The organism is Micromonospora sp. NPDC005087 (genome assembly GCF_042872965.1).
GTDB lineage: Bacteria > Actinomycetota > Actinomycetes > Mycobacteriales > Micromonosporaceae > Micromonospora.
In genome coordinates this window covers 1-57,471 of record NZ_JBIALB010000023.1, presented here as the reverse complement: position 1 = coordinate 57,471, position 57,471 = coordinate 1, and the positions used below count along the sequence as shown (strand labels likewise).

General features: G+C 68.3%; 55 protein-coding genes and 4 pseudogenes (1 of these 59 only partly in view). 33 read left to right on the top strand and 26 right to left on the bottom strand.

The features are described from left to right. From ACFYPS_RS32295 to ACFYPS_RS32280, 4 genes are all read right to left on the bottom strand, one after another. On the bottom strand, positions 1-874 hold the 5' portion of the coding sequence (locus ACFYPS_RS32295; protein ID WP_354968594.1) for a low temperature requirement protein A. The gene continues 308 nt to the left of window position 1, outside the view; only the first 874 of its 1,182 coding nucleotides appear in the window; the start codon lies at positions 872-874; its stop codon lies beyond the left edge, outside the window. After that, positions 874-1,890: a DUF4240 domain-containing protein gene (locus ACFYPS_RS32290; protein ID WP_387329570.1), complete on the bottom strand. Its 1,017-nt coding sequence runs from the start codon at positions 1,888-1,890 to the stop codon at positions 874-876. Before ACFYPS_RS32290 ends, ACFYPS_RS32295 begins: the two co-directional genes overlap by 1 nt. 683 nt (positions 1,891-2,573) lie before the next feature. Then, entirely contained in the window at positions 2,574-3,233 is a 660-nt protein-coding gene (locus ACFYPS_RS32285) for a response regulator transcription factor (RefSeq protein WP_354968596.1), read from the bottom strand. Then, positions 3,221-4,387, bottom strand: coding sequence for a histidine kinase (locus ACFYPS_RS32280; protein ID WP_387329567.1), 1,167 nt, complete (start codon positions 4,385-4,387; stop codon positions 3,221-3,223). Before ACFYPS_RS32280 ends, ACFYPS_RS32285 begins: the two co-directional genes overlap by 13 nt. A gap of 273 nt (positions 4,388-4,660) precedes the next feature. On the opposite strand from ACFYPS_RS32280, the gene ACFYPS_RS32275 reads away from it, so the two are divergent. Continuing rightward, on the top strand, positions 4,661-5,419 hold the full coding sequence (locus tag ACFYPS_RS32275; protein WP_387329537.1) for an ABC transporter ATP-binding protein: 759 nt from the start codon (positions 4,661-4,663) through the stop codon (positions 5,417-5,419). Continuing rightward, on the top strand, positions 5,419-7,983 hold the full coding sequence (locus tag ACFYPS_RS32270; protein WP_387329534.1) for an FtsX-like permease family protein: 2,565 nt from the start codon (positions 5,419-5,421) through the stop codon (positions 7,981-7,983). Before ACFYPS_RS32275 ends, ACFYPS_RS32270 begins: the two co-directional genes overlap by 1 nt. A gap of 609 nt (positions 7,984-8,592) precedes the next feature. Here the strand turns inward: ACFYPS_RS32270 and ACFYPS_RS32265 are convergent. Next, positions 8,593-9,039: an anthrone oxygenase family protein gene (locus ACFYPS_RS32265; RefSeq protein WP_387329531.1), complete on the bottom strand. Its 447-nt coding sequence runs from the start codon at positions 9,037-9,039 to the stop codon at positions 8,593-8,595. A gap of 91 nt (positions 9,040-9,130) precedes the next feature. On the opposite strand from ACFYPS_RS32265, the gene ACFYPS_RS32260 reads away from it, so the two are divergent. Continuing rightward, positions 9,131-9,709 carry a TetR/AcrR family transcriptional regulator gene (locus ACFYPS_RS32260; RefSeq protein ID WP_387329528.1) on the top strand — a complete coding sequence of 193 codons (579 nt, stop codon included), beginning with the start codon at positions 9,131-9,133 and terminating at the stop codon, positions 9,707-9,709. A gap of 40 nt (positions 9,710-9,749) precedes the next feature. Next, complete coding sequence (locus tag ACFYPS_RS32255) at positions 9,750-10,349, top strand: serine hydrolase (RefSeq protein WP_387329564.1); 600 nt, start codon at positions 9,750-9,752, stop codon at positions 10,347-10,349. Positions 10,350-10,387: 38 nt separating this feature from the next. Here the strand turns inward: ACFYPS_RS32255 and ACFYPS_RS32250 are convergent, their stop codons facing one another. Next, positions 10,388-11,164: a hypothetical protein gene (locus ACFYPS_RS32250; protein ID WP_387329525.1), complete on the bottom strand. Its 777-nt coding sequence runs from the start codon at positions 11,162-11,164 to the stop codon at positions 10,388-10,390. Between the two features lie 268 nt (positions 11,165-11,432). Here ACFYPS_RS32250 and ACFYPS_RS32245 point away from each other — a divergent pair, with 268 nt between their 5' ends. Together ACFYPS_RS32245 and ACFYPS_RS32240 are read left to right on the top strand one after the other, a co-directional pair. Beyond that, positions 11,433-12,005, top strand: a complete 573-nt coding sequence (locus tag ACFYPS_RS32245) for a hypothetical protein (RefSeq protein WP_387329522.1) — start codon at positions 11,433-11,435, stop codon at positions 12,003-12,005. Further along, positions 11,998-12,840 carry a TRM11 family SAM-dependent methyltransferase gene (locus tag ACFYPS_RS32240; RefSeq protein ID WP_387329519.1) on the top strand — a complete coding sequence of 281 codons (843 nt, stop codon included), beginning with the start codon at positions 11,998-12,000 and terminating at the stop codon, positions 12,838-12,840. The genes ACFYPS_RS32245 and ACFYPS_RS32240 overlap by 8 nt, the downstream gene beginning before the upstream one ends. Positions 12,841-12,958: 118 nt before the next feature. On the opposite strand, the gene ACFYPS_RS32235 is transcribed toward ACFYPS_RS32240, so the two are convergent. Together ACFYPS_RS32235 and ACFYPS_RS32230 are read right to left on the bottom strand one after the other, a co-directional pair. After that, a complete protein-coding gene (locus ACFYPS_RS32235; protein WP_387329516.1) occupies positions 12,959-13,414 on the bottom strand; it encodes a transposase in 456 nt (151 codons plus the stop codon). Further along, entirely contained in the window at positions 13,411-13,806 is a 396-nt protein-coding gene (locus ACFYPS_RS32230) for an AMP-binding protein (protein ID WP_387329513.1), read from the bottom strand. The genes ACFYPS_RS32235 and ACFYPS_RS32230 overlap by 4 nt, the downstream gene beginning before the upstream one ends. A gap of 363 nt (positions 13,807-14,169) precedes the next feature. On the opposite strand from ACFYPS_RS32230, the gene ACFYPS_RS32225 reads away from it, so the two are divergent. The 4 genes and pseudogenes from ACFYPS_RS32225 (at position 14,170) to ACFYPS_RS32210 (ending at position 21,158) form a co-directional block, all read left to right on the top strand. Continuing rightward, on the top strand, positions 14,170-17,130 hold the full coding sequence (locus tag ACFYPS_RS32225) for a family 16 glycoside hydrolase (RefSeq protein WP_387329510.1): 2,961 nt from the start codon (positions 14,170-14,172) through the stop codon (positions 17,128-17,130). Between the two features lie 232 nt (positions 17,131-17,362). After that, positions 17,363-18,050, top strand: a pseudogene (locus ACFYPS_RS32220) (IS5 family transposase); the annotation flags it as partial. Between the two features lie 48 nt (positions 18,051-18,098). Beyond that, on the top strand, positions 18,099-18,416 hold the full coding sequence (locus ACFYPS_RS32215; protein WP_387329507.1) for a hypothetical protein: 318 nt from the start codon (positions 18,099-18,101) through the stop codon (positions 18,414-18,416). An 825-nt stretch (positions 18,417-19,241) separates the two neighbouring features. Beyond that, the gene (locus tag ACFYPS_RS32210; RefSeq protein WP_387329504.1) at positions 19,242-21,158 is read left to right on the top strand and encodes a CocE/NonD family hydrolase; all 1,917 of its coding nucleotides are present in this window, start codon (positions 19,242-19,244) and stop codon (positions 21,156-21,158) included. A 214-nt stretch (positions 21,159-21,372) separates the two neighbouring features. Here ACFYPS_RS32210 and ACFYPS_RS32205 read toward each other — a convergent pair whose 3' ends face one another. Continuing rightward, positions 21,373-21,516, bottom strand: a complete 144-nt coding sequence (locus ACFYPS_RS32205) for a hypothetical protein (protein WP_387329501.1) — start codon at positions 21,514-21,516, stop codon at positions 21,373-21,375. A 164-nt stretch (positions 21,517-21,680) separates the two neighbouring features. Here ACFYPS_RS32205 and ACFYPS_RS32200 point away from each other — a divergent pair, with 164 nt between their 5' ends. The 3 genes from ACFYPS_RS32200 (at position 21,681) to ACFYPS_RS32190 (ending at position 25,347) form a co-directional block, all read left to right on the top strand. Then, positions 21,681-22,886, top strand: a complete 1,206-nt coding sequence (locus tag ACFYPS_RS32200) for an IS701 family transposase (RefSeq protein ID WP_387329498.1) — start codon at positions 21,681-21,683, stop codon at positions 22,884-22,886. 393 nt (positions 22,887-23,279) lie between these two features. After that, entirely contained in the window at positions 23,280-24,323 is a 1,044-nt protein-coding gene (locus ACFYPS_RS32195; protein ID WP_387329495.1) for a hypothetical protein, read from the top strand. 385 nt (positions 24,324-24,708) lie between these two features. Continuing rightward, positions 24,709-25,347 carry a hypothetical protein gene (locus ACFYPS_RS32190; protein WP_387329492.1) on the top strand — a complete coding sequence of 213 codons (639 nt, stop codon included), beginning with the start codon at positions 24,709-24,711 and terminating at the stop codon, positions 25,345-25,347. A 336-nt stretch (positions 25,348-25,683) separates the two neighbouring features. On the opposite strand, the gene ACFYPS_RS32185 is transcribed toward ACFYPS_RS32190, so the two are convergent. From ACFYPS_RS32185 to ACFYPS_RS32170, 4 genes are all read right to left on the bottom strand, one after another. Then, entirely contained in the window at positions 25,684-25,905 is a 222-nt protein-coding gene (locus tag ACFYPS_RS32185; RefSeq protein WP_387329489.1) for a MarR family winged helix-turn-helix transcriptional regulator, read from the bottom strand. Positions 25,906-26,007: 102 nt separating this feature from the next. Next, the gene (locus ACFYPS_RS32180; RefSeq protein WP_387329486.1) at positions 26,008-26,937 is read right to left on the bottom strand and encodes a helix-turn-helix domain-containing protein; all 930 of its coding nucleotides are present in this window, start codon (positions 26,935-26,937) and stop codon (positions 26,008-26,010) included. 82 nt (positions 26,938-27,019) lie between these two features. After that, the gene (locus tag ACFYPS_RS32175; protein ID WP_244298838.1) at positions 27,020-27,160 is read right to left on the bottom strand and encodes a hypothetical protein; all 141 of its coding nucleotides are present in this window, start codon (positions 27,158-27,160) and stop codon (positions 27,020-27,022) included. Positions 27,161-27,235: 75 nt separating this feature from the next. Then, the gene (locus ACFYPS_RS32170) at positions 27,236-29,752 is read right to left on the bottom strand and encodes a S8 family serine peptidase (RefSeq protein ID WP_387329483.1); all 2,517 of its coding nucleotides are present in this window, start codon (positions 29,750-29,752) and stop codon (positions 27,236-27,238) included. A 66-nt stretch (positions 29,753-29,818) separates the two neighbouring features. Between ACFYPS_RS32170 and ACFYPS_RS32165 the strand changes: the two genes are divergently transcribed. Further along, positions 29,819-30,025, top strand: a complete 207-nt coding sequence (locus tag ACFYPS_RS32165; protein ID WP_387329480.1) for a hypothetical protein — start codon at positions 29,819-29,821, stop codon at positions 30,023-30,025. Positions 30,026-30,384: 359 nt separating this feature from the next. Here the strand turns inward: ACFYPS_RS32165 and ACFYPS_RS32160 are convergent, their stop codons facing one another. The 7 genes from ACFYPS_RS32160 to ACFYPS_RS32130 all read right to left on the bottom strand — a co-directional run bounded on the left by ACFYPS_RS32160 (position 30,385) and on the right by ACFYPS_RS32130 (position 34,233). Then, a complete protein-coding gene (locus ACFYPS_RS32160) occupies positions 30,385-30,795 on the bottom strand; it encodes a MauE/DoxX family redox-associated membrane protein (protein ID WP_387329561.1) in 411 nt (136 codons plus the stop codon). A 350-nt stretch (positions 30,796-31,145) separates the two neighbouring features. Beyond that, positions 31,146-31,325 carry a hypothetical protein gene (locus tag ACFYPS_RS32155; protein ID WP_387329477.1) on the bottom strand — a complete coding sequence of 60 codons (180 nt, stop codon included), beginning with the start codon at positions 31,323-31,325 and terminating at the stop codon, positions 31,146-31,148. A gap of 26 nt (positions 31,326-31,351) precedes the next feature. Continuing rightward, a complete protein-coding gene (locus tag ACFYPS_RS32150) occupies positions 31,352-31,693 on the bottom strand; it encodes an ATP-binding cassette domain-containing protein (RefSeq protein WP_387329474.1) in 342 nt (113 codons plus the stop codon). 422 nt (positions 31,694-32,115) lie between these two features. Further along, positions 32,116-32,697, bottom strand: coding sequence for a dihydrofolate reductase family protein (locus ACFYPS_RS32145; protein ID WP_387329471.1), 582 nt, complete (start codon positions 32,695-32,697; stop codon positions 32,116-32,118). 66 nt (positions 32,698-32,763) lie between these two features. Next, complete coding sequence (locus ACFYPS_RS32140; RefSeq protein WP_387329468.1) at positions 32,764-33,714, bottom strand: helix-turn-helix domain-containing protein; 951 nt, start codon at positions 33,712-33,714, stop codon at positions 32,764-32,766. Between the two features lie 108 nt (positions 33,715-33,822). After that, positions 33,823-33,981, bottom strand: coding sequence for a hypothetical protein (locus ACFYPS_RS32135; protein ID WP_387329465.1), 159 nt, complete (start codon positions 33,979-33,981; stop codon positions 33,823-33,825). After that, positions 33,982-34,233, bottom strand: a complete 252-nt coding sequence (locus tag ACFYPS_RS32130) for a hypothetical protein (RefSeq protein ID WP_387329462.1) — start codon at positions 34,231-34,233, stop codon at positions 33,982-33,984. A gap of 1,049 nt (positions 34,234-35,282) precedes the next feature. Here ACFYPS_RS32130 and ACFYPS_RS32125 point away from each other — a divergent pair. From ACFYPS_RS32125 to ACFYPS_RS32100, 6 genes are all read left to right on the top strand, one after another. Then, a complete protein-coding gene (locus tag ACFYPS_RS32125; protein WP_387329459.1) occupies positions 35,283-36,419 on the top strand; it encodes a hypothetical protein in 1,137 nt (378 codons plus the stop codon). 176 nt (positions 36,420-36,595) lie between these two features. After that, positions 36,596-37,636, top strand: a complete 1,041-nt coding sequence (locus tag ACFYPS_RS32120; protein WP_387329456.1) for a DUF4192 domain-containing protein — start codon at positions 36,596-36,598, stop codon at positions 37,634-37,636. A 5-nt stretch (positions 37,637-37,641) separates the two neighbouring features. Further along, positions 37,642-38,094 (top strand): hypothetical protein, encoded by a 453-nt coding sequence (locus ACFYPS_RS32115; RefSeq protein ID WP_387329453.1) that lies wholly within the window; start codon positions 37,642-37,644, stop codon positions 38,092-38,094. A 251-nt stretch (positions 38,095-38,345) separates the two neighbouring features. After that, positions 38,346-38,624, top strand: a complete 279-nt coding sequence (locus tag ACFYPS_RS32110) for a hypothetical protein (protein ID WP_387329450.1) — start codon at positions 38,346-38,348, stop codon at positions 38,622-38,624. 278 nt (positions 38,625-38,902) lie between these two features. Then, entirely contained in the window at positions 38,903-39,580 is a 678-nt protein-coding gene (locus tag ACFYPS_RS32105) for a GGDEF domain-containing protein (protein ID WP_387329446.1), read from the top strand. Then, on the top strand, positions 39,577-40,872 hold the full coding sequence (locus ACFYPS_RS32100; RefSeq protein ID WP_387329443.1) for a hypothetical protein: 1,296 nt from the start codon (positions 39,577-39,579) through the stop codon (positions 40,870-40,872). The genes ACFYPS_RS32105 and ACFYPS_RS32100 overlap by 4 nt, the downstream gene beginning before the upstream one ends. Before the next feature lie 185 nt (positions 40,873-41,057). Here ACFYPS_RS32100 and ACFYPS_RS32095 read toward each other — a convergent pair whose 3' ends face one another. Both ACFYPS_RS32095 and ACFYPS_RS32090 read right to left on the bottom strand, forming a co-directional pair. Beyond that, a complete protein-coding gene (locus ACFYPS_RS32095; protein ID WP_387329441.1) occupies positions 41,058-41,798 on the bottom strand; it encodes a 5-formyltetrahydrofolate cyclo-ligase in 741 nt (246 codons plus the stop codon). 10 nt (positions 41,799-41,808) lie between these two features. Continuing rightward, a complete protein-coding gene (locus ACFYPS_RS32090; RefSeq protein ID WP_387329438.1) occupies positions 41,809-42,975 on the bottom strand; it encodes a helix-turn-helix transcriptional regulator in 1,167 nt (388 codons plus the stop codon). A gap of 499 nt (positions 42,976-43,474) precedes the next feature. Between ACFYPS_RS32090 and amcA the strand changes: the two genes are divergently transcribed. From amcA to ACFYPS_RS32065, 5 genes are all read left to right on the top strand, one after another. Continuing rightward, on the top strand, positions 43,475-43,642 hold the full coding sequence (gene amcA / locus ACFYPS_RS32085; RefSeq protein ID WP_387329435.1) for a multiple cyclophane-containing RiPP AmcA: 168 nt from the start codon (positions 43,475-43,477) through the stop codon (positions 43,640-43,642). Next, the gene (locus ACFYPS_RS32080) at positions 43,639-43,989 is read left to right on the top strand and encodes a hypothetical protein (protein ID WP_387329432.1); all 351 of its coding nucleotides are present in this window, start codon (positions 43,639-43,641) and stop codon (positions 43,987-43,989) included. The genes amcA and ACFYPS_RS32080 overlap by 4 nt, the downstream gene beginning before the upstream one ends. Before the next feature lie 114 nt (positions 43,990-44,103). Then, entirely contained in the window at positions 44,104-44,793 is a 690-nt protein-coding gene (locus ACFYPS_RS32075) for a MarR family transcriptional regulator (RefSeq protein WP_387329429.1), read from the top strand. After that, positions 44,790-45,356 (top strand): NADPH-dependent FMN reductase, encoded by a 567-nt coding sequence (locus ACFYPS_RS32070; protein ID WP_387329426.1) that lies wholly within the window; start codon positions 44,790-44,792, stop codon positions 45,354-45,356. The genes ACFYPS_RS32075 and ACFYPS_RS32070 overlap by 4 nt, the downstream gene beginning before the upstream one ends. Positions 45,357-45,380: 24 nt before the next feature. Then, the gene (locus ACFYPS_RS32065) at positions 45,381-46,292 is read left to right on the top strand and encodes an NADP-dependent oxidoreductase (RefSeq protein ID WP_387329423.1); all 912 of its coding nucleotides are present in this window, start codon (positions 45,381-45,383) and stop codon (positions 46,290-46,292) included. Positions 46,293-46,559: 267 nt separating this feature from the next. On the opposite strand, the gene ACFYPS_RS32060 is transcribed toward ACFYPS_RS32065, so the two are convergent. Continuing rightward, positions 46,560-47,789, bottom strand: a complete 1,230-nt coding sequence (locus tag ACFYPS_RS32060; protein ID WP_354968667.1) for a low temperature requirement protein A — start codon at positions 47,787-47,789, stop codon at positions 46,560-46,562. A 167-nt stretch (positions 47,790-47,956) separates the two neighbouring features. On the opposite strand from ACFYPS_RS32060, the gene ACFYPS_RS32055 reads away from it, so the two are divergent. Then, a complete protein-coding gene (locus ACFYPS_RS32055) occupies positions 47,957-48,112 on the top strand; it encodes a hypothetical protein (RefSeq protein ID WP_354968669.1) in 156 nt (51 codons plus the stop codon). Positions 48,113-48,186: 74 nt separating this feature from the next. Here ACFYPS_RS32055 and ACFYPS_RS32050 read toward each other — a convergent pair. Beyond that, positions 48,187-48,384, bottom strand: a pseudogene (locus tag ACFYPS_RS32050) (transposase); the annotation flags it as partial. Between ACFYPS_RS32050 and ACFYPS_RS32045 the strand changes: the two are divergent. Further along, a pseudogene (locus ACFYPS_RS32045) lies at positions 48,365-48,940 on the top strand (proton-conducting transporter membrane subunit); the annotation flags it as partial. The pseudogenes ACFYPS_RS32050 and ACFYPS_RS32045 overlap by 20 nt on opposite strands. Positions 48,941-49,479: 539 nt before the next feature. Further along, positions 49,480-50,196 carry a peptidase M23 gene (locus ACFYPS_RS32040; RefSeq protein ID WP_387329418.1) on the top strand — a complete coding sequence of 239 codons (717 nt, stop codon included), beginning with the start codon at positions 49,480-49,482 and terminating at the stop codon, positions 50,194-50,196. An 86-nt stretch (positions 50,197-50,282) separates the two neighbouring features. Here ACFYPS_RS32040 and ACFYPS_RS32035 read toward each other — a convergent pair. Both ACFYPS_RS32035 and ACFYPS_RS32030 read right to left on the bottom strand, forming a co-directional pair. Continuing rightward, a pseudogene (locus ACFYPS_RS32035) lies at positions 50,283-50,633 on the bottom strand (multicopper oxidase domain-containing protein); the annotation flags it as partial. A 227-nt stretch (positions 50,634-50,860) separates the two neighbouring features. Continuing rightward, positions 50,861-52,720: a potassium transporter Kup gene (locus ACFYPS_RS32030; RefSeq protein ID WP_387329558.1), complete on the bottom strand. Its 1,860-nt coding sequence runs from the start codon at positions 52,718-52,720 to the stop codon at positions 50,861-50,863. A 715-nt stretch (positions 52,721-53,435) separates the two neighbouring features. On the opposite strand from ACFYPS_RS32030, the gene ACFYPS_RS32025 reads away from it, so the two are divergent. From ACFYPS_RS32025 to ACFYPS_RS32005, 5 genes are read left to right on the top strand one after another with little or no spacing between them, the layout of a single operon-like run. After that, the gene (locus ACFYPS_RS32025) at positions 53,436-54,659 is read left to right on the top strand and encodes an ATP-binding protein (protein ID WP_354968664.1); all 1,224 of its coding nucleotides are present in this window, start codon (positions 53,436-53,438) and stop codon (positions 54,657-54,659) included. Beyond that, complete coding sequence (locus ACFYPS_RS32020; RefSeq protein WP_387329415.1) at positions 54,656-55,120, top strand: roadblock/LC7 domain-containing protein; 465 nt, start codon at positions 54,656-54,658, stop codon at positions 55,118-55,120. The genes ACFYPS_RS32025 and ACFYPS_RS32020 overlap by 4 nt, the downstream gene beginning before the upstream one ends. Before the next feature lie 24 nt (positions 55,121-55,144). Beyond that, a complete protein-coding gene (locus tag ACFYPS_RS32015) occupies positions 55,145-55,489 on the top strand; it encodes a DUF742 domain-containing protein (protein ID WP_354968662.1) in 345 nt (114 codons plus the stop codon). Then, the gene (locus ACFYPS_RS32010) at positions 55,467-56,072 is read left to right on the top strand and encodes an ATP/GTP-binding protein (protein ID WP_354968661.1); all 606 of its coding nucleotides are present in this window, start codon (positions 55,467-55,469) and stop codon (positions 56,070-56,072) included. The genes ACFYPS_RS32015 and ACFYPS_RS32010 overlap by 23 nt, the downstream gene beginning before the upstream one ends. A gap of 21 nt (positions 56,073-56,093) precedes the next feature. Further along, the gene (locus tag ACFYPS_RS32005; protein ID WP_387329411.1) at positions 56,094-57,335 is read left to right on the top strand and encodes a styrene monooxygenase/indole monooxygenase family protein; all 1,242 of its coding nucleotides are present in this window, start codon (positions 56,094-56,096) and stop codon (positions 57,333-57,335) included. Positions 57,336-57,471: the final 136 nt, after the last annotated feature.

The window sequence follows — 57,471 nt, the reverse complement described above, 5'->3', positions numbered from 1 at the left end:
CCGCGGTGACGACCACGCCGGCCACCATTGTCAGGTGGGCGAGTGCCATGGGGCGGGCCAGCCGTATCGGATCGGCGGCGGCGTCGATGGCTTCGGCAAGTAGTTCTCCGGCGCGGAAGACGTAGATCCTCCAGAGGAGCACGGTGGTGAGGATCGAGGCCGCGAAGGCGCCGGTCCGGTCGGCGGTGAAGTCCGTCCGGGTGAAGGTGAGCCCCGTGACGAGGATCAGTTCGCCGAGGGCGATGATGAAGAGTTGGCGGTGCCGCTCCGCCATATGCTCGGCGGCGACGGGCCACTCGGGTGCGGTTATCCGCCCGAGCCGTGGGGTGGGAAACCGGAGGGTGAACGCGGCGTAGTTGATCGCCGCGCCGAGGGTCCAGAGCACGGCGCGTGCGGCATCGCCGGTGACACTGCCCGCGATCCAGAGCACGCCGGTGCCGGTGGACCAGACGAGTAGCCGCCAGCCGGTGCGCCTTTCCGGTTGGGGCAGGGCGACGGCGAAGAAGAGCGCCATCGCGATCTGGAGTACGGCGTAAACGCTCGCGAATACAACGCTGCGCTCGTCGAAGGCGTCGGCCAGAACGGCTGCCATCGCGATACTGGCGATCATGGTGCCCAGGACAACCACCTGGACCGTGGTGCGGCGAGGGTCCAACCGGTTCGTCAGCCACGCCGTAAGGCTCCAGATCCACCACACCGAGAGGAGCAGCACGAGGGTCTGGTACGCCCCCGTCCAGGTCAGCTCCGAGATCAGCTTTCGGGAGAGTTGAGTGAAGGCGAAGACGAACGCCAGGTCGAAGAAAAGCTCCAGGAGCGCCACCGGCTGCCGTTCCCGGGGCGCCCTGAGTAGCCCGCCTGGCTGTTCGTCCCCCATTACCTGCGTCCTACCGATCCGGACTCCGCACCAAGGTCGAAACTCGGCAAACCACCCAAACGGGTGGAGCCGCACGTGCACCGGTCGACGAGTCGTCGCCGCACCCGCACCGTGGCCAGCCGGTTGAGATCGTTGGCGGGTGGTGGAGTCACTCGACCTGTATCTGGAGTTCGATCCGGGTGCGGGTTTTCCGGGCCGAATGCTGGAGAACGCGTTACGGGAGAGCATTCGGACCGGCCGGTTGCCGGCCGGGTCGCGCTTGCCCGGGAGCCGGAGCCACCGACCTGGGCCGGTCCCGGGGCACGGTGGTGCAGGCGTACGCGCAACTGGTGGCGGAAGGGTGGCTGGTGTCGGCGCCCGGCTCGGGCACCCGGGTCGCGGACGTACCTCACGAACCGCCCGACTCGCGCGAGAAGCCGCGGCCCGCGACGGCGACCGGGCCGGTGATCGAGCTGCGGCCGGGGATTCCCGATCTCGGTTCGTTCCCGCGTACGGTCTGGGCCGGCAGTGTTCGCCGCGTGCTGGCGACGGCGTCGCACGGCACGTTCGACCATCCCGACCCGACGGGACTGCCCGCGTTGCGGGCGGCGGTGGCCGTCTATCTCGCGCGTGCCCGTGGGGTGCGCTGCGACCCGGACGCGGTGGTGATCACCGCGGGCTTCACCCAAGGAAGGCCCATCGATAGCGAGGGGAGCCCCGGTTGCGGCGATGTGCGCCTCGAGTGGGAGGCCGCAGAACCAGTCAATCCGAGCGTTGCGCCGGTCACGCGCCAGCTCGACCGTCCTGGACACGCTGCATGGTTGGCCGCCCGTGCGACACGATCCAGTCCTGCACGCGGGAAAGTCATCCTCGCTCAAGGGACCAAGCAGCAGCGTCGCGGCGTCCCGGATTGACCAGTTGTAGAGCTTGTCCTGTGCCTGGAACCAAAGCTCCTCAAACTGTTCAATCTCGCTTGGGGCCAACGCGCGAAGGCGACGGAGGAGCGCCTGGGCGACGCGTTCGGTGTCACTACCCACCTCAGCCCGGGCACCTTCGACGATGCGCCAGAAGACCGCCCACTCCACTGCCAGACCGTACCAAGTCGGTCCTGTGCCGTCGGTCGGCGCGACGATCCTCGCCACCCCTTGTCGGTAGGTCTGAGCCGGCGTGATTCAAGATCGGGCACCCGGATCTGCCGCCGATCGTGCGCGTCGGCGTCGGAGCGCCCCGTCACCCTAGGTAGCCGCCAGAGGTGGTACGTCCGGGTGCGAGGACGTCCGGTCGTGCCGATGGGCGGGCGTCGGGTGATTGACCGACTACACCTCTGGTACCGGACGTCTCAGTAGTTGGTGTCTGGCGGGCCGATTTTTGGAGCTCCAAGGCCGCTGTGACGTGCCTAAACTTCCAAGATTTCGGGATGGGCCCCGGGCTTGCCCTTGGGTGCCGCTGACCAAACAAACGTACGTGATCATGGAAGTGGGCGGTCGGTGGGCCGTGATCACGTGAGTTCTGTGCGGCTGGGGCGCACTCTTTTATGGGATTTCATGGAGTGTGCCTGGGCAGGCGGCGTGATCACATGGAGTTGTTGCTCGCGGAGTCTGTCGCGTACGTCATCGGCCTCGTCGCCGAGTTGGAGATCTTTGTGCCGCCGTGGAGAAAGCTCGGATGCGCGCTGCCCCGGCGGCGCTGGTCGCCGCGGTTGAGCGAGTCACCGGCGTACTCAGTCGCCGCCGATCTGGCCCGCGCCGTTGAGGTAGGTGAGAACGGCGAGGACGCGGCGGTGGCCGCTGTCGGTGACGGCGAGGCCGAGCTTGTTGAAGATGTTGCCGATGTGCTTGTGCACGGCGTTGTCGGTGATGAAAAGCCGGTCAGCGATGGTGTTGTTGTCGTGTCCCTGTGCCATCAGCGCGAGTACCTCGCGTTCGCGAGGGGTGAGGACGGCGATCGGGTCGCCGCGGTTGGTGAGGAGTTGGGCGATGACTTCGGTGTCCATGGCGGTGCCACCGGCGGCCACTCGGCGCAGCGCGTCGACGAACTCATCCACCCGGCTGACGCGATCCTTGAGGAGGTAGCCGACGCCGCCGCCGGTGGTGGAGAGGAGTTCGGCGGCGTACTGCTGCTCGACGTACTGCGACAGCACCAGGACCGGCAGGCCAGGGTGCTCTCGACGGGCCTGCAGGGCGGCTCGGATGCCCTCGTCGCGAAATGACGGCGGCAGCCGGACGTCGACGATGGTGACGTCGGGCCGATGGTCCCGCACGGCGGTGAGGAAGCCCGTCGCGTCGCCCGCGATGGCGGCGATGTCGAACCCCACGCTGTTGAGCAGCAGTTCCAGTCCGGTGGCCAGCAGCACGTTGTCTTCGGCGATTACAACCCGCACGGCAGCTCCATGGTGATCGTCGTCGGCCCGCCGGCCGGACTATCGACGTCGACGGTGCCGTCGAGAGCGAGCACCCGGCGACGGATCCCGGCCAGGCCGGTGCCCAGCCGATCGTCGGCGCCGCCAGCGCCGTTGTCGGTGATCACCACCGATAACCGGTCTGCCGTGCGGCTCACCCGTACGCCGGCCGTAGTCGCTTGGCTGTGCTTGGCGACGTTGGTGAGTGCCTCGGCGACGGCGAAGTAGACGATAGACTCCACGGCCGCCGGTACCGTTTCGAGGTTGTCGATGTCCAGCCGGGTTGGCACGCCGCAGCGAGCCGTCACTGCGGTCAGTGCACCGGTGAGGCCGCGGTCGGCGAGGATCGGCGGGTAGACGGTTCGGATCACGTCGCGGAGTTCGGTCATCGCCTCCTCGGTTCCTTCGTGTGCGTCCCGAAGGAGTCCTTCCAGGAACTGCTCGTTTCGTGGATTGTTGGACAGTGCCCGCCGGGCCACGGCCAGCCGCATCGCGATGGCCACCAGCCGCGCCTGGGTGCCGTCGTGCAGGTCGCGCTCGATCCGGCGCAGCTCTGCGCCGTGTGCGTCGAGCACGTCTGCCCGGGTGCGGGTCAACACGGCGACCCGGTCGGCGAGCTGTTCGGCTGCCGAGTGCGACAGCACTACCAGGCAGATCCGGGCGTGTGCGCGAGCGATCGGCGCGAAGGCCAGGTACGCCAGCGCGGTGAGCAGGAGGATCTGCAGTGGACCGAGTGTGAGGGCTGTCGCCCAGCCGGTCACCGGAATATCGATGAACAGCCGTGGTCGATCCTGCGGTGCGAACGCCCACCACAGTGGTGTGGCGACCGCGGCGGTCAGGATGTTGCCGACGCACAGCAGCGCGAGCAGGCCGAGCGGCACTGCGGTGATGGCGTTCACCGGCAGCCAGAGCAGGTCGCGCGGCGTCGCCGGATCGGCCCATGCCCGGCGTGCCGTCGCGCGCAGGGCAGGACGCGATGCCAACGGCGTCTCGAGCAGTCGGCCGGCGCGGTCACGGTGCCAATTCGCCCATCGCCGGGCGAGCCTCGGATGGCACAGCAGCGGCAGCGCGAGCAGCGTGGCGATCCCAGTGGCCAGTGATTTCAGGAGGTAGGCCCCGCCACGCCACGCCTGCACCCACCGTCGACCCGACGTCACAGGATGCCCTTTCTGCGTACCCTCCTTGGGGCAGCGTCCCTTCGCGTTCCCGACACGGCGCCAAGTCTGCCCCGTGGCCGCCGCCCGCAGCACTACAGCCAGCTGTACCTCACATCGGGTGGTACGGGATATCGGTATCCGACGGCGCGGAATCTAGCGTCGGAACGCATGAGGTTCAACAGCAGAAACCTATCGAGACGACGCGGGGCGCTGGTCGAGGCCACCGCGATCCACTCGCTATACCCGGATGCAATGCCGACATTTGCGACACATCCGTACGCAGTGCAATTGGATTCGGTGTCAAAGGTATACGGGTCGGGGAGGAATGAGGTACGCGCTCTCGACGGGGTGACAGTCGGATTCCCGCGCGGTACGTTCACCGCCGTCATGGGCCCGTCCGGGTCCGGCAAGAGCACGTTTTTGAACTGTGCGGCCGGCCTGGACCGCCCGACATCGGGCCGGGTCGTGCTGGGTGACACGGAGCTGTCCGGCCGGTCGGAGACCGAGTTGACGGAGCTGCGCCGGGACCGGATCGGGTTCGTCTTTCAGGCGTACAACCTGCTCGGTGCGCTGAGCGTGGCGGACAACGTCACGTTGCCCGTCCGGTTGGCCGAGAAACCGGTCGATCCCGAGCAACTAGCGAGTGTCCTCGCCGCGGTCGGGCTCGCCGAGCATAACGACCGGCGCCCGAGCCAGCTCTCCGGTGGCCAGCAACAGCGGGTGGCGATCGCCAGAGCGCTCGTCAACCGGCCCGACCTGGTGTGCGCCGACGAGCCGACGGGCGCGCTGGACAGCGGCACCGGCCGCCAGGTCCTGGCACTGCTCAGGAAGATCGTCGACGACCTGGGGCAGACCGTGCTGATGGTCACGCACGATCCGGTGGCGGCCGCGCAGGCTGACACCGTGGTGTTCCTCGCAGACGGCCGGTTGGCCGGCGAGATGCCCCGGCCGTCCGCCGAGCAGATCGCCGAGCGGATGACTCACCTAGGCGAGCCGTGGGCCGCCGCGTGATGTCCAAGCGCATGCTGGCGTTGGCCTGGAGCACGGTCAAGGGACGAAAGGGCGGGTTCGTCGCGGCATTCGTGGCGGTGCTGTTCGGCTCGGCGGTGATCACGGCCTGCGGGATCCTGCTGGAGAGCAGCGAACGCTCGGGCGTGCCGACCGAGCGCTATCAGGCTGCCGACCTGGTGGTGGGCGCCCCGCAGGCACTGCTGGTGGCCGACGACGTGGATCCCAGGTTCGGCGAGCGGGCCACCCTGCCGGCCGACCGGGTCGGCGATATCGCGCGAGTGTCTGGCGTCCGGGCGGCGATCGCCGAGGTCAACGTCCCGGTCAGCCTCGTGATGGCCGACGCCGAGGTGCTCGCCGGGCCGGACGGCACCCCCGCGTTCGGGCATGGCTGGCAGTCGGCCACGCTCGGCCGGTTCACCACGAGCGCCGGCCGGGCCCCGACCGGGCCGGACGACGTGGTGGTGGACTCCGCGCTGGCCGAGCGGGCCGGCGTCACTGTCGGCGCGTCGGTTCGGCTCGTGGTCGGCTCGAACACGTCGACTTTCCGGGTGACGGGCATCGCGGGTCTGCCTGGAGGCAGTCTCGTCCGGCAGTCCGCACTGTTCTTCACCGATGACCGGGCCCGGGAACTGACCGGCCAACCAGACCGGGTGGACGCGATCGGCGTGCTGGCCGCGCCCGGTGTCGATGCCGACGAGTTGGCAAGCGCCATCAAGGCGGCGGCCTCCGATGTGGTCGTCTACACCGGCAGTGACCGCAGCGAGGTCGAGTTCCTCGACATCGGCAGCACGCGTTCGTTCATCAGCGAGCTGTCGCTGGCGTTCGGCGGCAGCATGGTCTTGGTGATCATGATCGTCGTGGCGAGCACACTCGCCCTGTCCGTTCGGCAGCGGCTGCGGGAACTGGCGCTGCTGAGGGCGATCGGCGCGACCCCGAAGCAGGTGCTCGGCATGATTGCCGCCGAGACCATGGTGGTGGGCACGCTCGGGGCAGTGCTCGGCGTGATTCCGGGCATCGGGCTGAGTTTCCTCTTACACGAAGCCTTCACCCTGGTCGGCGCGGTACCGGACGACTTCGAACTGTCGATCAGCCCGCTTCCGGTACTCGTGGCGATGGTGCTGTGCCTGGTCGGCGCCCGTCTGGGCGGCTGGATAGCCGCCCGGCGAGCGGCCAAGCTCAGGCCGGTGGACGCGCTCGGCGAGGCCTCGGTGGAGCCGCCCAAACTCGGATGGCTTCGGTTGACCATCGGCTTGCTGCTGGTCCCCGTCGGTCTCGCCACCGCGGCCGTGCTGCCGCTGGTGCTACCCGGTGAAGGGGCCGTTGAAAGCGCGGCCTTCTCGGCGTTCCTGCTCGTCTTCGCTGTCGCGCTGCTGGGGCCGCGGTTGCTCGGCGGTGCCGTCACCGTGCTGGGCCCCTGGCTGAACCGCAGGTCGGGCGTCAGCGGGTTCCTCGCGACCGCGAACGCGCACGCCAACTCCCGGCGGCTCGCCGCGGCGACCACTCCTGTGATCATGGGCATCACCCTGGCCGCCGCGCAGCTCTTCAGCGCGACGACCTCGAGCTCGGCCGCGCAGGATCAGGCCGCGGACGGACTGCGCGCGGACTACGTCGTCACGTCCACGTCCGCTGGCGTCTCGCCCGAGGTCGCGGACGTGCTCCGGGACGTGCCCGGCGTCTCGGCGGTGACCCCGGTCGTCCGCACGCGGACGCTGGCGTTCACCTCGGGAGATGACCCTCAGATCAGGACCTACCCGGCGCAGGGGATCATCGGCGACCGGCTCGCCGAGACCATGGATCTCGCCGTTCTCCAGGGCGATGTCGCGGATGTGCGGGACAACGCGGTGGCGTTGAGCCGGATCGCGGCGGGCACCCTCGGCGCTGCTCTCGGCGACACCGTGGACCTACGTCTCGGTGACGGCACGCCGATCAGACCCACGGTGGTGGCGCTCTACGAGAGAGGACTCGGCTTCGGTGACGTCACGCTGCCGCACGACCTCGTCCTGGAGCACACCACCGACCGCCTGGACTTCGCGGTGCTGATCGCGGCGGCCACGGGAACCGACGTCGGGGCACTCGGCGATGCGTTGCGATCGGCCGTCCGACACCTCCCGAGCGTCCAGGTCAACAACCGCGAGTCGTTCGTCGCCGCGCAGCGCGATGCCGCCGCCGGCGAGTCTGCGGTCGGCCTCATCCTCAACGCGGTCATGCTCGGCTACCTCGCGATCGCCGTGGTGAACACCCTGGTGATGGCGACCGCCGCACGCTTTCGCGAATTCGCCCTGCTCCAACTGGTCGGCGCCACCCGTCGCCAGGTGTTCGCGATGATGCGCAGCGAGACGAGGATCGTCGTCGTCGCAGCCGTTCTTATCGGTACCCTGGCCGCGATCCCGTCGTTGATCGGCACGAGCATCGGGCTGACCAGGACGCTGATCCCGTCCATCCCACCGCTCATCTACCTGGGAATCGTCGCGGTCGCCGCGCTGCTCGGCTGGGCCGCCATCATGACCTCGACCCGGATCGCCATGCGGTCGCAGCCGGTCGACGCGATTGGCGTTCGCGAGTGACGCCGGCGACGCTACAGCGAGCTGTACCGCATCGGGTGGGACGAGGTATCGGTCCGCGTCAACGCCGCTCCTAACGTCAGTGCCATGAGACTGAACAGCAGAAACCGAGGCAGCGGGTCGCGCTGGGTGCGGCGGCGCAGCTTGTCGCCCTCACGTTCACGGCCACCGGGGCTCGACCCGGGCCGAAGGATCGGTGACCGGTTCCGGCCACGCCGCCGGCCGGTTGCAACGGGACACCGACGCGATCCACGCCCTCGGGGTGACCGGCGTTCAAGCCCGAGTGACCACCTCCGACGGCCGGCACCTCGTCGCCACCAGCGGGGTCGCCGATCGTGACACCAGGCGCCCGGTGTCACCCAACGGACGCTTGCGGATCGCTAGTACCCGCGAGGCGTTCGAAGCCACCGTCGTCCTGCAACGTGCCTCGGTGATCTGGATCAATGACCTCACCCGAACCAGAGCCCAGAGCCGCGCAGGTCATCGGGGGGCGTAGCTTGTCGGGATCCCAGTTGTGGGCTCTCAGCGGCAGCTGCATTCCCGGATGTCGGGCCCGCTGCCGCCCGGGGGAGTGGGGATTGTGCGCCGCGTGCGCGGTGTCGGCCCGCGGGCTCAGGTGAGGGCGGTGACCAGCAGGGCGAAGGCGGCGATGATGACGGCGACGCGGACGTAGTGCAAGCGGTCCCAGCGGTTCATCTGCTGCTTCCAGTCGGCGGGCCGGTTGTCAGGGGTCCACGTCTTGCCCCGGTTGTTGATCGGGACGAGCAGCAGGATCGACATGATCACGCTGAGGATCAGCAGCGCGCCGGCCGTGACGACGAGGCCGGTGCCGTGGTGGTGCCATCCGGCGATGGCCCAGACCGCGACGAGGACGAGCGAGCCGATGTACCAGACCGGCATCACGGCGCCGAGCATCCGGCCCCCGTGGGCGCGGCCGAGTTGGCCACTGTCCTCCGGGAGGGCGTTGAGGATCGGGTTGATGACGAAGGCGACGGAGAACTCCACCCCCACCATCACGCCGACGACCACGGTGGTGAACACCTCGAGTGCGTTGAGCATGAAGACCCCTCCTGGGATCTAGCGTTGATAGCTGGCGTGGCAACGCTAGCACTGCTGCCGCTCGATCGTCTAGCGGTGCTAGGATCGAATCATGTCGGTACAGGAACGCAAGGACCGCGAACGGGCGGACCGCGAACGCCTCATCGTGGCCACGGCCCGCGACCTCGCCGAGCAGCAGGGCTGGGACGCGGTCACCACCCGCCGGCTCGCCGAGCGCATCGAATACAGCCAGCCCGTCCTCTACAGCCACTTCCGCGGCAAACGGGAGATCATCGGCGCCGTCGCCCTCGAAGGCGCCGCCGAGATGGCCGCGGCGGTGCGGGCCGCGACCGCCGCCGCCGACGGCCCTCGCAGCCGGGTCACCGCCCTCGCCCGCGCCTACCTCGACTTCGCCGCACGCAACCCGGCGGTCTACGACGCCATCTTCCAGCTCGACGGCGGCCTGGCGTTCGCGCACGAGGACACCCCGGCACCTCTCAAGGACGCCTTCGCCGCGCTACTGGAGAGCCTCGGCGAGGTCGCCGGGGACGGCGTCGACCCGGGGCTGTTCACCGAGACATTCTGGGCGGCCCTGCACGGGCTGGCCACCCTGACCCGGGCCGGACGGCTGCCGCCGGAGCACACCGAGCAGAGGGTGGAACTGCTGGTGGACCGGCTCGCCATGCTCTGACGCACCGTCCCGGCGGGCACACAGCCGGGGTCCCCGCTGCCTGCCTGGCGGCATCGCTTCCGGTCACGCGCGCCCACACGGCGCAGCCGCAGATCGCCGGGCCCCGGACCCCCGACGGGGCACCCGCCCCGGAACCTGCGGTGCTCGCGCCCTAGTGGACCCGGACTCCATGGTCTCCAGCACCCGGAACCTCGACCGGTTCTTCCACGCGCTGCTGGGCGGCCCGCTGCTGCGCCCCGCACAACTGGCCGACATGAAACGAACGGTCGAGATCAACGAGGACATCAATGCGATCTGGCCGCGCGGCCTCCACGGGCTCGGCCTGGTCAGCCGCCCGCTGCCCTGCGGCGGCGTCTACCAGGGCCACGACGGCGGCTACATCACGGTCACCGGCGTCACCGACGACGGCCGGCGCAGCGCCGTGGTGTCCATGTCCACCTCGCTCGGCGATTCGCTGAACAGCCTCCTTGAGCAGCAACGCGACGCCGACACGCTGATCAAAACGCTCTATGCAACCGCGATGCGCGCGCTTGCACCGGTGGCGCAGGGATCGGGTGTAGCCGGTCGCAAGGGTCAGCTCGGTAACGAGAACAGCCCCGGAGCAGCCGCATTGATCGCGTCGGAAAGTAAGTCCTTGTAGGTCACGGCGTACCTACCTATGCCCACAGGGCGGTGTTGTCAGGCCGCCATGGCGGCTTCGTGGCAGCCGGACGAGCGGCTCGGGCCGGACAGGTCGCCCCGCGTGACTGCGGCGGCCACGACGCGTTCGGCGCGGCGGCGGCGCATCCGCAGGACCGACGCGGTGACGCCCTTCTCGGCGGCCAACTGCTCAATCAGCGCGTCACCGAAGCGGGTGGCGCTGATCAGCTCAGCGGCCTCGGCGGTGATCAGGCCCGCGGCGGCCGCCCGGCCGAGCAGCAGATCCGGATGCCCGTAGGGCATCGTCGGCGAACGCGAGCCGGTGGGCAGGTCCAGCGGCAGTTCCTCGCCGTCGTCGGCCTTGACGACCGCGGCCCCGGCGCGCCAGGCCGCCCAGCACAGCCGCAGCCATAACCGGGGCGGGGTGAGGTCCGCCGCACGCAGTGCCTGAAGGAACCCGGCGAGGACTGCGGAGTCGACGTCGTCGGCGTGCCGGGCGTAGCCGCGGCTGATCTTCGCCGCGAGGTGTGTCAGGGCGGGCAGGGCCACGCCGATCGCGCCGACGACCCAGGCCGGTCCCCATTCGCGGGCGTGGTGGGCCAACTGCCGCCACAGCTCATCGGTGGTGTCGCTGTCGTAGCGTCCGTCCATCAGCAGCTCGCGTAGCTCGTCCAGCGGCATCGTCGTGTCCGGCAGACCTGGTACCGGGCGAGCGTCGAACACCAGCGGAGCCGGTTCGCAGGTCAGTAGCTCGAAGGCTGTCTCGGCAGTGGTCAGCGCCGTGTCGCCTGTCCTCGTGCGGGGGGTTGTGGCCATGCTGATGCCTCCTCCACGGGAGCGCTTCGCCCTGCGCGAACGCTTCGAGACCCCCGATTGGGACAGCCCGACCTGACACCACGAGCGAGTGTCAGACCAGGACAGGTCGTGTCCGCTCGTGTCAGGTTCGCCGGTGCGCCGCCCGCCCGCGGGGCTGTCTGGCGGCCGAGCTGACCGTTTCTGTCAGGGGAGGGGCGGGTTCGATCGGCCTGTCAGCGGCGCACTGGGGATCGTCAGTACGCCCGCCGGTCCGGGGGCCACCGTGCCCATGACCGACAGAAACGTCCACCGCGCACCGGTCCCCGTGGGGGACGTGGTGCCCGGCGACCCGCCCGTGCCGATCACCGTCTGGCCGGTCCCCGCCCCGCAGGAGGGCGAGACCATGTCCAACGCGATGGGCGTGCGGCTGGTCCACAACCTCACCCACCCGTGCGACCTCATCATCGACCTGGCCGAGGGGCCGCAGTTGGCCCGCGCGGTCATCGCGGCACACCGCCGCAGCCACCTGCAGGCGGCCCGCCCGGTTGCCTGGGGGCGTGAGGCGGCGACGCTGATCGTCACCGGCTGGCCCGTCGCCGACGCCTGCCCGGTCGAGTTCTTTCTCCGCTGCCGCGCCCGCCTCGCGCCGGGCGGCTGCGTGGCGGTGCTGCTGCCGCACGGCAACGTCACCCTGCCGGTCGACGTCGTCGTCGCCGCGAAGCGGGCCGGGCTGGCATACCTGCAGCACATCGTGGCGGCCGACCGGCCGCCCCGGCGTGGCCAGCAGGCGCAGCTGGCGATCCACACCGACGTGCTGATCCTGACCCGCAGCGCGATGGCGACCGGGCACGCCGATGGCTGAGACGCTGCCGGTCACCTCGGTGTGGCTGACCTGCCAGATACCCGCCCGTGACCAGCGGCGAGGCCGCTACGTCCGAGAAACCTCCCGCCATCCGGCGAAGATGCTGCCCCACCTGGCCGCCCATGCGATCAGCTCGTACAGTGCGCCGGGCGATGTGGTGTTCGACCCGATGTGCGGGTGCGGCACCACGTTGGTGGAGGCCATGCACCTCGGGCGGCAGGGCATCGGGATCGACATCGAGCCCCGCTACACCGCACTGGCCGAGGCCAACGTCGCCCTCGCCGCGTCGCAGGGCGCCGCCGGAACGGCGACGGTATTGACCGGGGACGCCACCGGTCTGCTCGACCTGCTGCCCGCGTCCGCGGTCGGCCGGGTGAGCCTTGTACTCACCTCGCCGCCGTACGGGCGCGGAACGCATGGCCTCGTGCAGACCACGAGTACCGGGGTACGCAAGCGAAACCACCTGTATGGGGACCGCGAGCGTGGCAATCTCGCCTATGCGGGGTGGTCCCGCCTGCTTGGCGGGTTCGCCGCGATCCTGGCCGCCAGCTACCAGCTGCTGCGTCCCGGCGGCACCGTGGTGATCACCTCCCGACCGGTACGCCGCCAACGCGATGACCTGATCGACCTGCCCGGCGAGCTGCTCGCCGTCGCGCAGTCAGCCGGGCTGAACCCGGTGGAGCGGACGGCGGCGATGCTCGCCGCCGTCCGCGACGGGCAGATCGTGCACCGAGCCAACATGTTCGGGCTCCTAGCCGCCCGCCGCGCCCGCGACGAAGGCATCCCCGTGCACCTGGTGGCGCACGAGGACGTGCTGGTCCTGCGCCGCCGCTGAAAGCCTTGCCATGCTCAGGAGCTGTCGGGCCTGGCAAGAGAGACGCCGGAGCTCTTCACCAAGCCGCGGTAGTCGCCCACGGCGTCCCGGGTCTTAAGTGAGCGTTCGGGAACTTCGGTTACCAGTTGCCGGTGCGGGCGAGTCGGCGTGACATGGTCATGATCGGCGAGATGTAGACCATGGCTTCGTGGTGGTCGGGTCGGGTTTCGTAGTCGCGGACGCAGCGGCGATGCTTGCTGATCCAGGCCAGGGTCCGCTCGACGACCCATCTGCGGGGCAGGACTTTGAAGCCGTTGACGTCGTCGGTGCGTTTCACGATCTCGACGGTCATCGCCAGGACCTCGCGTGCCCAGATGACCAGGCGCCCGGCGTAGCCGCCATCGGCCCAGCAGTGCGTGATGGTGGAGAACTTCTCCCGGACCAGTGCGAGGAGGCGGTGTCCGGCATCGCGGTCCTGGACTGCGGCGATGGTGACGATCACGGCGAGGAGCAGGCCGCCGGTATCCACGGCGATGTGACGCATACGACCGTTGATCTTCTTCCCGGCGTCGTAGCCGCGGCTGGCACGTGTCACGGTGTCGCCCGCGCGTACCGACTAGGAGTCGATGACCGCGGCGGTGGGCAGCGGGTCTCGGCCCTCGTAGACGCGCACCAGATCGCGTAGCGCGTCGTGGATCGCAGCCCAGGCTCCGGCGCGTGCCCATCGGTGGAACAGGTCGTAGCGGGGGACTCGGGGTCGATCGGCACGAAGGCGGCCCCGGCCTTTCCCACGCCGAGCAACGCCACGTACGTGTCGACCGAACGCTGCAGCAGGATGGCCACCCGCGCGCCGCCCACGACGCCGAAGGAACGCAGGTGGTGGGCCAGCCGGTTCGCGTGCTCGTCCAGCTCCCGGTAGGTCAGCTGCTCGTCGCCGCACTCGAGTGCTATGGCAGATGGATCTTTGTCGCAGGCGGACTCGAACACGTGGTGCAGACGCCGAATTCTCGTGACGCAGCCCTCGTCGCCTGGCCCGCCGGTCGAATCGACGACCGGCGCACCGATGACGACGCCCGCTTCCGCATCCGACCCCTCTGGACCACGCTGCGCGCTGCCCAGATGCAGCCACGGACATGGACCAGCAGGGGGAACTTCCATCCACACATCTAAAAGTGTTGTTCAATCAATGCAAAGTGTTAACGTCAGCGATCGATCTTTTGTCTTCCGAGACCGTACTGGCTGGTCCAGGGGAGAAAGTTCCACGGCTCCTACCTCGGCCAGGACCCGCACCCACCGGGAGGAAGCATGACCGCACCGAACCGATGGCGCCGACGCCGTCGCGTCAGGCTCGTGGCCGCAGGTGCCGCTCTATCGACCCTGCTCGCCGCGGTCACCATCACCCCAGCCGGGGCCGCACCCGTCACCGTCGATGTCCCGCCGCAGGAACCCGGCGTCACCCTGCGTTCGTACGACATGGGAACTCCGCTGTCGACGTTGTGCACCCTCAAGCCGGCACAGACACCGAACGTCGACAAGCTCATGCCGAAGATCAACTGGATCACCACAGACGAGTTCGGACTCTCGGACCGGTTCATCAGCCACGTCATCGCCAATCTCGCCGCGCCCGTCGATGGCGACTACACATTCCGGCTGACTAGCGACGACGGGTCACGGCTGACGATCGGCGATCAGCGTGTCGTCGACCACGACGGTCTGCACGGCGAAACCTCCAAGGAAGGGTCGACCACCCTCAGCGCCGGCCTGCACCCAATTCGCCTCGAGTTCTTCGACAATGGCGGCGGCCAGGTGTTGCGGCTCGAATGGCGCCGCCCGGGTGCAGCCGACTTCGAGCTCATACCGAACTCCGCGTTGAGCACCGACGCCGGTGTCGTACGCGTCACCGCCCCGGGATGGAAGTACTGCGAGGGGGCGACCGACTCGGCCGGCGACGGCCTGCCGCTCGACCGGGTGCACCCGGGCTACACCCTCACCGACCTGCGCCCCGAAGGGCTCCAGCCGCAGGTCACCGGCATGGCGTTCCTGCCCGAGGGCGACCTGATGATCTCCACCTGGGGCGGCACCGACACCGCGACCGGCGAGGTCTACGTGGTCGAGGGCGTCACCGGCCAGACCAGCCCCGGGCAGGTGACATACCGCAAGTTCGCAGACGGGCTGCGCGAACCCCAGGGCGTTGCGGTGGTCGACGGCACCGTCTACGTCAGCCAGAAGCACGAGCTGACGGCCCTGCGCGACACCGACGGCGACGGCCTCGCCGACGACCGCCGCACCGTTGCCACCTGGCCATGGGGCGGCAACTTCCATGAGTTCGCGTTCGGCCTGCTCCACCGGGACGGGTACTTCTACCTCAACCTGTCAGTCGCCATCGACCAGGGCGGCGCTACCACCGTGCCCCAGCCCGCTCCGAATCGCGGAACCTCGATCAAGGTGAACGCCATGACCGGCGAAATCACGTATGTCGCCGGAGGGCTGCGCACCCCCAACGGGATCGGGTGGGGCCCCCGCGGCGAGGTCTTCGTCACCGACAACCAGGGCGGCTGGCTGCCAGCATCCAAGCTGGTCCAGATCCAGCAGGGGGCGTTCTACAACCACTACACGACGCCCGCGGGTCCGTTCGACGACAAGCCGGTGACGCGTCCCATCGTCTGGATCCCGCAGAACGAAATCGGCAACTCACCGTCCACTCCCGTGCTGTTGAAGCAGGGGCCGTACGCGGGACAATTGGTCGTCGGCGACGTGACCTACGGCGGCCTGCAGCGCGTCTTCCTTGAAAAGATCGAGGGGCAGTACCAGGGTGCGGTGTTCCGGCACACGCAGGGCCTGGAGGCCGGCGTCAACGAGGTCACCCTCGGCCCCGACGGCGCGCTCTACACCGGTGGCCTGGGCGCTGGCGGCAACTGGGGCCAGGAGGGCAAGCTCACCTACGGCCTGCAGAAGCTCACACCCAACGGCACCTCGGTCTTCGAGGTCAAGCAGATGCGCGCGTCGCACGTCGGGTTCGAGCTGGATTACACCAAGCCGCTGTCGGCCGAGACCGCGCAGGAACTCCCCGACGCGTACCAGGTGACGCAGTGGCGCTACGGCGCGACGAGCCAGTACGGCGGTCCCAAGCTCGAGCTGGAGACGCTCAAGGTGGCCAAGGCCGAGCTGTCGGCCGACGGCCGCACCGTCAAGCTCCAGATCCCGGGCCTGAAGGAGAACCGCGTGGTGCACGTGCGCTCCCCGCGTCCGTTCTCATCCGCCGCCGGCGAGGAACTGTGGAACACTGAGGCCTGGTACACGCTCAACGAGATCCCGGGCCGGGTGGTGCAGCCGCAAACCTTCTTCGAGGCCGAGGAGGGCCGTACGGCCGGCGTCGGCATGGCGACCGACCACGCCGCCTACTCCGGCGCCGGCTTCGCCGCCGGGTTCGCTGGCGACGGCGCGTCGACCCGCATGTCCGTCGATGTCCGCGAGGCCGGGACGTACGACCTGGCGATGCGCTACAGCAACGGCCCGAATCCCTACTCCGGCGAGAAGCAGCTGAGCCTGTTCGTCAACGGCGAACGGGTCGAGCAGACGGTCTTCCCCTCCACCGTGACCTGGGAGGAGTGGGGCACCGTCAGCACCAAGGTGCGCCTGAACAAGGGTCGCAACCTGGTCGAGTACCGCAAGGAGGCTGCGGACTCCGGGCACGTGAACCTGGACGTGCTCGCCGTTCGGCCGCACGGCAAGCGCATCACGCTGTTCGACGGTGGCGAGCTCACCGAGTGGCAGCACAGCGACGGGCGCGAACCGGAGTGGGCGATCGCCGACGGCGCCATGACTGTGCGCAACGGGGACCTGCGCACGGTGCAGGCCTTCGGCGACTTCCGGCTGCACGTGGAGTTCAACCTGCCGCCGTACCCGCCGGACGTGACCGGCCAGGCGCGCGCCAACAGTGGGGTGTACCTGCAGGACCGCTACGAGATCCAGGTGCTGGACTCCTTCGGCATCGACCCGCCGCAGACCAACGACGCCGCGGCCATCTACACCCAGAAGGCCCCCGACGTGAATGCGGCGCTGCCGCCGCAGGCCTGGCAGACGTACGACATCGTGTACCGGCAGGCCCGCTACGACGCATCCGGAAACAAGGTCGACAACCCCCGCGTCACCGTGGTGTGGAACGGCGTCAGGGTGCACGACGACGTCGAGATCCTCGGCCCGACTGGCGGCAGCCGGCCCGAGGGCCCTGCGACGGGTGCCATCCGACTGCAGGACCACGGCAATCCGGTCCAGTACCGCAACATCTGGATCGAGCCGCTGGACCGGTAGCTTCGCCAGCTGCCAGAACGTGGACGGCCGGGTACCGGCGCGCCGGCCCGGCCGTCCGCAGCAGAGCCTCGGCCCAGGCATGCTGGGCCGAGGCTTGGACATGGTCGAGGAGGCTCTGCTCGCCATCGCCGGGCTCGACGTCCATTCCTTCGGATCGCAAGGCAGGCCCGTCGGCCACCGATCCTCGTCGCTATGACACGTCCGCTTGCGGCGGCCAGGGCTGACGGTCCAGAGCGGGATCCTGTTCGTGCTGCACACCGGCATCCAGTGGGAGTTCCTGCCGCAGGAACTGGGGTTCGGGTCGGGAATGACCTGCTGGCGGCGCTTGGAGGAATGCAACCCCGCCGGAGTGTGGCAGCGACTGCACGAGCTGCTGCCGGCCGAACCCCAGGCCGCCGGGAAGTGGGACTGGTCGCGGGCGGTCATCGACTCCTCGCACGTCCGAGCGGCCAGACGTGGCCCAGAAGCGGGCCGAGCCCGGTCGACCGCGCCCGCCCAGGCTCGAAGCACCACCTCCTGACCGAGCGCGCCGGCATCCCCTCGCCGTGGCGTTGACCGGCGGCAACCGCCACGACGTCACCCAACGCCTCCCGCTGATCGACAAGGTCCCACCGGTCCGCGGACGCCGCGGTCGGCCACGCCAACGCCCCGACGAGTTGTACGCCGACCGCGCCTACGTCCACGACAAGTACCGCAAAGCCGTACGAGCAAAGGGCGTCCGCCCACGTATCGCCCGCCGCGGCCAACCTCACGGCTCCGGCCTGGGCGTGCACCGGTGGGTGATCGAGCGCACCATCGCCTGGTACCACGGCAAAAAACGGCTACGCATCCGATGGGGACGCCGCGACGACATCCACGAACCCTTCCTCGCCCTCGCCACCTGCATCATCACGTACCGACACGTCGTGCGACTTGGTTAGGACCTCTCAGAGTTCCTAACAGAATGATCTCTGGGCCTGTCGTCCCTTATGGACCGCCGATTTCACGGCGAACTGCTCGTACTCGGCATCAAGGTAGCCGCCCCCACCGTATGGGAAATCCTGCAGGAGGCCGGGATAGACCCGGCGCCCGAACGCGCCCGCGTCACGTGGGCCGACTTCCTACGCTCCCAGGCTGACGCCCTGCTCACAGCGGCGAAGAATCTGATCATGGACCTCGAGGACGCTGGCTGCAGGGCCCGGCTCCTGATCCGGGACCGTGACGGGAAGACCCCTGCCCTGTTCGACGCCGTCCTGAAGGACGCGGGCATCGACGTCGTCCTCAGCGCGTCCGGATGCCCCGCATGAACTCGATCATGGAACGCTGGCTACAGACCTGCCGGCGTGAACTCCTGGACCGCACCCTGATCTGGAACCAGCGGCATCCCCTCCACGCCCTGAAAGAGTTCAACGACTTCTACAACTCCCACCGGCCCTCACCAAGGCATCGCCAACACGCCCGTTACACCCGTTGCCCGCGCAGGTCGCCGACCCGAACAAACTCGCCCGCCTCGCCATACGAAGGCACGACCCTCTCGGCGGTGTTCTCCACGAATACAAGCATGCTGCGTGACCTGCACGGACGAGATTCCGGCAAGTGCAGGGAGGTGGTCGGAGGGCATCGAAGGAGGTCTTGCACACATCTTCGTATACAACATACGCTCCCAGAGTCGCCGACTCGAGGAGCTGCCATCGAACCCCTTCCCGAGCGAAACGAGCCCACGCAGACTCCGTCCACTCCGGACAGCGGTGGTGACGGTCGCCCTTGCCTGCACCGTCGCAGCCTGCTCACCGGTGTCGAACAGCGGGGACGGCACCACATCTGGCGAGAACCAGGCGGCCCTACAGCATGGCCGCCGACGACTCGACCGACGCACTGCTCGACGAGGCCCGCGCGGTCGTGGACTTCGACGCGCGAAAGGCGCTACCAGCAGGCCATCGAGGAAATTCTCGAACGCCGCAGCACGATCCACCACTACCACCCGAACGTCTTCGTGGCGGGCACCTCGGCCATGACCGGCTTCGAGTTCCTCGGCAACTGGCTGCCCCGCCTGAAAACCGCCCGCCTCACCGACTCGTCGGTGGTCCCAACACGTCCTGCCCATGCCCTGCGCACCGAAGGAGCCCGTGATCATGCATTTCCACGTCCATCGACAGCGACGATCACGACCACGAAACTGGCTGCCCGGCGCCGTAGCGCTGGCGCTCGTCGCCTCGATTGGGTTCGCCGCCCCGGCGGCCGGCGCCCAGGAGCAGCCGACCGGGCAGCGTCCTGTGTTCGAGAACGGCCGAGCCCAGCCGGTGTACGCCGGTGAAGAGATCATCACCCAGAATGTCTGGGTCGAGGTCGAGGGCATGGACACCGACCGGGACGGTGCCAACGACCGCATCCGGGTGCAGATCCGGCGGCCGGCGTCGACCGACAAGGGCATCCAGCTTCCGATCATCATGCAGGCGAGCCCTTACTGGGGTGACGGAGGGGAGTTCCTGAACAACGAGGTCCACGTTCCGCTCTACGCTCCCCAGCGGCCGGGCTACGCGCCGCCGCCGGATCCCGGCCCGTTCCCGTACTTCCCGCTGCCGGACAAGCCGTACGACGGCACCGAGCCGCCGCACCAGACAATCAACGGCGGGACGTACCAGAACGAGTTCCTCTCACGTGGCTTTATCTTCGCCCACGCACAGATGCTCGGTACGGGCAGCTCGACCGGGTGCACGACTGGCGGCGGTCCCGAGGAGCACGATTCGCTCAAGGCGGTCATCGATTGGTTCAACGGCCGGGCCGACGCCTATGACATCGACGGCAACCCGGTCAAGGCCAACTGGACCACCGGTCTGGTCGGGATGATCGGCACCTCCTATGACGGCACGCTACCGATCGGGGTGGCCACGACCGGTGTGAAGGAACTGCGGGCAATCGTGCCCATCGCGGCGATCTCCAGCTACTACGACTACCGCCGGATGAACGGCACGCCGATCTCGACCAACACCAACCTTGGGGGCGACCAGAACTCCAACCACAACTCCAACATCTCGCGGAAGTACCCGGAGGTGTGTGACTACACCAAGGAAGAGGTCCGGCGGGGTCAGGACCGGCTCACCGGTGAGTACAACCAATGGTGGCACGAGCGCAACTACCTGCCAAACATCGGCAACATCGCCGGCGGCGTCCTGGTGCAGCACGGCCTGAACGACCAAAACGTGAAGTTCCGCAACGCCGCCCAGCTCGTTGACGCCCTCGAAGAGAACGGCATCCCTCACCAGGTGTGGCTGCACCAGGGCGGGCACGGCGACCGGGCGCTCTCGAACAACCGGGCAGCCTGGCTGGACCTGCTCAACCGCTGGTGGACCTACTGGCTGCACGGGGTGAACAACGATGTGCTGGACGAGCCCTCAGCAGTCATCGAGCGCGAAGACGGCACCTGGACGCCGTACGACAGCTGGCCGGCGCCCGGCTCCGCCTCCACACCTCTCTTCCTAGGAGCCAGTGGCGACAACACCACCGGCAGGCTCACGCTGACACGCAACGCCGCAGACAGGCCGGTCACCGAGACCTTCACCGACGACATGACGATCGACGCGACGTCCTTCGCCCGCGCCGAGCAGTCGCCGAACCGCCTCGCCTACCGCACCGCGCCGCTCACCGAGCCCGTCCATCTCAGCGGGACGGTGCATGTCTCGACTCGGATGTCGATCAACGCCCGGGCCGGGATCGTCAGCGCGATGCTGGTCGAGTACCCGGAGTCGGGCAACCCGAAGATCATCGCGCGGGGCTGGTCGGACCCGCTGAAGAGGTTCGGCTTGGATCGCAGCTACGGCATCATGCCGGGAGCCCCGTTCACTCACAACTTCGACCTGCAGCCGCACGACTACGTGTTCAACGACGGTAGCCAGATCGGGCTCGTCGTGTACTCCAGCGACCGGGTCTTCACCCTCCGGCCGCCGCCAGGCACGCAGCTGAGCCTGTACACGCACCACAGCCAAACCAGAGTCGACCTCCCGCTCGTCGGGGGCGCGTCCGCACTCGCGTCCGCCCTCGGCGGCGAGTAAGACCAATTGCTTCGGCCCGGTCCGGGTGGCGGGTTTCCGCCCACTCGGACCGGGCCGGGCATTTTTGAAGGAGCCCGGATGCTCACGGCGCCCTCCGCCGGACGGCGCATCTCTGTTGGCGCTGGTGCTGGCGAGGATGCTGGTGTTCGTCAGCATCCGGGCCTTGCCCGGCGACCCGGCCCTGACGCTGGCCGGTGAGGAGCGCGACCCGGAGTCACTGGCGCAGATCCGGCTCACTTACGGGTTGGACGACACGTCCCGGGTACCCCTGGTAGCGACCCCGTTTGGGCAGCAACCGCTCGATGTGCTGCCACAGCCCGTCCGGCACGATCCACGGCGGCTGCTCACCACGCCTCACGGCCGAACATCGTAGATCACCCTCTACAAGGGACGGCAAGCTCAGAGATCATTCTGTTGGGAACTCTAATACTCCAGCCGCACTTTCAGGTTCGGAGTCTGTGCTGGTAGTGGCTGGTTCGAGCGCGGTACTAGTGCCGGCGCCGTCACGACGTCGATCGTACTATGTGGACTTTCGGTCTCGTGACAGTGGATCTTGTGGCGGGCTGGGTGGCGGGCCTGGACGACGTGATGGCGCGTATCGCGCGCCGGTTCGGACGGGTGGAACCGCGCCGCCGGGCCAGGGGTTACCTGCTCGGGCTGCTGTCGCCGCTGGCGGGTAAGAACAGCTGGACCATCGCCGAGGCTGCCGGCGACAGCACCCCGGACGGAATGCAACGGCTGCTCAACAATTTCCGGTGGGACGCCGACGCGGTCCGCGATGACCTGCGCGACTATGTGGGTGAGCACCTCGGCGAGCCCGACGGGGTCCTGATCGTCGACGAGACCGGCTTTCTGAAGAAAGGCGTCAAGTCCGCCGGCGTGCAACGGCAGTACTCCGGCACCGCTGGACGGATCGAGAACTGCCAGCTCGGCGTGTTCCTCGCCTACGCCAGCAGCAAAGGACGTGCCCTGATCGACCGCGAGCTCTACCTGCCACAACGCTGGTGCGACAACCCGGCGCGGCGCGTCGAGGCCGGCATCGGCGAGCAGGTGACGTTCGCGACCAAACCCGCCCAGGGCCTGGCCATGCTGACCCGCGCCCTGGACGCCGGGCTGCCGGCGAAATGGGTCACCGCCGACGAGGCATACGGCAAGGACGGCAAGTTCCGCGCCACGCTGCAACGCCGGCACGTCGGCTATGTCCTTGCCGTCGCCTGCAACCAGAAGATCCCCACCGAGACCGGCAGTTCCCGCGCCGACGCCCTCGCCGCCCGCGCACCGGACCCGGCATGGAAACGCCGCAGCTGCGGCGACGGAGTCAAAGGCCCTCGACTTTACGACTGGGCCGTGGCATCTCTGCCCGACACCGGCACCGCCGAACACGGTTACCGCCGCTGGCTGCTGATCCGCCGCAACATCACCGACCCCACCGAACTGGCCTACTACCTGTGCTACGGCCCGGACGACACCACCGACGAGGAACTCATCCGCGTCGCGGGCACCCGCTGGGCGGTCGAAGAATGCTTCCAGACCGCGAAGAACGAGGTCGGCCTCGACGACTACCAGGTCCGCCGCTACGACGCCTGGTACCGGCACATCACCCTGGCCATGTGGGCCCACGCGTTCCTCGCCGTCACCGCCGCGGCCTCAAAGGGGGCAGCGATCCCGAACGAGACAGACTCATTCCCCTCACCCTCGGCGAGGTCCGACGTCTCCTGGCACACCTGATCACCATCATCCGCCACCAAGATCATATCTGGCGATGGTCCCGGTGGCGACGCCGCCACCAGTACCGCGCTCGAACCAGCCACTACCAGCGCAGACTCCGAACCTGAAAGTGCGGCTGGAGTACTAATCGCGACGCTGCTGGTGCTGCTCGCGGCGGTCCGCACCACGGTTCCCACCCCTTTCCGGGCGGCGGGACGATTGCCGGCAGGAGCCCCCGGAGTCCGTTCCGGTGCCCGGAGATCGGTGTCCGGTTACGGGAGGCGCGCAAGGTGCGTCCAGTCGTTGTGCGGATGGCGCAAATCCCGCATGTCGGAGGGTGACCGATTGACCGCGTTGGGCAACAATTGGTGATCGTTGCTTGGGTGGCGTGGACGAGTCGGGAGGGTGCCCGTGGTGCGGCGTCGCGGCCGACGACTCGCTCAGGCGACGTTGCGCGGGATGCTCCTGTGCGGTGGTGTCATCGCCACCTGGGGCGCTTACGACGCGGTCATGGACGATCCGGCCTACGCCGTTGACGAGCCGCGCCGGGGCATGGTCGGCGATCTGCTCGACGGCGCCGGGGCGGTGGTTGACACTGTCGTGTCGCGCCCGCCCGCCTCGCCTGGGGGGTCGGCGACGGTCGACCGCGGCCCGGCCGGGACCGCCGTGGTGCGCGAGCCGGCGCCCGCGACCGCGGGGACAGCCGGCATCCGGGCGTCTGCCCGCGCCGAGCGCGACCCAGGGTTGCGGGTCCCGCCTGGTGATCTGTCGGCGGCGGTGGCGCCGGTGCGTCGCGTGGTGGACCGAGCGGCCGGTACGGGGCTGGCGGAAGCCGTCGCGCCGGTGACGCGTCCGGTCGTGGGTGCTGCGGCAACGGTGGTGCAGGAGACCGTTGGGACGGGACTGCTCGAACCCGTCGACGCCGTTGTCCGGCCGGTGGCCGAACCGGTCGTCGAGACACTCGCCCCCGTCATCGCCCCGGTGCTCGGAGCGACCCCGCCGATCCTCGGCCAACCGGCGGACCTGGTGGTCCTGCCCGGCGATCCGGTCGAACCGCAGCCCGCGCCTTCCGGTGCGGTGCCGGTCACCAGTACTCCAGACACTACCGAGCATTCTGTTCGGGCAGCAGCTGTGACCCCGGCGCACCCGGAAGCGGCGCCGTCCGCGCCGTGCTGGAACGTGACGGCGGAGCGTTGGTGCGGCGGTGAGCCGGCCGCAGGTGCTGCCGCCGACGTGAGTCGTGGCTTCGGGCGCGTCGGTGGGACCGGCAGCGGCGGCCCGACGCCGATCTCGTCCGGCAGCGCGGCCAGCTCCGCTTCGTCAGGCGCCGGTACGGCGACGGTGGCCGACATCTCACCGCATCCGCGGACGCTGGAGCTGGTATCCCAGCGCTGCGCTTCGTCCCGGTGCGACACGTTCGCCCAACGATCGCCCCAGCCCGGCACCAGACCTGGTTGAGGGACGCCCCGGCGTTACCACGTGCGGCTACGGCTGACCCACGGGCACGGCCGGACCGGCAACGACGGCGGGGTCGCGGGTCGCGGCCGCACCTCGTCAGCCGCCGTGCCGGGCGACGCGGTGGTGATCCGCCGTCGGTGAACGGCGGGCGCCGTCACCGCCCCAGGTGGCTCCGTGGTGGTGCCACCGTGCTGTGAACCAGGTGCTCCGCGCACGCCCGGCCAGCCGGGTGTTGTCCTTCGCCAGCGCTGATCCGTGACGCGACGGCGGCACATACCGCCACGTCCGCGTCATTGGCGGAAGGCCTGATCTGACTGCACACCCTCGCCTCGTGGGACGGCATGCCGCCACCGGGCAACCACGCCTCGTCCACTGGAGATTCCCCATGACCGGCATTCTGCCCACGGTCCGCGCCCACTGGCGCGACATCGGCGACGTCGCCAGCCTCGTCGCCGATCCCCTGCACTCCTCAGCGATCGGCGCGTGGCTCGTGCCTGATGAAGACCAGCGACGCTCCGTGCTCACCGCCGTCGCCCGCATCTGGGTCGAACACGCCCTCCTCGTCGGCGAGGTCTTTCTCCTGCGTGACCACTCCGCCGCCGCCGTCTGGCTCCGCCGCTACCGTCCCACTCCGCCGCCGGCCAGCTACCGCCAACGGCTCGCCGCCGCCTGCGGTGACTACCTGGACTGCTTCCAGTGCCTGGACCGCCTCCTAAAGGCCCACCGTCCCACCGATCCCCACAACCACCTAACGTTTCTTGCGGTCCCGCCAGCCGCCTGGAGCGTCGCCCGCGCCTCCGCCCTGCTCGCCGGCAGCCTGGTCCAGATGGATCGTTCTGTGCTGCCCGCCTATGCAGAGGCCACGACTCTCGCCGAGGCGGCCCTCTACACCCGGCACGGCTACACCGCCCGCAACCCCTTCGCGCTCCCCGACGGCACCACGGTCCACCCGCTGTGGCGTCGGCCCGCAGGGCATCGGGCCGCCCCGGCAGTGAGATTGTCCAAAGGTCGACCAGGGTGGTAAGGGGAGACACGAGTACCCGGCGACGTGAAGCCGAGACTCCTCACCCGCGCCCGCCGCGTCCATCAACGGTGTGACGAACAGTCAAGAGTTGAAAAGTTGTTGATCAGGTCCGGTGAAGGTTCGGCTGGCTTGCTGTTGGCCGGTGGCCGAGTACCGGCCGACCGGCATGGATGTCCCGCGGGCTTGAACGCCACCACGACCCAAGACAGAAGCGCGCTCATGCTCATCGTCGCAGAACATGCCACGCCGAGCGTGATGGCGAACAATCAGAGACTGCCGCAGCCCGCACCCATGAAGCCGCTGGATCCACCGTAATGGGGTGGCCGCGGGTGCGTGTCAGCCCAGTGCTTTGCGCAGCAGCGCCGTCAACTGGTCCTGTTTGTCGGGTGAGAGTCGTCCGACCGCCGTGCGGGCGAAGGTGAAGGCTGTTGCGAACCGGTGGTTGATCTCGTCTCCTCGGGGGGTTCGCGCGACGAGTCGTGCGCGGCGGTCCCGGGGATTCGGTTCGCGGGTCACGAGGCCGAGTGCTTCGAGACGCACGACGATCTGGGTGTCCACAAACCCCTGCCCGGGCCTGTGGATAACGCCTTGCTCTGTGGAAAACGCCCTGATCATGGCTGTTCCGCCTACGGGCGCTCGACGACCGGCCCCGCTGGAGGTCTACCCCCGTGTCCGGCGCGCCCGCACGATCGAGGGCGGCGGCGGATCGGTGAGCAGCGAGGTGTACGAACGGTTCCATGTCCGGGTGCCGCCGCCGCCCTCGTGGCATCCGAAGTCGAGGCGCACGTTCACCGGTTTCGAAGCGTTCCACAGATGGTGTGCGCGGCACCCGGGGCGAGATTCGTGAGGGTGATCGACGGGCGAACCGTGTTCCAGTCGAAGGTGGGTGAACCGCCGACCGGAGTCTTCGAGGTCGGCGGTGAACTGGCGGGCGAGCTGGGTGGCCCATGCCGCGGTCGGGTGGAGGGTGATGCCGAGGAGGTGTACCCGGCGGCTCTTGGCCTCGATCACGAAGGCGACGTAGAGGCGTTGGAGGGTGACCGCACAATCCACGTGGAAGAAGTCCGTGGCCAAGATGGTGCCGGCGTGGGCGCGAAGAAACGTGCGCCAGGCGTCGTCGTGCTGTCGTGGCGGCGGTATGCGGTGGGAACGTAGGATCCGGCGGATCGTGGACGCGCCGACCCGGTGGCCCAGGCGGCGCAGTTCGCCCTGGACGCGGACCACGCCCCACGTCCGGTTCTCTCTTGCCAGGCGGATGATGAGCGCGGCCAGCTCATCGCTGATCGGTGGGCGGCCCGGTGGTCTGGGCTGGCGCCATTTCGCGGTGAGCAGGCGACGGTGCCAGCGCAGGAGCGTCGCAGGCGCGACGATCCGGTGAGCTCGCAGTACCTTCGGCAGGATCCGCGCGAGCGCGGCAAGGACGGCACGGTCGGTCCAGTCGAGACGCGGTTTCGGGTTGCCGCGGCGAAGCATCGCGACCTCGTGACGCAGCACGAGTATCTCCGCGTCCTTTGACGCCGACGACTGCGCCAGCAAGGCCAGCCACGAGATGACTTGGATGAGGAGCTGGTAGATCAGTCGCACGGCCACGAACCCGATCATGAGGGCTAGGACTCCGAACACCGGGCGACGTCAGCGCCGCGAGACACAGCCCGACCCTCGAAACCGCAGCTCACGAGCCGCGACCGAGTATTGGAGTAGGACAGGCGTAGAGGTAGTCGTCGCCGTCGCGGGAGGACTCGAGGAACATCCGTGCCTGTTCGCTCGTCCACGAGCTGCCCTTGCGCTTGCGCAGTGGTGGCAGCTTCGTCAACGCGGCCACGTTGGGCGAAGGCCTGGCCAGCCAGGCTCAGGCGAACCTGAGCCTGGCTGGCCAGGCCACGTGCGGCTAGACGCCGCCGGACCCTGCCCCGGGCAGCGTTCGCACGACGGTCAGCGTCAGATCGCCGTCCTGGTAGGACACCCTGAACATGTGGTGGCCCGCGTTCAGGATCCGCCGTTCCGGCAGGGAACGGAAGTTGCCCTTGATCGAGTCGCCACTCATGATCGTCAGTACCGTGCCCGGAGTGAGGGGCGCGCGAATGTCCAGGGCGAGTTCGCCGTCCAGCACCAGGTCACCCGCGGCCCGCACGCTCGTGTAGTCGTGGTCGCCGGAGATGGTGATGGCGAGGCGACCCGCTCGGCTGACGGTCACGTCGCCGCCGACGTTCACTACGTTGCCGGGCGCGACGTCGGTGAGGGTGATGGACGCCGCGGACGCCGCTTCCCCGGACGACAGACCGGGCTGCAGCACGCCGCTGTCGACGTCGATGCTGCCTGCCACGAAACCGCTGCCGCCGAGCGTGCCGCCCTTGACGTCGATCGAGCTTGCGTGCGAGCCGGTGATCGAAAGCTTACCGCCTTCAACCGTCGTGCCGCCCTCGTAGGTGTCGTCGCCCGTCATGATCAGCGTCCCGGGGCCTTGCTTGGTCAGAGAAGCCGTGTAGAGGTTGTTGTCGATGTTGTTCTGAATGTAGGCCGCGCGCTCGTCCATCCATTCCTTGCGCCACTTGACGGCGTCCTCATAGGTGATCTTGTCGTACAACGCGGGATGGCCGTTAGTGATAGCTTGGATGTAAGGATCAGCCAAAATGCCCTGAAGCATGAAGGCCTGTTCGTTAAGCGCGCCGTCCGGGTTCAGCACGTTGGGGCTGAATTCACCGGCGTAGGCAATGCCTTGCTCCTTGTAGCCCGCCAGCCACTCCAGATCTTCCCTTTCCCTTTCCTTGATCGCGATCTGGCTGATGTCGTTCGACCAGACGTCCAGGGGCGCTTTATCCATGTTGTAGGTCATGGGGCTCAGGATCTGGCCGGGGCCGTACATGCCCTTGGCCAGATCGGGAATCCCCCAGCCCCAGCGTTCGTCCGGAAGACCGTCGGGAGCGGTCCAGGCGATGGATGCCCCGGAGGGGGAGGTTTGCCCGGTGCCGAGGAATCTCACGCCGTCGGACATCTTGTTGTTCGCCGTGGTGAACATCAGCTCACGCACCTGCTTGGCGTCCATGTTCGGATAGCGGGAGAGCAGAACCCCCATCACCGCTGTCGCAACGGGCGTTGCCGGTGACGTGCCGCTTGAGTTTGAATAGTTAGTGTCACCACCGCTGTTCGTGGTCCGAACGCTGTTTGAAGGGGTAGACACGGTCCACCATTTGGCGAGCCCCGCCTCGTTATACCCGAACTGCTTTGTGTATTCGGGATTGGCCGCAGTGGGCGGTTGCACCCCGCTGACGGCTATCCACTGCTTTTCCGCCAAGGGATTGAAGAAGGGATACGCCGGGCGAAAATACGGGTTGCTCCAGTCGTTGTTGCCGGACGACCTTACGTTGACGGTACCGCTGTCCTTGATGGCGTCCCAGATGGCGTCCATAAAGGAACGTCCGGGGTGGTTCGGATTGTATTGAATGCCGCCTTCCGAATAGCTTTTCTTGAAGAAGAAATACTGGTACTCCAGATCCTTCAGGTACTCGTTGGGGATAATGGTCGCCATTGCCGTGGCGCTGGCGCTGTCTTTGCCAGGCAGTTGGTAAGCGTTGGCGAGGTTGCCGTTGACTCCAAGGTCGTTTCCTAAGCCGTCAAAGCGGGTTCTGTCAATAGTCTGGACATAAGAGCCCCAACTGCTGTTGATGACCTGGGCGCCTGCGTCGACCAGGGCCTTATTGGCTGTATGCCAGTACACGTAATCGTGGAAGGGACCGTGGGACTGGGTATCGGAACCGCCGGTCTTGGCAACATACATCTTCGATCCAAAGGCGATGCCGTGCTGGTCTTTACCATCGCGCATGCCGGAGGTAACCCCAAGCATACCGGTCCCGTGCGAGTAGTCACTTGTTCTCGCCTGATCACCGGCCACAGTGAACGGCTCGCCCGCAGTAAAAGGGTTCGACGGGGTCGCGCCACGATAGCCGTAGCCGGACGTGCCGTAGACACCCTCCGCTCTCACCGAAGCGATCAGCCCGGTCTGAAATGCTTCGTGTGTAGCCCTGTAGCCCGAATCCATCATGCCCAGCGTGACGCCCTGCCCGCAGTACCCTAGGGCGTAGGCGGTGGACGCGTTTACCGCGACGAGCTGCCATGGGGAATTGACCGCTGTGCCAGGAGTAGAAGGATTATGGCCGGTATAATAACCATATTCCGGCGTTTCCCAACTGGCTTTAGCGGCATCTAGCTCCCCTGGACTCGTGGCGACAAAGCCGGGGTCTCCCGGGTACGCCGGCCCGCCGCCCGTATGGCCAGGGGTCGATGTCGGACCGGTCTTGGACGATGCCGAGGCGAACCCGGCCGGAAAAAACGCGATGCCTACTCCGGCAGCAAGGGTGCCTCCCAGCCGCCGCAGCAACTGCCGCCGACTCACGGACCTCATGCTCATCTCCGACTCCTTCTCGATGGGTCGATATCTCTAACGGACCGGGGCGGCCTGTTGCGTCCCAGCCCCATGATCTACACGCGCTGGTCGAGACAAAATGATGTGCCGTTCTGCCGCTTCTACCAGGCGGCGGATGTCGACGGCTTTGTTCGGGATCCCGACTGCGGCGACTCGGCCATCGCCGTCGATCACGACGCCATACGGCGTTCCTTGGACCTGGAATCGGCTCTTGAGCGCGGTGGCGCTGGTCGCGCCAACCACCAGCCAACCGGGTAGAGGCGGAATCGGCGACTGATCCTTGGCATCCCATACCAGCACCCGACCCCACTCGCCCCGGATCAAAGGGGTGGATGATCAGGTCAGCGACAAGAGACGCGCACGGGGAGCAACCCTCAGACGTGAAGACCATCACCGAACGACTCAGCTGCACGGGTTCGCCCCCGTCGGACGCGGCGAACTCCAACAGGGCGCGGCCTGGCCGACCTCCAGTCCACCGAGGGCGCGTACGTTGCTTGGCGGCCGGGACGTGATCTCATCCAGCGCACGGTCCACCCTGGCGAGCACGCCCAACACAAGAATCGTGAGCGCTACGACCATGACTACGAGCGCACCGAAGGCAGCAATCCATGGACCCGTCATCGCCGCAGCGCCTCCAAACGGTTGTGCACGCGAAGGCCGACCGTCAACGCCCGCCAGGTCATGCCAAGTAGCAGCAGCGCGATGAGCGTGGCGAGTGCTGCATCACGCGACAAGCCCGACGTCGCGCACCACAGCACCTGCAAACCCAAAGGGGGAGGAATAGCGCTGGACAGGCCCGCAAAGATAGCCAAGCCACCGGTCCGCGCGACGAGCAGCCAGCTGACGGGCCTGTCCTCGCCAACACCGCAGCCGCAGGACGGTCGGCGCCCTCGAAGGAGTGCCGATGCCATCGCCAGCCCGAAGGAAGCGAACAGTGCAGCCGCGAGCCGAAGCATGATCGTCGGGTGCCAACCGCTGATGAGGCCGGCGCCGAGGATGACTTCGACGCCGGGAACGCTCCATGCCAGGGCTCGACCAAGGCAGACGGCGCAAGCCGGTAACCGGCAACGGCCATTGCGAACCGACGCGGTGCGCGCACTTTGCGGCGGCAGCCGCGATCAGAAGGAAACCCTGCCACGTCAGAACGGCGAACTCTCCCACGAGTGGGCCTCCCTATATGGTCACCAAATTAGACTGCGACAGAAGTCCCTCGTCAAGAGGGCAACATCTGTCCACCAGAAGCGGTTTGAGCGACCGTCTACATCGATGCACATAACTGTTATGGACCGGGCCATGGGCTTCTCGCGGGGCCGGATGAGTGACGGTCCTGGTCGAAACTCGGTCGGTGTTGAGCTGGGGCTTCATGTGGTGGCTTCTATCAGTCCACTGCAGCCCAGCGTGCGCGAAGCGCGCGTGGTCCCGGGTTGCCTCGGCGCAGCGCCGCCACCTCGTGACGCAGCAGGAGGATCTCCGCGTCCTTCGACTCGGAGGAGCGGGCGAACAGCGCCAGCCACGAGAGCACCTGAACCAGAATCTGGTACAGCAGTCGGACGATCACGGACATCGATCGTCGAGTGCAGACGATCACGAGGTCAAGGGAGCTAGCCGAGTCCTCGACCAGGACAGCCGCCACGTGCCGTAGTACAGGTTGGCGCGCAACGAGTCGGTGAAGGAGTACGGAAACTGCGAAGCGTACGCGATCCGCCGGCGCCACCGGTCGATGTCGACGTCGCGAAGTACCGCATCACCGTTGATGACGATCTCGCCTCGCTCCGGCGTGATCAGACCCGCGATGAGATCGGCGAGCGTACTCTTGCCGGCACCGCTCGCACCGACGATGGCGACCGCCTGACCGCGCCGCAGTGCCAGGTGCAGGTCCGTGAGGACGGTGCGCCGACGCGACGGACGAACCCGCGCACGTCGCAACAGGCCAAGCAGCACACACCGCCGTCGACACCACCACCGCGACGAGTCTGCGGCAAGAGAACGCCCGCCTCCGCCGCGACAACGAGAACCTTGCCGCGAACCTCGAAGTGGCAATCGCGAACATCCAGCGACTCACCCTGCAAGTGCACAACCTCACGGAGGCTTTTGAACACGCCCGCGGGGTTACCCGCTTGCCCCGAGTGGCTCGCTGACGGCACACACCGGACGGGCGTAGGAAATCGCGGCATAGCCGGCGAGACGACTATGCTCCTGTGCATGACGGGACATGACCGCGGGTCGGCGGCGGGATCCGACGGCGACACCGCCCAGGATCCGAGTTAGCCGTGGCAGGAGCTCGCTGCGGACTACGAGCAGGCGCGCGCCCGGGAAGACTCACTGGATCGGCTACCCGCTCAGATCGGTCAACGGCGCACCCGATAGCGCAGGTGAAGCACCCGGTTGCTCTGAATCACCACGTCAGGATCCTCCAACAGGTGCTGCGCGTCGACCGACCCGAAGTAGCGCTTGCCGGACCCGAACACCACGGGCACGACGTCCATGCGCACCTCGTCGACCAGACCCGCGGCAAGCACCTGGCCACCGACGTCGCCAGCGGCGACCTCGACTATGCGGTCACCCGCAAGCTCCTGCGCCTTGGCCACGGCTGCCTCGACGCCGTCGACGAAGTGAAACGGCGCCTCGGGGTCCCAGCCCTCGGGCTGCGGCCGGTGCGTCACGACGACCACGTGGTCGATCCCGCTCGGAGGCTTCCCGTCCCAGCCGTCGGTCATGTCGAAGACGTGGCGGCCGGCGATTGTCGCCCCGATCTGGTCCCAGTACGGCCGGGTGTAGTCGTAGGACGTCTGCGACACCTTCACCTCGCCGCTCTCGTCCAACGGGACGTCACCGCTGGACAACCAGTCGAACAGCGGTCCGGGCTGGTCATTCTCGTCCGCGATGAAGCCGTCCACCGACACCGAGCTGTACATGACCACCTTGCCCACGGGGCTCTCCTCTGCTTTGGGGTGCCCCCAAATTAGCGTGTCGTGAGCTGTCGCTCTTGTAAGAAATCAATCGGCCGGCAGCGGCCAGCCGTCCAGCACGTGGCCGGGATGTTCGCGCAGGAACCGCCGCCGGACTTCGACGTACCGGGTCGGCGTGAGCCCGGTGAACGCCCGGAACTCGTGGCCGAAGTGGGCCTGGTCGAAGTAGCCTGCGCTACTGGCGAGGTCGCCCCAGTCGATCGGTCCGGCGGGGTTGATCGTTAACACGGTGGCGGCGAAGCGGTAGGTGCGGGCCAGCCGCTTCGGCGTGACGCCGATGAGCTCCTTGAACCGCTGTGCCAGGTGAGTGCTGCTGACACCGGCTGAAACCCTCAGGTCGTCGATAGCCACCGCCCCGCTGGTCGCCGCGATGACGCGGCTCGTATGGCGGACCAGCCCCAGGCCGGCGGCCTCGCACAGCCGTCGCATTAGCTCCTCCTCGAGCAGCGTCAGCATCTCGTGCGGTCCGTCCGCCGTGGCCAGCCGGTCTCGCAGCTCGGCGATGGCGGGCCGGCCCCAAACCTGCTCTAGCGTCACCGGCCGGTCACACAGCTCGGCCGCGGGCATCGGCAGGAACGGCGCCGGCCCCCACGGCTTGAAGTGCACGCCGACGGACCGGGTCCGGGGTGGGTAGCCGAACTCCCACGCGCGGGTGGGCATGGTGACCACGCAGCCGTCGGCGTACTCGGCCGTCTCGATGTCGGTGCCGGCGCGGATGCGGAACGGCGCCCCGAGGTTGACGATGAGCAACGCCGCCGGACTTGCCGGCAGCGTCAGCCGGGCGTACGGCGGCGCACCCTCCAGGTAGTAAAGGTCGTCGATCAGCCCGTCCAGCGGCGGTCGCGGCACTCTGGACACGTACTCCATGCCCACAGCATCGCCGACGCCCCGCCGGCATCGCGCGCCGGGATGGTCCAGCCGCGCTGCCGCCAGCATCGAGCCGGCGCCGATCCCGGACGAGCGCCCGGCCTCGGACATTTGCGTGGGATACGCGTGCTGCGTGAGAGATGGAGGATTCTCGGCCCTCCAGTGTCGCCCTGCATGGGGGAGGCGCTAAACCACCCTCTGCTGCGTTACCGTGCCCTGCTACGCGGCCGCGGGCTGTTCGCCGCCAAAGTCGACCTCGTCCAGCGCGGGGTCGAACACGTCCGGCGGGATGTGGAGTTCGTCGGTCGCGTAGGCGCCGATCCGGAGGATGTGGGAGGTCAGGTAGGGCGAGAGCTGGGCCAGATCCTCCGCGGTCACCTACCACCCCTCGGCAACCAGCTGCCGGATGACCTCCATCATGTCGATCGCGATGTGGAACACGATCAGGTTGCACCGCAGCGAGTTCCATTTGACCGACTTTTCCTGCTCGGCCGGGTCGTTCTCGGCGATCACGCCCTGATTGCCGAACCGGGGTCCAGGCGGAGAACCCGTTGTAGGCCTCGGCCTTGTTGGTGGCCGCGTCACCCGTGCCCGCAGTCCCGAGTCGGCGAGGAACCGCAGCAGCGCCACGGTGCATCACGCGCCCGACCTCCCGGAACGCCTTGTAGATCTGGTTTTTGCGCGAGTTCGACGACAATCAGCGCATCAGCGTCACCGAAGACACTTTGCATTGTGAAGAGCCGTCAAACCTGATGGCTCTGCACTGACTGCACCCGCTGCGGTCAATCGGTCAATCGCAAACCCTGCCTGCAAGACTCCCTCGATGCCGGTCGCGACCGACCAGTGGATCAACCAATCCGACACCTGCCGCATGTCCGCCGTCTGCGGAGTCAGCGTGAGCTGCGCCGGCGCCGGTTCCGCTGCACAGGTCACCAGCTGCCTACCAGGTGATCGGTAGGCCCGCCCCGGTCCGGTTCACAGCGGGACCGGCCCGCGGCGAAGAGTCCCGCAGCGGTCTCCCGTCACCGGCCGAGCAGCGAAGGCTCGCTGGCTGACGAGATCAGCCAGGCGGGCCGCAGGTCCGGCGGATTCCCCTCCGGCCAGCAGCCCTGACACGGGGGAGGGGATTGCCGGGCTGTCAGGTCCTGCCAGGAGGCCGCACCTGACAGCCCAGCCGAAGGCGCTCCCGCAACGGCTACCTTGAGAGCTCCCCTTACTTTCCACGTGCCTCTGATCTGACGCCTCGCGCGACGGCATCGCGCCCACCAGCCACGGTCGGCCGCCGCTGCCAGCCTCGGATCTGGCACGCACAAACCCCACGCCCCTCGCCCACCCGACTGGGGCGCGGCACCACCATCCCTTCAGGCGGCCACCAACCGGTGGCCGCCTTCTTGCTGTTCTACGGAGGGCAACATGCTTCATCCCACCCGGCACCTGAGAGACGGTGATCTCCCAGCCGACCTCCACCCCGCCGCCTCGCCCGACCTCCTGCGCAGCACCATCGCGGCCGCCGGCGAACACACCGAAATGCGCCCAGCCCGCGACATGGCCACCGTGCCGGTGGCTACGTGCGCCGGGTTGGTCACGGGCAAGCCCTCGGCTACTGCCGGCAGTCGGGCGGCGCAGCGATGACCGGCGGGACCCCGGCGGACCAGGTCCCTACCCTGCATGCCGAAACGATGGCTGCCATCGAGCAACGGGCGGCTCTGGCCGTCGAGGCCCGCTCCGCCCTCATCGCCGCGCTGCGCAACAGGCTGATCTGCCGCCCGGGATGCGAAGACGCCCTCGCAACATGGGGCCTGGAACCGCTGCCGCAACAGTGGACCATCTCCGCCCAAGCGCACCTGTCGTACACGCGGTCGCACACCGACGAGGACGAGGCCCGAGAGCAAGCGCGCTGGGGGGTACCGGACGAGCTGTGCCTGCTGCAGCCGGCGATGGCGGTCTACCCGCAACACGTCATCGACGTGGCACCCACCTCCAACGGAGATGACGAGCCTGGGCCGCACCGATACCGCATCACCGTGCAGTTCACGCTCCACACCTGGGCCACGGCGACCCGGCAGGCGGAGGCGCGTGACGCCGCTCGCACGACGATGGACCACCAGCTACAGGCGCTGGCTGAGGCCGGCATCACCCTGACCAGGCTGACCTGGCAGACCGCCGACAGCCCTGACGAGGCCCCGCCGGATGACATCGACACCGATGCGCGGCACCTGGTCGGCGCGGTAAACCTGACCGACGTCGACCGCCTCACCGCTGCGACGGCGGCGCGTGACGCTGCCGTACAGGCCCTCACCGGCCTGCGGCGCAGCATCCGCGCCCGCGCGATCCGCGCCCTGGTCGACGACGAGTTCGGCGGCATCTATCAGCACGCCGCGCAGCGGGTCGACCAGTTCCTCGTCGACCTCGGGCTCGACCCCCTACCTCAAGCACACCACATCACGGTCGTCGCCGACCTCACGCTGCCGGTCGGCGACGGCACCGCCCGCGATGCCTGCGACGCGGCACGACACACCATGCGCACGGTCACCACCAGCAGCCCGGACCAGGCACGGCCGTGGACCGCGTACGGCTGGACCATCCCCGAGTACGCCACCGTCGACCAGGACGGCTGGCGGATCCCGTGGCAGCACGAGTACGAGATGTGGCTACGCGGACACGCCACTCCCGCCGACGCCTCCACCGCAGCCGAAGCCCTCGTCCGCGCGGACCTGACCCGGGCACTGGCCGGAATCGACCACCACCTGGTCACGGTGACCGCCACCGTCGAGAGCCTCGGCATCGACCTGCACCTGGACCCCGACAGCGACTGAACCGTCCGCCGGATATCTCCGCGGCCGAGCAGGTACAACCGAACCCTCCCGCCTACGGGCAGACCTCAGTTGGCGCCTGCTCGCGGATCGACGCTGCGCGCGGCGCCAGCCACGACTACGCCATCCGGCCGACATCCCACTCCTCTACCGAAACCACTTTCTGTTGGGAGATCATCGTGTCGTTCTCCGAGAACAAACTGACGGTCCGATCCTCAGCCGACCTGGCGACCGCGGTGCCGTACCTCATCGGCTTCCATCCCGGCGAGGGCAGCATCGTCGTGATCGCCTGCCGAGACCGGCGGATCGTGTTCGCCGCCCGAGGCGACCTGCCGGCCCCCGGATCCCCCGCCCACCAGCTGCGCGAGCTCACCGCTCACCTCGTCCCGGTGGTGCAGCGGCAGCAGCCGATCACCGACCTCGTGATCGTCGGCTACGGCGCCCCAGGACACGTCGACCCGGCACTGCGTGCCGTCGGCGACGCGTTCACCGCCGCCGGCCTGGCCGTGCGGGAACTGCTACGGGTCACCAAAACCCGCATCTTCAGCCTCACCTGCGACGATCCCGCCTGCTGCCCACCACGCGGAACCCCCTTCGACCCCACCACCTCCCTCATCGCCGCGCAGGCGACCGTCGCCGGGCTGGTCGCAAGGCCTGATCGGGCGGCAGTGGCCAGCCGCTTCGCCACCGTCGACAGCCCCGGCGACGGCATCCCACACGCCACGAACGACGCGACCGCCCGCATGGCCGCCTTGAAAACCGCCGGCAGCACTGCGGTGTACGAGGCCGGCGTCCACGCGGTCCGCGGCGCGCTGCGACAACACGACGGCGGCACACATCTCACCGACGACGAGGTGGCCTGGCTGACCGTGCTGCTGACGCACAAGTCCGTGCGGGACCTCGCCGCCAACCTCACCCAACCGCACGACCAGCACGTCACCTTCTGGGCCGAGATCACCCGCCGCGCCGACGAGCCGCTCGTGCCAGCGCCCGCGACCGTACTCGCGCTCACCGCCTGGCGCTGCGGTGACGGCGTCCTGGCCGCCATGGCCGCCGAACGTGCCCTGCAGGTCAACCCCGACTACCAGCTCGCCGACCTGCTCCTACAGGCCCTGCACGCCGGTCTGCCGCCCTCCGCCATCGAGCAGACGATCACCAGCACCCACCCCAGCCCATCGATCCCGAACCCGAACCCGAACACTGCCTCAGAACAGGAGTAACCACGGTGGATCCCATCCGCAGCATCCTGCTGTCTCTCGCCCGCACCGCCGAAGAAGCCCGACTGCGCTCGCACGCCGAACGCGCCGCCCTGCGCGCCCGCGGCGAAACGCCCACCCGCACCGAGGCATTCGCCTACGACATCCAGGCCAACCTGTGCCTGATCACCGCGATCACCGCCGCCGACCTCCCGGTGAACTTCCGCCTCTACGACACCACCCTGTCCCGAGACCCGCTCGCCGCGGCCGCACAGCTTCGCCAGGTCACCTCCGCCTACGACCACAGCGGGCCGATCGAGGCCGCCCACGAGGCTGCGCGGCTGGCCTACAAGGCGGCGCTCGCCGAGCCGCTCACCGGGCAGGAACAGCACTACGTCGACCTGCTCGTCGACCTGCCCGCCGCGCGACGCGACAAGATCATCGAAGTGGCGGAGGAACATGCCCGCCACCTGCCGGCGTGAGCATCGGCGCACCTACCGACGGCACCCCCACCCGCTCTCCTGCCAGGGGCGCAGCAGCACGCCGTGCTTCCTCCCCGGCTGCGGCGGACCAGACCCCGCCGGCGCCTTACAGCGTGGGCCACGACGGGGGAGTGAGCCACGACGGCGCAACCCGCCCGGCCAGAACCATCCAGGTCAGCGGCCGCTGCTGCACGACCTGCCCGGGGCGCAGGACGTGCCTGGCAGGGGCAGCAACCCCAGGAAAGGAACCCATGAGCCTGTACACCCTCACACCCAAACCCGGGTTCGAGCGGTACACCATCCAGGTCGGCTGGAACCCCCACCGCACGTACGTCGCCACCCTCGTCGACTTCACCTGGGACCCGGTCACCGCACCCCACCACCAACCCGACACCATCCACCTCGGCCGGATCGAGACGATTCTCGACCCGGCCGAGGTGCTTCTGGCCGTCGCGCCATACGCCGAGATACCAGCCGACCTACCGGCCAGGCTCCGCGCCGACCAGGCCGCGCACCCGGTGCGCCGCTGACACCAACTCCCGGTTGGCGGACGTCGCATCGCGCGCCATCGGCTGCAACCAACTCGCAGGTACGGCGCTGCGAGCACTGCTGACTGAACCGCCCCGATGGCGCCTCCTCGGGGAGGTCGTCGTCTTCACCGATGCCGTGAGCCCGAGCGGCACGAACCCGTAACCCGGCCCGCCAAAGGCGGGCCGTCGTCGTATCCGGACCCGGGACGCGCCGCCTGGAAACGTTCGCGTCCCGGGTTCTCCCGCAAAGGAGGAACCCAGTGTCCCTATCACTGATCATGATCGCCACCGCGTTGGTGGCGATCGCCCTGGGCAGGCTCACCGCCTGGCCGACGATTCACGGCCTCCGCACCCAACTCGCCGACGCCACCTGGTCGATGCTCCACGACCCGCTTACCGGCATGCTCAACCGCGCCGGCCTGCAGGCCGCGCACGCGACCCTCGCCAAAACCGCCCCCGCGCAGCCCATCATCGTCGCTCTGATCGACCTCGACGACTTCAAACGCGTCAACGACACCCATGGCCACGGCCGGGGAGACGACCTCCTTACCGAAATCAGCGACCGCATCACCGACATCGCCGCTCTACACGGAGGCGCCGCCGCGCGGCTCGCCGGCGACGAATACGCCGCACTACTGCCGGCCCGCACCGACGACCTAGACCGCATCGCCGACACCTTCGCCACGATCATCTCCCAGCCCATCGCGCTTCCCGCAGACGGCAACCCCGCCACGGTCACCATCACCGCCAGCGTGGGCCTGGCGCTCGTCGACACCAGCGACACCTTCACTGAGGTGGCCCTGCAGTGCGCCGACATCGCCATGTACCACGCCAAGCGAAAGGGCCGGAACCGCCACGCCATCTACCAGCCGGGCATGACCATGCCGCCCGCACAGCACCGTCGCGGACCTCGCCTCCGCGACCGCCGCCAGCCGACCGACGGGGCCACGGCGTGACCGCCCCACACGAGGAGATGGCCTGCCAGACCTGCCTCTTCCCGCTGAACACCCTCGGCGTGCCCCCCACCTACGTACACCCGACCCACCTCGCCACCGACGGACACGAACCAGCGCCCGTCCCGGTCAGCAAGCTCGACACCGTCCGCCGAAGCTGCGACTTCTGCGGCGACCCCTACCCGATCTGGACACTGCACGGCGGCGAGGTAACCGCCATCGCCATCGGCCCCACCGCAGGGCTCGTCCAAGACTTCGGCCACTCCTGGGCAGCATGCGCGGCCTGCCAAACCCACATCGACGAGGGTCGCAACGACAAGGTCATCGACCGCGCGGTACGGGCACTCGGCCTCGCCAACCATCCACAGGCACGAGCACGAATCGAGGAACTGCACCTGGCGTTCCTCAACGCCCGACTCCCCGGCCGAACGCTCATCACGACGACCGCCTGGCCGGCAACCACCATCACCGCCGCGGAACTGCCCAAGGTCCGTGACCGGCTCACCCGCTTCTACCGAGGCACCGACAACCTGCCCGCCGCGCTCGGAATCACCGACGCACGACAGCAGATAGTCACCAGCCTCGAACGATCACACCTGTACTGGATCGACAACGACTTCACCGACCTGGCTGAGCACGCCGCAGCACAGCTGCCCGACGTACGCATCAGCCGCGACCTCATCCCCGCCGCCGACGGAATGCTCATCTGGCCCCGGCCAGTGACACACCGGCAGCTCACCGCCGCCTCCTGGACCGACACCATCCACGGCCGGAAAATAGTCCTCTACCGCACCATCGGCGCGGGACTGCACGGCAAGCCACTGCAGCGGCTACGCGAACAGGTCGGCTGGCTCGCACCGATGAGCGCAGCCCGCCTCGCCGAACAGCACCTGATACACGGTGACCAACCGGTGGCAGCGCTGGTCGCGACGTGGCTGCTGATCGCACAGCAAACCGCAGAAGTCACCACCACAGGAGTGGACAAAGCCGTCGCCAAGACCTACGCCCGCACCAACCGGCCCGTACCCGAGCTGCGCATCGTGCGCATCCGCGGCCGCCGCACCAGCCCAGGGCCGGACGGGGAACCGACGCCAGGCAGCCAAGGACGCTCTCAGACCAGTCGGTTCTGGGTCTCCGGCCACTGGCGCAACCAAGCCCACGGCCCCGGCCGATCGCTGCGCCGCCCCGTCTACATCCACCCCTTCCTCAGAGGCCCCGACGATGCGCCGATCAGGCTGAGCACCACCGTACGCATGCTCAGCAGCCACCAACCCAAGCCCCAAGATCATAAGTAGATAGCGTCGTCGGCGGTGGCACAGTTCCGCCCGTCCCACCGCCGACATCGGAAACTTGATCACCGATAGGAGGGTGCCGCAGCACACGGAGCAAGAGGGTGGAGGCGCCGATGGTGTCAACCATCAACCGGCGCAGGACAATCTTTTGGCACCGATAGTTGGCGCCCTGGCGGAGGAGTCCTGAGCTACCTGGTGAGCCGGGTGTCCTGCCGACTTGAGGCGCGCAGTATGGGGATACTGTCGAGCTGATCTTGACGAAGGTTTGATCCGATGATGCCGGGCGGCCGTTTCCGGTCGGGTCTGCAAGCCACTACCACGTTCGGCGTGATCGCGAAGTCGACGTTGAAGTCATGGTCCGCGTCGGGTAGCTCCTCCTCGAGAAGCTGGGTCTGGTGGATCGTGGTGGCGATGGCGGTCTCGGTGGTGACGAGTCCCGCCTCGGTGAGGAGAGCGATCTCCAGGTCGGAGTAGCCGGCGCCCTTGCCGACCCGCACGCCGCTTTGGCGGCTGACAGCGACGCTGCCACAGACGATGAGGTCCACCGGGCGCATCTCGTCGGGTCCCACGGTGGGAGCGATCTGCGGCGCACCGGTACTCGTAACTGCGGTCTCGATCGGTGCTGCGAGGCGGGCGGGGTCGAGCAGATAGAAGGGCTTGGGGGTAGCGAGTCTCGGGACCGCCATGTAGAGCAGCTTGCCTTCTTGCAGGGCTCGTACCCGGACGGGAAATTGTGCTCGGTCGGGGTTGCACTTGATGACTCGGGCCTCGTTCCATATGTCCAGTTCCGCGAGGCGGTCCGCCGCCTCTTCCTTGCCGACGAAGTCGGGGATGTGGCCGTGCACGCCGGGTGGGGCGGCGCCTTCACGTTCGAGGAGGTCCCAGACGTGTTGCCGAACGGCGTGTTTGGCGCGGTCGATGTCGGTCACGTTGGTGCTCCTATGAGCTTATGAGTGTGAGGAGTCGGTCGTTGACGTCCTGGACCGGGGGCTCGTTGCGCCAGGGGCGTAACTGTCGGGCGGTGGTGAAGGCGAGGTTGAGTCCGCCTCCGGCGCGGGTCCGCTCGATGACGTCGATGGCCTGATGCAGGTAGGACGTCGCGGCGTCGACGTCGCGTCGGAGGATGCTGGCGAGGGCGAGGTTGCCGAGGATGACGGCGGTGGACTTGCGGCGTGCGGCGATCAGTTGTCGGGCGTTCTCCAGCGCTGGGACGGCTTCGTCGGGCTTGTTCAGGGAGAGCCAGCAGGAGCCCGCGAGCCTCGTGTAGTGGCTGGGGCAGAAGATGTCGGTGGCTGGATCACGGGCGTCAACGGCAGCGAAGTGAGCTTCAGCGATACCGAGAGCGTCGGAGCAGTCCTTGGCCTGACCGAGCATCGCGTGTGCCTCAGCGCGGTGCAGTTGGGCGAGGCCGGCGATGACGTGACTGTCGCTGTGGCTGACGGCGGCGGCGCGGGTGGTTAGGACAAGACCGGCGCTGGGCTGCTTGGTGCCGTAAAGGGCGAGGTAGCTCTTGCGGAGCAACGCGTTGGCCTCGGTGACCGCGTCGCGTGTTTCCTGGGCGGCGCTGATCGCCTGGTCGAAGTAGGCGGCGCTGGCGGCATGGTCGCGCCGCTGTGATGCGTCCCAGACAAGTTGACCCATCAACGTCGCGGACTCGGCGACGGCTGCCGCCAGTTCGCGCTGAACCGGCCCGTTGCTGGTGTGCTGGCGAAGGAAGATCGCCTGACCGTGTAGTTGTCCGGCTTCGGCGAGCAGGAGCGTCGAAGGCGTGTGGTCGTAGCGCTCGTCGAGGCGCTGCACGCGCTCCCTCAGGTACGCCACAGCGATCAGGTCGACGCGGCCGGGGTTGCGCAGAACGTAGCCGAGCCGCTCGTCGGGCGGTGACGGCGGCTGGCCGACGTCGGCCAGGAGGTCGGCCAGTTCCTCGATCGACAGCTCGAGGGCCGCGGCGAGACGCGGCCGGTGCCAGGGCTGCGGGTCAGTCTCCGCCCGTTCCCACCGCACAACGGTGGAGCGGTCGACGCCGAGGGCTTCCGCGAGGCGCTCCTGGCTCAGCCCGATCGCCTTGCGGCGCTGGGCCAGCCGGTGCCGACGCTTACCCGCCATGTACTGCCTCCCTTCACCGCCATCCCACGGATCCATTCATCCAGCTCACACCGTGTGACGCAATGGGGATGCATCAGTTCTGCGCCGGTGCCGCGCTGGGCACCAGCGATCGCGGGGGCTTGTGTAGACGCATGGCCGGAACGGGCGAGAGCAGAAGCCGCTGTGCAAGGCGTGGCGACTACGCGAGCTCCCGCCCGTTCCGCTGCCACTCCAAGTCCGACCTACTGAGTGGGGGTAAGAGGGTGAGCGCCCAGGAGCGAGACCGGCTCGATTCCACCGGAGCGTTTTCTGCCGTCCAGACCCTGACCGGCCTGAGCCGGCGGGTATCGCCGCAGATCACTCCCTCGAACGTGTTGATGACCCCCCGCCTGCGTACTGCTACGAGGGCTGCGTGGGCGGGCGTCCAGCGGTTCGCTTCCAGGCGCCGCCGCATGGTCGTGGGCTCGCCGGCCTGCCGACGCGACCACACGCGGGTCGCGGCTCGGACAGGGGAGCGGGCGTGACCATCTACATCTCGCGCAATGCGACGACCGGTCAGCCATGGCGACCCGGCACCTTGTCAGGCGCTCAAGAACCGGCACAGGTGAGGGCGGCGAATCCACCACTGTTCAACTACGTGTGGCGCCATATGTTCGAGCGGCAGGCCCGAGAGAGCAGCCCCCGATGAACGAAGAGCCCCCGCGCCCCACACAGGCCCATCGCCTCGACTCCGGGCCCAGGGAGCACACACCGCTGCGCCCGATCTGGCTCTGCCGTGCCTGCGGCCAACCCTGGCCCTGTGGCCGGGCGAAGCTCGCTCTCGTCGCCGAGTACGACGGCAACCCGGTCAGCCTGTTCCTCTACCTGGCCAGTCTGCTCCATGACGCCATCGGCGACCTGCACAAGCTCAACCCCACGACCACCGGGTGCGCCAGCGACATGTTCGATCGGTTCCTTGGCTGGCCCGCCCGACACACCCGCTCCTACCGGATGACCGAGATCGGCCCTCCGCGGCCCGAGGAGACAGAAGCATGAACGGCGCCGGTGTCGTCGCCCCGCTTGATGGCATGAAGGAGCGGGGCCTCGCTCCTCGTGGGTCCCGGGCGGGATGCTCGGGGTGCTCACGTCTCACGACGAAGGAGGCCCCTCATGCAGGCAGAGTACGACGGCCGGCAGTTCGTGGGTATCGATCTGCATCGGCGCAGGTCGGTGATTGTGCGGATGACGGAGGCGGGCGAGAAACTCGACACGGTGCGGATCGACAACGACCCGGTGGCGCTGGGGTTGGAGATCGCCAAGGCCGGTCCCGACCCGGAGGTGGTTCTGGAGGCCACGTGTGGCTGGTACTGGGCAGTGGATGTGCTGACCGAGGCGCCGTTGAGCTCGCTCATGCTGCAGCTCGTGCGAGCCCACGCCGCGATCGCGACCGCGATGCTGCAGCAGATCGACCTGGTCGCCCCGCAAGAGCTGGTCCTGCTGTTCCTGCAGGAGCATGGGCGCACACCGCAGTCGGAGATCGTCTACTTCCTCGGCCGCGACCGGTCCACCGTCACCAACATCCTGCAGGCGATGGAGCGCGCCGACCTGATCACGCGGACACCGTCGCAGACCGACAAGCGGTCGATGGTCGCCAGCCTGACGAGCAAGGGCCGGCGACTGTGCCCACGTATCCGCGAGATCTGGTCCGAACTAGAGCGGATGGCGTTCGGCGGGCTCACCGCCCAGCAGCGCGCCGACCTTGCCCAACTGTTCACCGACATCCGGCAGGGGCTGCCGCCAGCCAGCGGACCCTACTCGGCCTCGCCGGCCTCAGACGATCCGGAGGAGACGAGCCGATGAGCGACATGCCGCTGCAGCTCGCGGTCATCATCGCCAGCACCCGGACCGGACGGTTCGGCGAAACCGTCGGCCGCTGGTTCGTCACTCGGGCACAGCAGCACGACGACCTGAAGCTCGACGTCATCGCCCTGTACGACCTCCAGCTGCCTGACAGTCTCGAACACAGCCCCCACGCCGCGGCGTACACCGCCCGGATCGACGCCGCCGACGCGTTCGTCATCGTGACACCCGAGTACAACCACGGCTATCCGGCGGCGCTCAAACGCGCGATCGACGCCGTCCGCGCCGAGTGGCGAGCCAAGCCAGTCGGGTTTGTCTCCTACGGCGGCCTCGCCGGCGGGCTGCGCGCCGTCGAGCAGCTCCGGCAGGTCTTCGCCGAGCTGCACGCGGTCGGCATCCGCGACACCGTTAGCTTCTACATGGCCCGCGACCAGTTCGACAGCGACGGAAGGCTCCGTGACCCGCATGCCGGCAACACCGCCGCGGCCACACTGCTGCGCCAGCTCGCCTGGTGGGCAAGGGCGTTGCACACCGCCCGCGCAGCACAGCCGTATCCCGCCTGACCGGCACAATCCAGGAGCATTCCCATGGCTATCGCGATCGTCTTCGCCGAATACGGCGACCCGGAAGTCCTGCACCCTATCGACATCGACCCGCCCACTGCCGAGGCTCGCCAGGTCCGCATCCGGGTCAAGGCCGCCGGTGTCAACCCGGTCGACGTCAAACTCCGCCGCGGCGACTTCGCAAGCGTCATGCCCGTCGACTTCCCGTCCCGCATCGGCAACGAGTACGCCGGCATCATCGACCAGATCGGCGACGAGGTGACCGGCTTCGCGGCCGGCGACCAGGTCCTCGGGTCGGCGACCGGCCAGTGCTACGCCGAATACGTCGTCGCCGACGCCGCAGACGTGGTACGCAAGCCCGCCATGATGCCGTGGACCGTGGCCGCCGGTCTCCCCGCCGTCGGCCAGACCGCGCACACGGCGCTGCGGCAGATCGCCGTCCGTGCCGGCGACACCGTGCTGATCCACGCCGCCGCCGGCGGAGTCGGCACCATCGCCATACAACTGCCCCACCTCTGGGGTGCCACGGTCATCGGCACCGCCAGCGAACGCAACCACGACTATCTCCGCTCGCTCGGTGCTACACCGGTCGTCTACGGAGACGGCCTCCTCGAACGGGTCCACGCACTCGCGCCGGGCGCAATCGACGCCGCGCTCGATGCCATCGGCGGCGAAGCGATCACCGTATCCCTTGCTCTCGTGCCGGATCGCCACCGGATCGGCACCCTCGTTGATGCCGAAGCCGCGAAAACGCACGGGATTCAACGCGTCGGCGGCCGATCGACCGCGGCCCTGCGCGAACTGGTCACGCTGTACGAGCACGGCAGCCTGCAGCTCCCGATCCACGCGACGTTCCCCCTGACCGAAGCCCACCACGCGCATCGCGAGGTCCAGACCGGACACGTCCGCGGCAAAGTCGTCCTGACTATGCCGTGACCTGTCACTGACCCTTCGCGGGGTTCGACTCCGGCGCCCGCACCCGACGTCGCCACTCCACCCTCGGCTACCTCAGTCCCGCCGCCTACGAAGCCACCGCCCGTGAACGGGCGACCAGCAAGGTAGCTTGACACCTCATCGACCCTGTCCGTCGAATCGGGTCAACCCCAAGCCATTAGCAACGTACGTAGGCTCCACAAAGTGGCGGGGCATCGACGCGGCAAACCTTCTATCCGCCGTCGATGCCCGCTCTTGCTTGGGCGGCGGTCAGCTGGGCGGCGACGGGACCTCCGGTGGCTTGCCCGCAGCGTTGCGCCAGTCCAGCACGGCGATGAGCAGCAGCACTGCGGCGGCGGTGGTCGCGGTGGCCAGCGGCGACACCCGCCCCATCAGCGGGGCTGCCGCGGCCAGCAGGGCGATGCCGACGATCCTGCGCCGCGAGACCCGGGCGAACACCAGATGCTCCAGGCGGGCCCGGCCGACGAGGAACAGCGCCGGCCCGCCCAGGATTGTCGCCAGCCACGACGGGTGTGTGACGTGGGTGTGGCTGTGCTGCACGATCTCGTATCCGATTGCGGTGGTGACGATGCCCAGCACCATCAGCGCATGCGCGAACCCGACCCGTCGACCCCACCCCGCGGGATCGTCTGCCGCGTCGAGGGCCTCGGGCAGCAGCTCACCGGCCTTTTGGAAGTACACCCGCCACAGCAGCGTCGTGGTGGCGAAAGCGATCACCAGGCCAGCAGTCTTGTAGAGGTCGTGCGGGTGGGTGCTATAGCTGGTCCCGACGGCGAGGATGCTCGCACCGAGGGCGATCATCAACAGCTGTTGGTTCCGGTCCGCCAGGTAGTGCCCGGCGAGCTGCCAGATGGTGTTCTGACGCCGACCCAGCCCGGGCAACGGCCAGCCCAACCTCGCCGATCCCAGATCCACCACCGCCGCCACCGCCCACCACACCAGCTGGGCGGCGCCGACGGCCACCCCGCCGCCTACCCAAAACACCCCGGCCAGGCATAACCACGCCGTTACCCGCCAGTACAACCGGCGCAACCGGTGCGACCGCAGACCCAGCGACATCACGGCCGGGCGCGCCACCCGTGCCGTCACGAACACCACCGCGAACACCAGACCTTCACCGGCGAACGCCCCCGGCACAGCCGTCCCCATGATCATCATGGCGAAGGTGCTGAGCAGCAGCATCACCCGAGTGCCCGCGCCGCGTGGCTCGAACCGGCCGGTGAGGTACGCGGTGGTGGTCCACAGGTACATCACCGATATGAGCAGCAACACCGTCCGGCCGGCATTGCCCCACCGCTGCGCCGGGTCGTCGCTGAGGAAACCGGGCAACGACCCCGCGACCACACGGTCGAACGCGAACACCACCGCCAGATCGAAGAACAACTCCACGAACGTCGCCTGCTGCGCGCTGCCGCTCCGCCGCAGCAAACCCACCGCCCGACCCGCGGCCTGCCGCCGCCCGGCAAACCGGCTGCCCATTTGCCCCATTCAACTGCCCGGCAGGCCCGAACACACCCGATACCGCCAAGTCAACCGCCGCTCTTGAACGCATAACCGCTCGCTGCCATCCCGTCTGCAGCCGACCCACACCTCGGTGGAGGGCACTGTTGCGTTGAGCGTTGGCAAGATCGAGGCAGGCTTGAGCAGTGACGTCATCGACCCGGCCTGACCCGTGGCTGCCTCCGAAGTCGGCGTTCGCCGGGTTCCGGTTCCCGCCCGAGGTGATCGTGGTCGCGGTCCGCTGGTATCTGCGGTTCAACGCTCAACGCAACAGTGCCGTTGTATGTCACGGCACGAAATGATCGCCCATTGTGGGTGAAGGACAGCAAGAACTCTTGACAGTTGAAGATCGAAAGCTGTGCGACAGCCTCGTGACTCTCGCGCGGAGGTGCCGAAACCCTCGGCGGACGCGGGCGGGTGACAGACGCTGCGGTGGTGCGGGTTTCTCCCAGGGCCAGCGCAGGTCGGCGGCCAGGGCGCGGGCCAGACGGAGCTGGGTGTAGGCGGCGAGGATCATCCAGGTCCAGCGGTCGGCGGCCTGTGGCGTGCGGATCTTCGGGGAGGTGGATCCGAGGCGACTGCTCGGCTTGTCCACCGTCAGCCAGGTCGGCTTTCTCCTCGTGCCGGTCGTGGCCGCCGGCCGCAGCGACCTCGCCCTGCCCTCGCTGCTGGTCTACCTCACCGGTTACGTGGTCACCAACATCGCCGCGTTCGCTGCCACCGCGGCTCTGCCCGAGTGCCGGGACCTCGCCCACTGGCGGGGGGTCGCGGGCCGTCGGCCGGGGTTGGCGGCAGCGCTGCTGGTGGCTCTGCTCGGCCTGGTGGGAACCCCACCCACCGCCGTGTTCGTCGGCAAGCTCACGACGGCGACCGCCGCGTGGGACGGCGGCTACGCCTGGCTCGCGGTCGTCGTCTTCGCGAACAGCGTGGTCAGCCTGTTCTACTACCTGCGCTGGATCATCCCGACCTACCGCGAGCCCGCGCTCGCACCGCCGGGCAGCGATCACTCCCCGTCCCATGACAAGCCAGGGAGGCCGTGGTCGGCGAGGGTTGCGGTGACCGCTGCCGCACTCAGCCACGCGGTGGGTGTCGCCGCGGGCCTGCTGTGGGACGTGGCGGCGTCGCCCTAGGCGCTGGGCAGACGGTCCGGTGAACGAGGCGGGAACCGCCGGTGACCGCCAGCCGCGACCCGGTGATCAAACAGGGCGAATACGCCGATCTGCCATAGGTCTAGTAGCGAACGGTCGAACCCCATATCACCTGAAAGGCTGAGTTAATCGATCATCCGGTCGCAGTTGGCCTGCTGGGCCGTTCCGACCCTGCCCTCCGGCGCGCGACGGAATGACCTGTTTGCCCGGACGGCGAGGATCCTCCCCGTCGCCGCCAGAGCCAGCCTGAGGCTCCCCTTGCGTCCGAGCAAAGTGTGGTCACCGCCACATGATCACCGTGTGTAACCGCTGCTGACCCTGCTTAGCCTCGTCGGATGCATAACGACGGCAACCTCGACGACCATCACGGCCTCGGCGGACCGACTGACCGTTCGGACGATGCTACCTCCACCGACCGGACAGCCGGACGGTTTCAGCCTCGGCTGTCCAGGGCCGTATCGCGGCTCACCGGCCTCGTCGGTCTCGATAACCAGGCCGCCGACCGGCGGCACCGGAACCGCATGGCGATGGTCACCGGTGCAGCCTGCTGCCTCGGACTGGTCGGCTTCGCCCTGATTCCCGCCAACCCCGCCGGCCAGTCACCGGCCCCCGACCAGCGTGCCGAGATCGCCCAGCGGGCGGAAGCTGACGCCGCCTCCCGCGCGATGGCCCGCGAGTCCGCCGCCCCGGTCACCGAAAGCCCCGCCCCCGCAAGCTCCCCGTCACCGACGGCCAAGCCCACCCCGGAGGCGAAGGCGACCGCGAAGGCGACCGTGAAGCCCAAGCCCACGCCTAAGCGGATCGTCCCCGTCGCCGGGCTGGACCAGGCCCAGATGGACAACGCGACGACGATCGTCCGCACCGGCCAGAAGATGGACGTGCCGCGCAAGGCGCTGGTCATCGCGGTAGCCACCGCCATGCAGGAGAGCAACCTGTACAACTACGCCAGCGGCGTGCTGCCGGAGTCGCAGAACTACCCGCACCAGGCGATCGGCTGGGACCACGACTCGGTCGGGCTCTTCCAGCAGCGGCCCAGCTCCGGCTGGGGCGCGATTCGGGACCTGATGAAGCCCGAGTACGCCACCCAGCAGTTCCTCACCGCACTATCGGAGGTTCCCGGCTGGCAGGACCTTCCGCTGACCGTCGCGGCGCAGACGGTGCAGGTGTCGGCGTTCGGATGGCTGTACGCCCAGCACGAGTGGCGGGCCACCGAGGTCGTGGACGCCGTCCTCTCCTGACGACCGCCCCCGAGCGGCTCCTGCTGGGTCAGCTGCCGCTTCAGCACGACCGTGCCTGACTGTCGAGATGGACCGTCGACGCGGCCTCAATCCCGGTAGTCGAGCGTGGCCATCATGCCGGCCTCGGCGTGGTAGGCGTTGTGGCAGTGGGCCATCCAGCGGCCCGGGTTATCAGCGTCGAAGTCGACGGTGACCGTCCGGCCGGGAACGACGATGACGGTGTCCTTGCGGACGCCGCCACCGGCCACGGCGAAGGTGTGTCCGTGCAGGTGCATCGGGTGAAACATGTGGTTGCGGTTGACGAACTCCAGCCGCACCCGCTCACCCAGCCGCGCCGGCAGTGACGCGGCGTCGTGGTAGGTGGCTCCGTTGATGGTCCACCGGTAGGGGCTCATCGACCCGCCCAGCTTCAGCTGGTGCACTCGGTCCGGTCGCCGCAGGCCGGGCATACCTGACGGCCCACCTCTCGCTGGCGCTTAAGGCAGTGGCATGAGGCCAGCGGCTGCAGGAGCTGCACTCGGCGGTGCTCACGGAGCTGTGGGTCCGCGCGGTTCTAGCTGCGCGTGTCGACGTCGGCGGAGATTCACACCTCCATGCTCCACATCGCCGGACTGTGCTTTGCCCGACTACTGGGCGGGGCTCGCGGTGGTCCACGAGCGCGGGTCTAGACGGGGACTTCGGCGCTGAGGACGATGGTGAGTTCCTCCGGTAGGTGCAGGAACTCGGCGTGGCTGGCGGCGTTGTGGGCAAGGGCGATGAACAGCCGTTTACGCCAGGTGGCCATACCCGGGCTACGGGTGCAGCGCAGCGTGATCCGCGAGACGAAGTAGGAGACCTGCTCGCAGTCGATTCCTTCGGCGAGGGGGTGCGTGGCGCTGCGGCGCATGACCTCGGGGAAATCGGTGGGGTCCTGAAAGCCGAAGACGGCGCTGATGTGGATGATGCCGTCGTCTGGGTCGCCGAGATCGTCGATGGTGAGGCGCTGATCCCACGGGATGTGGGGGACGTTCGCGGTGCTACCGGTGACGATAACGATCTTCTCGTGGCGTACGTGGTTGTGCGCGACGTTCGCCCGCAGCGCCAGGGGAGTGGTCTCCTTGTTCGGGTGAGGGAAAACGGCGGTGCCCAGCACCCGCGGGATGTTCGCTGCGTGCAGGGTGTCGATGAAGTCGCGCAGGGGGCCTTCGCGCTCGATGCGCCGGGCGGTGACCAGTTGCGCTCCGCGCCGCCAGGTCAGCAGGAGAGTGAACAGGACGATCGCGATGAGCAGCGTCAGCCACCCGCCGTGGGTGACCTTGGCTAGGTTCGCGGTGAAGAAGGTCAGCTCGAGGCTGCCGAAGACGGCCCCGAACAGCACCAGTCGCCAGAAGGGCCAATGCCACTGGACCCGCGCGACGACGAGGAACAGGGTCGTGGTGATCAGGAACGTGCCGGTGACCGCTACCCCATACGCGGCGGCGAGGTTCGTGGATGAGCCGAACGCGAACACCACCAGCAGGACCGCCGCGAACAGGCCCCAATTCACCCCGGGCGCGTAGATCTGTCCGTACTGGTGGGACGAGGTCTGCCGGATGCGCAGGCGCGGCAGGAAGCCCAGCCGCATGGCCTCCCGGGACACTGAGAACGCCCCGGAGATCACCGACTGGGACGCGATGACGGTGGCCACGGTGGCCAGGACGACCATCGGCAGTTGCGCCCAGTCGGGTAGCAGCAGGAAGAACGGGTTCTCCCGACCGGCGGGTGCGCGCAGGATCAACGCGCCTTGGCCGAGGTAGTTGAGCGTCAAGGCGGGAAACACGATTGCGAACCAGGCCAGGCGGATCGGGGCGCGGCCGAAGTGTCCCATGTCGGCGTAGAGCGCTTCGGCGCCGGTGATCGCCAGTACCACGGCGCCCATGGCGATGAACGCGATGACGGGGTGGTCCACGAAGAACAGGACCGCATAGCTGGGGGACAGCGCGGCCAGCACGCTCGGATGACGGATCACCTCAGCCGCGCCGGCGACGCCCAGACTGGCGAACCAGAGCAGCATGATCGGCCCGAACACAGCCCCGACCCGTCCGGTGCCCCAACGCTGAATGGCGAACAGCAGGGTGAGGATCACCGCGGACACCGGGAGCACCACCACCGCCCACGCCGGGGAGATGACCTCGAGCCCTTCCACCGCTGACAACACCGAGATCGCCGGGGTGATCACGCTGTCGCCGTAGAACAGGGCAGCACCCAAGGCACCCAGCGCCAGCACAGTGGCGGCGCGCCTTTCGCTGCCCTTGACCAGCGCTCTTCCGGCAAGCGCGGCCAAGGCCATCACCCCGCCCTCGCCCTCGTTGTCGGCCTGCAGGATGAAGATGACGTACTTGACCGACACGATAAGGATGATCGACCAGAAGACCAGCGAGATCACGCCGAACACGTCCGGCGCGGTCGGTACCAGGCCACGGTCGAGGGTGAACACCGTCTTCAACGCATAAAGCGGGCTAGTCCCGATATCGCCGTACACCACGCCCAAGGCGCCTAACGTCAGCCCAAGCCCCGCCGTCCGACGACCCGCAGACGCTGTCCGAGACGCCGGCTCACCACTCTTCGCCTGCCCCTGGTCCAGGCTGGGTTGTTCGTCGTCCGCTAGCTCCGCCACCCCACAGGCATACCAACCAACACGCAACCGCCTGGGTCGTATGTCGGAATCGGTGGCGACGGGGTACCGACCTGCCGCACCAGCAGGAATGGCACCACCGCCGAGATCTCCGCTACGGCGCCGGCGGCCTGGACAGCAAGAGGTTTCCCCACCTGAACGGGCGACACCAGCCGGACCGAGCGGCGGCTGGGGTGCGGATGGTTGGACGTCGAGCGTGTCTGGCGGACCGTAACGACATCCGGACCATCGACGCCTGTTCCTCTGGAGGTCGGGGTGCGCGACATCCATGGCGCGCCGGGACTCACGACGCCAGGGTAACGCCCCGCGTGACCGACAGCACCGTTAGGTACACCGGGAGTAGCCATATCAGCCGACGCCGCGCGCCTTTCACCGCAGTGCTGCACTCCGGACGATGGCGTTGGTGCGGCAGGACGCCGAGACGGTCCTGCCGCGGCCGACCGGACGGACAGGCGAAGGTGAATAGGAAGATTTCTCCCAGTCGGGGTCTGAAGCGTTGCGATCGGTGAAAGACGGTGGTTGACTGCTGCACCATGCCAGAACACGAGATAACCGATTGGTCGGGTAGATCGTGAAACATCAAGCCGTGGCAACTCACTCGATGGATGGGCATCCGGTGACGTGGCGGCAACGGTTGGCCAGATGGCTGGACCCCACCGTGGCGCAATGGGCGGTCGCTCAAGAGCAGGGGTCGACCCCACCGGACCCGTCGCCACCACCGGAGCGTGTCGAGACCCTGTGGCCCGCGATCTGCGAGCAGTTCGCGCTGCGCATTCTGGCGTCGGCCTACCAGATGGGCAGCCACCTCGAGGTTGTCGAGGCCGATGAGCAGGATCCCGAGCGGCTCGAGCGGCTCTACCGCATCGACCACGCGAACACCCGCATCCGCCGCCACGCGGAGAACCTGCAGGTTCTGTTGGGACGGCGTGTCGAGGACGCCGACCGGCAGACGGTCGCCTTTGTCGATGTCATTCGGGCCGCGACATCGGCTACCGAGTACTACGCGCGAATTCGTGTCGGACATGTGGTGGGCCTCGGGGTCGTAGAGTTCGCGGCCGACGACGTGATTCGGGTGCTGACTGAGCTGCTGGACAACGCAACCCGCTTCTCCCCGCCGACCTCGTCGGTGATCGTGTCGTCGTTCATCACCGAGGACGGCAGCGTGCTGCTTCGTGTCGAGGACGCCGGCGTCGGTGTCAGGCCCGACCAACTCGCTGCGCTCAACGCCATGCTGGCCGGGAACACATCGGCGCCGGTCGCGGATAACCCGGCAGCGCATCTGGGTCTTGTCGTCGTTTCGTACCTGGCCCGCGCCCACCACCTGCGGGTCGCGCTGACAAACCGACCCTCGGGCGGCACGACCGCGACCGTGCTGGTTCCCGCGCCGCTGCTATGTGAGATGGCGTCCACACCCCCTCCACCCTCGCATCCCCAACGTGCGGCACCGGTGGCCCACCGCCCGTCGGTTCAAACCGGAGCCCGTGAAGGAGGGGGGCAGGTGGAGGCGTCGCACCCGGGCGCGCAAGCTTCCACCTCTCGCCTGACGCTCGTACATGGCCGGCCGGGCGGCAACGGCCACCGCGTCGCAGCGCAATCGGTCGCCAGTGATGGTGGTCTTCCCCGTCGCGTACCGGAGAGTGTGCGCGCTGACGGCCGCCCCGATGGCGGGATTGAGAACGCCGTTGCCGCATCGGGGCACCGCGCCTCGCCAGATCGGGACACTTGGCCGGACGAGACGGTTGCTTTCGCCGCCGGCGTCACCGATGCACAGGTACCACCAACCGTGAAACCCGAAGGACACCTGCCATGACTCACCCGAACGGCGGCAGCGGCGGACCGCAGGCGGCCGCCTCCGGGCACCAGGATTTCGCGTGGCTGGTGCGCCAGTTCGCCGACGACGTGCCCGGTGTCACCCATGCTTTGATCGTGTCCCTCGACGGTCTGCAGCTCGCCGCTTCCCGCGGGGTTTCCCGGGACTTGGGCGATCAGTTGGCTGCCTTGACCGCGGGGCTGCTCAGCATGGCCGACCGCAGCGCAGATCTGCTCGACCTAGGCGCGTCGGAATATCTGACTGTTCGCCTGCCGCGCGGACACCTCATGTTCATGCGGGTCGGCGATTCCGCGGGGCTGACCGTGGCCGCTGCCGCTGGTTGTGACCTGCGGGTCGTCTCCTACCACATGACGCAGTTCGTCGGCGCCGTCGGGCACGTCCTGACCCCGCAGGTCCGCCACGATCTGCACCGCCTCACCGTCAGCCAGCCGCCCGGCTGAGTGGCCAGAGCCGAGGGAGCGAAAGTGCCCACCACCTACTGGAAGGTGCGGCCCTACGTGTTGACCGGGGGACGCGCACGCACCCGGCAGCATCTGCTGGTGCACACCCTGGTGTCGGTGCCGTTCTATGACGCGGTCTTCGCCTCAGGGCTGCTGCCCGAGGCGCGGTCACTGTACGAGCAGGCCCGGCAAACCAGATCGGTTGCCGAACTGTCGGCGGTATGCGGCATGTCGCTGGGCGTGACCCGGGTCGTGGTCGACGACCTCGCCGCCACCGACCGGCTGCAGATCCACGACGGCCACTACACCACCCAGATCGATCTTCACCTCCTGGAGAGACTGCGCGATGGCCTCCGCCAGCTTGCCTGACAGCCCCCTGCTGACCTCGGCGAAGATCGTCATCGCCGGCGGCTTCGGCGTCGGTAAGACCACCTGCGTCCAGTCCATCTCCGAGATTCCCCCGATCAACACCGAGGCGTGGATGACAGCGGCGAGCGAGACGGTGGACCGGCTGGACCCGGGAATCGACAAGACGACCACGACCGTGGCCATGGACTTCGGCCGGCTGACGATCGGCGCCGACCTCGTGCTGTACCTGTTCGGCACACCCGGGCAGCCACGGTTCTGGCCGATGTGGGACGACCTGTGCCGGGGCGCGGTCGGCGCGCTGGTGCTGGCCGACACCCGGAACCTGGAGGCATCGTTCCCGGCGGTCAACTATTTCGAGCAAGACAGCGACGTGCCGTTCGTGGTCTGCGTCAACCTCTTCGACGGCGTGCTGACGCACCAGCTAGAGGACATCCGCGCCGCCCTCACGCTGTCTGCCGAGGTTCCGCTGATCACCTGCGACGCCCGCGACCCGTCGTCGGTCGCCAGGGCCCTGCTGGCAGTCGTCGAACACACGATGGCACGCACCACCGGCGCGGTCCCGGACGCACTCGCGGCCCGGTAGCTCAACCACCTGGAGGCACCAATGCGGAAGATTCTGATCGTGGGGGCCGGACAGTCCGGGCTGCAACTCGGGCTGAGTCTGCTCGCCGAAGGGTACGACGTGACCATCATGTCGGCCCGTACCCCCGATGAGATCCGCCGCGGCTGGGTGATGAGCACCCAGGCGATGTTCGCCGCGGCGCTGGACACCGAGCGTGAGTACGGGCTGGATCTCTGGCAGGAGCAGACACCGCACATCGAGGGGCTGCAGCTGTCCCTGTCCGCCCCACCCGGCGAGCGAGCGCTGCGCTTTTCTGGCCCTCTGGATCGCTACGCGCAAAGCACCGACCAGCGCCTGAAGATGGCCAGCTGGCTGGAGCTGTTTGAGCAGCGCGGCGGCACGGTGCACTACCAGGGTGTGACGACCGCGGACCTGGACGGCCTCACCAAGCTGCGCCGCTACGACCTGACCATCGTCGCCGCCGGCAAGGGCGACCTGGTTGGCGTCTTCGACCGCGACCCGCAGCGGTCGGTGTACACCGCACCCCAGCGAGGACTCGCCGTCGCCTACGTGCACGGCATGACACCGGACCCGCTGTGGCCGGTGCCGCATGTCAGCTTCAACGCCGTCCCCGGACTCGGGGAACTTTTCGTCATCCCCGCACTGACCCTGTCCGGGCCATGCGAGATCCTATTCTGGGAAGCCGTGCCCGACGGCCCGCTTGACCTGTGGAAAGACCGGCGGGACCCGGCCGAGCATCTCAAGCTGACCCTCGAGCTCGTGCGCCAGTACACCCCATGGATCTATGACCGGTGCGCCGACGTGGAGCTCACCGACGGGCGGGCCACCCTGTCCGGTCGATACACGCCAACCGTGCGCCACCCCGTGGCAGAGCTGCCCTCGGGCGGCCTCGTCCTGGGCATGGCCGACGTCGTGGTCGCCAACGACCCCATCACCGGCCAGGGCAGCAACACCGCCGCCAAGTGCGCCTACTCATACCTCGGATCCATCCTGGAGCGGGGGGACCAGCCGTTCGACGGACCCTGGATGACTCAGACGTTCGAGCGGTTCTGGGAAAGCGCCGGGCAGGCCGTAACCACCTGGACCAACGCCATGCTCCAGCCGCTACCCCCGCACGTACAGCAGATCCTCGCGGCCGCCTCCACCAACGCGACCATCGCCCGCCGGTTCGCCAACGGCTTCTCCGACCCCAACGACTTCCAGAACTGGTTCATGACACCTGACGCCGCGGACACCTACCTGGCCACACTCGCCGCCAACTGATCCACCGACCACAGCGTCCGCCGGTACATCACTCCGAAGCGACTTAGAGGTCGCGCGGAATGGTGGGGTTGCTCGGCGCGTCTGAACGGGTGCAGGCACAGAACCGGTGATCATGAAGGTGCTTACGCCTCGTGAT

Bases quoted from the DNA above. Each gene is read 5' to 3' on its own strand.
- ACFYPS_RS32040 (WP_387329418.1), top strand. From the start codon at position 49,480: ATGGCGATGGTCACCGGTGCAGCCTGCTGCCTCGGACTGGTCGGCTTC.
- ACFYPS_RS32215 (WP_387329507.1), top strand. From the start codon at position 18,099: ATGGACCGCCGATTTCACGGCGAACTGCTCGTACTCGGCATCAAGGTA.
- ACFYPS_RS32260 (WP_387329528.1), top strand. From the start codon at position 9,131: ATGTCGGTACAGGAACGCAAGGACCGCGAACGGGCGGACCGCGAACGC.
- ACFYPS_RS32270 (WP_387329534.1), top strand. From the start codon at position 5,419: ATGTCCAAGCGCATGCTGGCGTTGGCCTGGAGCACGGTCAAGGGACGA.
- ACFYPS_RS32125 (WP_387329459.1), top strand. From the start codon at position 35,283: ATGGCTGCCATCGAGCAACGGGCGGCTCTGGCCGTCGAGGCCCGCTCC.
- ACFYPS_RS32060 (WP_354968667.1), bottom strand. From the start codon at position 47,789: ATGGGCAGCCGGTTTGCCGGGCGGCGGCAGGCCGCGGGTCGGGCGGTG.
- ACFYPS_RS32170 (WP_387329483.1), bottom strand. From the start codon at position 29,752: ATGAGCATGAGGTCCGTGAGTCGGCGGCAGTTGCTGCGGCGGCTGGGA.
- ACFYPS_RS32110 (WP_387329450.1), top strand. From the start codon at position 38,346: ATGAGCCTGTACACCCTCACACCCAAACCCGGGTTCGAGCGGTACACC.
- ACFYPS_RS32075 (WP_387329429.1), top strand. From the start codon at position 44,104: ATGCAGGCAGAGTACGACGGCCGGCAGTTCGTGGGTATCGATCTGCAT.
- ACFYPS_RS32070 (WP_387329426.1), top strand. From the start codon at position 44,790: ATGAGCGACATGCCGCTGCAGCTCGCGGTCATCATCGCCAGCACCCGG.
- ACFYPS_RS32105 (WP_387329446.1), top strand. From the start codon at position 38,903: ATGATCGCCACCGCGTTGGTGGCGATCGCCCTGGGCAGGCTCACCGCC.
- ACFYPS_RS32200 (WP_387329498.1), top strand. From the start codon at position 21,681: ATGTGGACTTTCGGTCTCGTGACAGTGGATCTTGTGGCGGGCTGGGTG.
- ACFYPS_RS32190 (WP_387329492.1), top strand. From the start codon at position 24,709: ATGACCGGCATTCTGCCCACGGTCCGCGCCCACTGGCGCGACATCGGC.
- ACFYPS_RS32250 (WP_387329525.1), bottom strand. From the start codon at position 11,164: ATGGCCACAACCCCCCGCACGAGGACAGGCGACACGGCGCTGACCACT.
- ACFYPS_RS32065 (WP_387329423.1), top strand. From the start codon at position 45,381: ATGGCTATCGCGATCGTCTTCGCCGAATACGGCGACCCGGAAGTCCTG.
- ACFYPS_RS32265 (WP_387329531.1), bottom strand. From the start codon at position 9,039: ATGCTCAACGCACTCGAGGTGTTCACCACCGTGGTCGTCGGCGTGATG.
- ACFYPS_RS32240 (WP_387329519.1), top strand. From the start codon at position 11,998: ATGGCTGAGACGCTGCCGGTCACCTCGGTGTGGCTGACCTGCCAGATA.
- ACFYPS_RS32010 (WP_354968661.1), top strand. From the start codon at position 55,467: ATGGCCTCCGCCAGCTTGCCTGACAGCCCCCTGCTGACCTCGGCGAAG.
- ACFYPS_RS32165 (WP_387329480.1), top strand. From the start codon at position 29,819: ATGATCTACACGCGCTGGTCGAGACAAAATGATGTGCCGTTCTGCCGC.
- ACFYPS_RS32140 (WP_387329468.1), bottom strand. From the start codon at position 33,714: ATGTCCGAGGCCGGGCGCTCGTCCGGGATCGGCGCCGGCTCGATGCTG.
- ACFYPS_RS32020 (WP_387329415.1), top strand. From the start codon at position 54,656: ATGACTCACCCGAACGGCGGCAGCGGCGGACCGCAGGCGGCCGCCTCC.
- ACFYPS_RS32275 (WP_387329537.1), top strand. From the start codon at position 4,661: ATGCCGACATTTGCGACACATCCGTACGCAGTGCAATTGGATTCGGTG.
- ACFYPS_RS32005 (WP_387329411.1), top strand. From the start codon at position 56,094: ATGCGGAAGATTCTGATCGTGGGGGCCGGACAGTCCGGGCTGCAACTC.
- ACFYPS_RS32210 (WP_387329504.1), top strand. From the start codon at position 19,242: ATGCATTTCCACGTCCATCGACAGCGACGATCACGACCACGAAACTGG.
- ACFYPS_RS32080 (WP_387329432.1), top strand. From the start codon at position 43,639: ATGAACGAAGAGCCCCCGCGCCCCACACAGGCCCATCGCCTCGACTCC.
- ACFYPS_RS32245 (WP_387329522.1), top strand. From the start codon at position 11,433: ATGACCGACAGAAACGTCCACCGCGCACCGGTCCCCGTGGGGGACGTG.
- ACFYPS_RS32090 (WP_387329438.1), bottom strand. From the start codon at position 42,975: ATGGCGGGTAAGCGTCGGCACCGGCTGGCCCAGCGCCGCAAGGCGATC.